The sequence below is a fragment of the Microbacterium sp. OVT16B genome, from assembly GCF_019969705.1.
GTDB lineage: Bacteria > Actinomycetota > Actinomycetes > Actinomycetales > Microbacteriaceae > Microbacterium > Microbacterium natoriense.
Window position 1 is genome coordinate 3,634,520 of sequence record NZ_JAHXZA010000001.1, and the last position, 57,495, is coordinate 3,692,014.

The window sequence follows — 57,495 nt, forward strand, 5'->3', positions numbered from 1 at the left end:
CGCACGACGACCGTGCTCGACGACATCCGCACCCTCTCCACGACGGACGAGACCAGGGAGTCCACCCTCGGCGAGTACGTCGCCTTCCTCGCCGAGCAGCTGCGGCCGTGGGCGGGGAGCCGCGTCGGCATGGAGCGGTGGAGCTGCATCCCGAGTCCTGCCGTCGCCGACGTGGTCGACGAGATGCTCGACGGTCTCGGATGCCGGGTCGTCGACGTGACCCTGCCGTTCCGGGGCGTCCGGCGCCTCAAGAGCCCCGCGGAGATCGGGAAGATCGAGGCGGCGCAGCGCGCGGCGGATGCCGGCATCCGCGCGATCCTCTCCGAGGCGACGCCCGAGACGACCGAGCTCGAAGCCTGGGGCCTCTACTCCCTCGGCATGGTGCGCGCTGGGGGCGAGCCCGCCGTGCTGCACGAGACCGTCGCCGCAGGGTCCTCCGTGTCGGCGCTGCACCGGCTGAGCGGGCACACGCGCCTCGGCTCCGGACCGGTCGTCCACCCCGACATGGCGTCGGCCGTCGACGGCTATCACGCCCGCGCGACCAGGCCCCTGATGTTCGGCGCGCCGTCGGCGGAGCACATGCGGGAGGTCGCCGTCGCCGCAGAGGCCTACGAGATCCTCGCCGAGCACGGCAGGGTCGGCGAGCCCTGGCGGGTGCTGCTCGACGCGCTCCGACGCCACTTCGCCGACAGCGGCGTCGACGGGTCGGGAGCCGGAGGATACGAGCTCGGCCTCTCCGTCGCTCCGACGGACTGGGTGGGCGAGTTCTGCTGGTCTCTCGGGGATGACAGGGACGACGTGATCGAGGCGGGGCTCGTGACGAACTTCGAATCGTGGAACTCCCTGATCCTCGTCGACACGGTCGTGTTCGAGCAGGACGGCCCCCGCTTCCTCTCCTCCCTCCCCCGCGAGATCCTGGAGTTCTCGTGATCGGGGCGCCGTGGATCCGCGAGTTCGAGATGCCCGTCGTGCACGGGAGTCTGCGCGTGCGCGAGTGGGGCGACCCGCACGGTCCGCTGGTGGTGTTCCACCACGGGACCCCGAGCAGCTCGATCGCCGTGCCCGGCGGATGGAGCGGACCGGCATCGGCGGGTGTGCGGCTGTGCTCCTATGACCGCCAGGGCTACGGCGGCTCGCCGACCCTCCCCGGTCGGACGGTCGCGGATGCCGCGGACTGGAGCGCCCGCATCGCCGACGCCTGCGGGGCCGACCGCTTCGCCGTCATGGGCACCTCCGGCGGAGGCCCGCACGCCGTCGCGGCAGCGGCCCTGCTCCCCGACCGGGTGACGGCGCTCTGCGTCGACGTCGGGATCGGCCCGTCCGGGTTCGGCTTCGATGCGTCGAAAGGCATGGTGCCGGAGACACTCGCGGAGATCGACGCGGCACGGCGGGGCGAGACGGCGCTGCGTGCGTACGTGGAGTCGCTCGGCGACGGCGCGGACGCCCTGAGCGACTGGGTCGAGCGCCTGCCCCCGAGCGACCGCGAGGTGCTCGGCCGCGCAGACGTGCAGCATGAGGAGTCCGTCGAGGCCGACGAATGGGCGGCGCAGGGCGTCGAGGGCTGGATCGAGGACGATCTCGCCCTGTTCGCGCGCGCGTGGTCCTTCGACGCCGCGGCGATCACGGCGCCGACGCTCCTGGTGTACGGCGGAGCGGACGTGCTCGTGCCGTCCGCGCACGGAGAGGCCTGGCTCGCGCTGATCCCCCACGCGGAGCTGCGGATCGTCGCGGGCGGCGGGCACTGGCTGCGCGATCACGAGGTCAGCGCCCTGCGCTGGTGCGCAGCGCAGGGCGCGGCGGCTCCCGTCGTCTGAGCTCAGTGCGCGGGAACGGGCATCACCGTGTTGCTCCGGCGCGCCTCCTCAGCGAGCCACACGATCCGGTGCGTGGCGAGGCTCTCGGCCGGTCCGGAGAGCAGCAGCGACCTGTCCCCCGTGCGCACGGCCGCGAGGAAGGCCTGGACCAGCGCGTCGTCGGCGCCGCCGTGGCCGTCGGCCGCGCTCGCCGCCCCGCGGGATTCGGGCACGACCTCGTACTTCTCGTCGCGCACGAAGTCGTGCACGAGCAGCGACCTGCCGTCGCCCTCGATGCTCCCCGACGTGCCGAAGAGGCGCGTCTTGCGGAAGTCCAGTTCGGTGAACGCGGTCACGGTGAAGGATGCCGTCACCCCGCCGCTGTACTCGATGTTCACGACCTGATGGTCGACGACGTCGTTCTGGCCGTCGAACACGCATCGTCCGTACGGGCCGCCGCGGAGCGCGCGCTCCACCCCCTCAGGGGTGACGTCGGTCGTCAGCACCGCGAGCGGCCAGCGCTCGAACGTCTCGTCACCGAGGAAGCCGCGGTAGATCGTCGTCGCGGAGTACGCGCAGGAGTTCTGCAGCGGGCAGTCGAGGCACCGCGCCGTGGCGTCGGCCGGCTTGTTCTCCGGCCGGAAGTGCAGGAGGCTCCCGAACGACGACACGCGCTCGGCCGGGAGACCGACGATGTACGAGAGCCAGTCGATGTCGTGGCTGCTCTTGGTGAGCAGCATCGGCCCCGACTCCTCCTCGCGGGCCCAGTTGCCCCGCACGTACGAGTGCGCGAAGTGCCACCAGCCGATCGGCTCGAGGTGCTCGACCGACACCAGCCGGCCGATCGCGCCGTCGTCGAGCAGCCGCTTGAGGGTGTGCGAGTAGTCCGAGTACCGCATGACGTGGCACACCGCGAGCATCACCCCTGCGGCATCCGCGGCGGCGACGATGCGGCTCGACTCCTCCTCCGTGGGGGCGATCGGCTTCTCCAGGAGGAGGTGGTACCCGGCTCCGGCGAGGCCGATCGCGGGCTCGGCGTGCAGGCGGTCCGGCGTGGAGACGACCACGGCATCCGCGATCCTCTCCTCCCGCGCGGCGAGGTCCTGCCAGGTGCCGAAGCACTCGATCGGCTGATCGGCGAACTCGGCGAGGAACACCCGCAGCCTCTCCGCATCCGGCTCCACCACGGCGGTGATCGTCGCCCCGTCCGCGACGGCTCGGCGCGCGTATCCGGTCCCGCGCGATCCGGCTCCGACGATCGCGAGACGGAGGGGGGCGTGGGCGGTCATTTGAGGGCTCCTTGCACGAGGCCGGCGACGAACTTTCGCTGGAAGATGAAGTAGAGGACGACGATCGGCGCGATCACGATGATCGTCCCGGCCGCGAGCAGCGGGATGTTCTCCCCGTACTGCTGCACGAACGTGCCCAGCCCGGACGGGGCCGTGCGGCGCGAGGGATCGCGGATGAGGATGAGCGCGAGGAGGAACTGGTTCCACGCCCACATGAACGTCAGCAGCGCGTACGTGATGATGGCGGGCTTGGCGCCGGGGATCAGGATCTGCACCAGGGTGCGGAACCGACCGGCGCCGTCCAGCTGGGCGGCCTCGATGATCTCGGCGGGCACGGATTCGAAGTGCGTCCGCATCCAGAAGATCCCGAACGGCATGAACGCTCCGACCAGGGGGAGGATGACCGCCCAGTACGTGTCGATCAGGCCGGTCGACCTCATCGAGAAGTACAGCGGCACGACGATCGCCTCGTACGGGAGCGTGAGCCCCGCGATGAAGAAGGCGAACAGCACGCCCTTCGCCGGCATCCTCATCGTGCCCATCGCGTAGCCGGCGAGCGTCGCGCACACCACCGAGATCGGGACGACCACGACCGCGATGATCGCGCTCGATGCGAGGAGGGATCCGAAGCCGGCCATGCTCCACGCCGTGGCGAAGTTGCCCCACTGCGGATCGCTGGGCCAGGTGAGTCGGGGGACGAGCGTGTCGGCCGGCTGGAGAGCCGCGGACACCAGCGCGAGGAACGGGATGACGACGCTGAGCACGGCGACGAGCAGGAACACCGCCGACAGCACGCGGGAGGCGGGAGATCTCATGCGCTGCGCCTTCCCACTCGGCCGATCACGGCGACGAAGACGAGGATGATCGCGCTCAGCACCGTCGCGAGGGCGCAGGCGAGCCCGACCTCGTTCGAGGTGAAGACGAGCTTGTAGATCAGCACGCCGGGGACGATCGTCTGATCGCCGGGGCCGCCGCCGGTGGTGACGTAGACGATGTCGAAGCTCGCGAGGGCGGAGATCAGCGTCACCGTGACGGCCACGACGATCTCTGCGCGCACCCCTGGCACCGTGACGTGCCAGAACTGGCGGATCGGTCCGCAGCGGTCGAGTCGCGCCGCCTCGTAGAGCGAGGGGTCGATCTTCTGGATGCCGGCGAGCAGGAGCATCATGCACAGTCCGGTCGTGACCCAGGTGCCGATGATGCCGACGGCGGGGTACGCCCAGGTGAAGTCGCCGAGCCACGCCCTCGCGACATCGCCGAGGCCGATGGCGGTCAGGAACTGGTTGATCGGCCCGTCTGCCGCGTAGAGATAGCGCCAGACGACGCCGACGGCCACCAGCGGGAGGATCTGCGGCAGGAAGAGCACGGTGCGGACGAACCCGGAGCCGCGCCTCGGACGAGCGGCGATGACCGCCGCGATGACGAGACCGAGCACGAGGGGGAACGCGGTGTAGAACACGATGAATCCGAGGCCGTTGCGCAGGGCGACGAGGAGCCTGTCGTCCGTGAACACGCGGAGGTAGTTCTCGATGCCGGCCCAGGTGGCGGCCCCGATCCCGTCCCAGTTCCAGAAGGAGAGCCAGATGCTCTGCACCCAGGGGGCGATCGTGAACGTGCCGTAGAAGACGAACGCCGGGAGCAGGTACAGGAGCGAGCTCCACCCTCGGCGGGGCCGACGGGAGGGGCCGGCCGCGAGACCGGACCCCTCCCGCCGGGGAGACAGCGACGTGGTCATGGATCAGCCGGCGTGGGCGGCGGCCCAGTCGTCCTGGACCGAGGTGAGGAAGTCGTCGACCGAGGTCTGTCCGGCGATGAGCTTCTGCGTGCCGGCCTTGAGCGTGTCGTTCATGGTCGCCGTCGCGTTGTTGTTGAACGCCACGAGCCCGTTCGCCTCCGCGACCCGCGCCCAGGCCGCGACGATGTCGCCCTGCAGGGTTCCCTCGTCCGCCACCGCGACCGTCGGGTCATCGGGCATGAAGCCCTGCGCGAACTGCTGGGCGCTCGCCTCGGGAGACCGCAGGAAGTCCAGGAACGCCGCCGCCTCGTTCGGGTGCGCGCTCTTCGTGGAGATCGCGTAGGCGACCGAGGTGCCGATCCCCGTCACGTTCTTGCCGGGGAACGGGAGGAAGCCGGCATCCGCTCCCAGCCCCTCGGCGATCTTGCCGGCGTCCCAGATCCCGTCGACGAGGAACAGGCCCTTGCCCGCGATGAAGTTGTCGACGGCGCCCTGGAGGTCGGTGCCGTTCACCGTCGTCGGATCGCCGAGGTAGCCGGCCTTCTGCCAGGAGACGAGGGTGTCGACCGCGGTGCGGTTGGCGTCGGTGTCGAACGTCTCGCCCTTGTGGCCGAAGGCCCAGGCGTTGGCGTCGTCGGCGCCGCCCTCGCCCTGGCCGAGCAGCTGCACCACGAATGCCGCGTGCCCCTCCGCGTTGCCGAGCTGGACGGGGAGGATGCCGGAGCCCTGGGCCGCGGCGAGCGCGCTCTCGAAGTCGCCCAGGGTGGTGGGTGCGGTGATCCCGAGCTGCGCGGCCAGGGCCTTGTTGTAGTACGTGCCGACGAGCGAGAAGCCGGCAGGGGCCGCGTAGAGGTCTCCGCCTTCGCCGAGGGTGGAGCCGTCGTCGGCGACGCGCCACTGGTTGAGCTGGTTGGTGGGGAAGAAGTCGTTCCACCCGTAGAGGTCGGCGTAGTCGTCGAGGGGCAGGACGAGCTTGTTCTTGACGGTGTTCGCGACCGCGTTCAGCAGGACGATGTCGGGGGACTTGTCGCCTGCCAGGTTGAGGTTCACGCTCTGGTTGTAGTCGTCGTAGTTGGTCTGGGAGTACTCGATCGTGATGTTCGGGTGCTCCTTCTCGAAGGCGGCGATCGTGGCCTCGGTGGCCGCGCCGGACTCCGGCGTCGACATGAGCGTGAGGGTGATGTCGTCGTCGGTGAGCGTGGTGCTGGCGTCGACGGCGGCGCCGCCGCCGTTCGTCGCCGGTCCTGGCGCGCAGGCGGTGAGGGTGAGGCCGAGGAGGGCGCCGGCGGCGAGAGGCGCGAGCACGAGTCGGGTGCGTCGTTGCATGTGAGTGTCGCTTTCTGGTGAAGAAGGGGGAAAGGGTATTTCGCAACTCTCTGTTGTAATTCACAAGATAGGTCAGCCCCCTCGCACTGTCAAGCCGGGGTTGCCGGAATGTGATAGTCAGGACAGGTGACCACCCAGGCGCTCGGCACCGACCTCGCAGCGATGCGTCGGCTCAACGACCACGCGGTGCTGACCACCCTGTGGGACGCGTCCTCCCCGATGACAGCCAGCCAGCTGGCGACCTCGACCGGCCTGTCGCGCACGACGGTCGAGACCGTGCTGTCCGGGCTCGTCGAATCCGGCCTGGCCGACTCCGAGCAGCTGCGCCCGACGCGCGCCGGCCGCCCGGCGCGCGGGTACCGGTTCGCCGCCGATCAGGGCGTCGCCGTGGGGATCGACGTCGGCCCGCACGGCATCTCCGGCGTGGCCGGCGACCTGCGCGGAACGGTCAGCGCGGCCCACCGCCGCCAGGAGCACGACCTGTCGAGCGGAGAGCACGCGGCGGCCGCGATCATCGCGCTCGTGACCGAGCTGCTCGACGAGTCGACGACGGCATCCCACGAACTCGTCGCGCTCACCGTCGGCATCCCCGGCATCGTGGATGCGGACGGTCGCCCGGTGAAGACCACGGTGGTGCCCGACTGGCTGACCAGCGACATCGGCGCGCAGCTGCGCGCCGCCTTCCCCGGCGCCAGGATCGCCTTCGACAACGACACCAAGCTCGCCGCACTCGCCGAGATCGAGCACGGATCGGTCGGGGCGGATGAGACCGCCGTGCTCCTGCGCATCGGGAACCGGATCTCCGCGGCATCCATCGTCGACGGCCGCGTCGCCCGAGGGGCGCACGGGGCGGCCGGCGAGATCGGAGCGCTCGGCAGGGTCGCGTGGCCGGAGGCGCAGCAGAGGCTCGCCGAGCGCGCCCCCGACGGCCTGGAGCAGCTGTTCACGGCCGCTGCGGCGCCCGGCACGGAGGGCGCGGATGCCGTCACCGGGTTCGCCGCCGACATCGCCGACGGCCTGGGCGCCCTGGTCCTCGCGATCGATCCGCACGTCGTCGTCGTCAGCAGCAGCATCCCCGGCGCCTCCGCGAGACTCGCGGCGGCACTGGGCTCCGAGCTCGCCGGACGATCGCTCTTCCTCCCCGACGTGCGCACCTCCGCCCTCGGCGCGATCGCGCCGTCGGTCGGAGCGCTGGCCGTCAGCGCGGCGAGCGTGAAGGAACAGCTCTTCGCCCGCGAGTATTGACAATTACGCAAGAGTTCGGGTTAATTACCTCGCAGGACGGTGCGCTCCGCACCGCGTCCACGCACTGATCACCGACGATCACCGAGGAGAACCCCATGTTCCATCGAAAGACATCCCGCGGCGCCGCCGCCGCAGCCGCGTTCGCCGTCGCGGTCACCGCCTTCACGCTCGCCTCCCCCGCCGCCTTCGCGGCCGACACCCCGCCGAATCCCGTCGACAAGCCGGGCTACACCCTCGACTTCAGCGAGGAGTTCACCGGTACGACGCTCGACACCTCGAAGTGGCTGCCGAACTACCTCCCGCACTGGGTGCCCGCCGCCGACATCGCCGACACGGCGGCGCGCTACACGATCTCGAACGGCACGATCAAGCTCCGCGTCGACCAGGACCAGCCGCCGTGGAACCCCGACCAGGACGGCACCGTCGTCTCGTCGGCGATCCAGACCTTCAATCAGAACAACTGGCACAAGTTCAACTCGTCGGCGGTGAACCGCAACAACCTGCCCACGTTCAACGGCTACTCCACGAAGTACGGCTACGTCGAGGTGCGCGCCAAGAACTCGAACGCCGGGGGCGGCGGGCACCAGGCCCTCTGGCTGGTCGGCACGAACACCACCGGCGGCCAGTCCGAGATCGACATGATCGAGACGTTCTTCAGCACCCCGAACAGCTGGCGCATCGCCGCCTACGGCTGGGGTGACCCGAACTTCCTCGGATCGTGGTCGCTCGACACCGTGCCCGTCTCGGGCTCTCCGACCACGGAGTTCCACATCTACGCCATGGACTGGACGCCGACCCAGCTGCGGTTCTACTACGACGGCCAGCTCGTGAAGACGCTCAACGACGCCCCGAACACCGCGATGGGCATCATCATGAACATCTACACCGGTGCGGGCTCCGGCCAGCCCAACAGCGTCTGGCCCAAGCAGTGGGAGGTCGACTACCTGCGCGTCTACAAGGACAACGCCGGATACTCGGAGGCCGTCTCCCCCACCTGGAAGCTCATCAACAACCGGCACAGGGCCGGCGCCGTCAACGTCGAGCCCAACGACGGCATCGTCCGCTTCGGCGAGGTCCCCAGCACCTACTGGAGCGCCCAGTGGGTGCCCGAGACCACGGCATCCGGCACCACCAAGTACCGCAACCGGTGGACCAACCAGTACCTCTACGTGAGCGGCTCGACCGTTCGCCACGGCACCGCGGCGACGGCGGGAACCGCCGCCGAATGGTCGACGCCGTCCGCCGGCAGCGGGTACACACGCATCCAGAACGCCTCCGGCGCCCTGCACGTCGAGAACGGCACGGGCAGCGTCGAGTTCGGGAACGTGCCGACCACGTGGTGGTCGTCGCACTGGCAGCTCAACGCCGCTCCCGCCAACTGACCGACCGAGAGACCCGGGGAGGGCCGCACAGCCCTCCCCGGGAGGAGGAACCCATGCAGAGAACCACCGCGAAGGCCCTCGCCGTCCTCGTCTCGCTCGTGATCGGATCGGTCGCGCTGTCCGGATGCACGGACAGCGGCCCATCGACGGCATCCGAGGGCTCGGCGGCCATACCGAGCGCGAGCCCCACACCGCACTTCGACCCCGACGACACCCTGTGGACGATCGCGTCGACAGGGGAGCACCTGACCCTCGACGACCCCGACGTCCAGGCGCTGCAGCAGGTCGTCGCGCTGCACTCCGGAGCATCCGACAACCGGACCCCGAGCACGGTCGCCGACTCCGTCGCGGCGGAGGAGCGGTTCTTCTCGCCGCTCTTCCTCGACAAGCTGGCGGGCGAGGACTACGCGGATGCCGTCACGGCCATGTACGTCGACAACGACCTGTCGATCGCGCAGACCGGAGTGGCCTGGACCGCCTCGACGATCGACGCCGACCGGCAGCACGCGACCGTCGGATTTGAATCCCTCTTCACGATCGTCAGCGCCTCCGACGGCTTCCTGCACGAGCTCGGCGCCGACGCCGGAGACGAGTTCGCCCAGCCCCGCGAGTACACCCTGACGAAGGTCGAAGGCGCCTGGTTCATCGACGACATCGCGAAGGGCCCGCTGCGCGCCGCCGCCACGACCCCCTGAACGCGCTCGACAGGACGGATGCCGTCACCCGAGTAGCGTTGTGCCATGCGCATCCCCGTCGCGATCAGGGCCGCCAGGCGCTCACCCCTGCTGCAGGTGGTGAAGTCCGCCGCGGCGACCATCGCCGCGTGGCTCATCGCGGGGGCGATCTTCCCGGAGCAGCTGCCCGTGTTCGCGGCGATCGCCGCGCTGCTGGTCGTGCAGCCCAGCGTCAACCAGTCGCTGTCGAAGGCGCTCGAGCGCAGCATCGGCGTGATCGCCGGCGTCGTGATCGCGCTCGCGCTGGGCTGGCTGCTGGGCTCGCCCGCGTGGATCGTGCTGCTCGCGATCGTCGTCGCCAAGCTCGTCGCCTGGGCCTTCCGCGCCTCCCCCGGCACCGGCAACCAGATCGCCATCTCGGCGATGCTCGTGCTGGCTCTCGGCTCGTCGACACCCGCCTACGCGCTGTCGCGCATCGTGGAGACGCTGATCGGCGTCGGCATCGGCATCGTCGTGAACGCCCTCATCGTGCCGCCCGTGCTCACCGGACCCGCACGGCGCGACCTCGGGCTCCTCGGCCGTGAGCTCGCCGCCTGCCTCGACCGTCTGGCCGCAGCCCTGCCCGCACCGCAGTCACCCGCCCGCCTGCAGGAGCTCATGCTCGAGGTGCGGCTGCTGCGGCCGATGAAGGATGCCGCCGAGGCCTCGATCGCCGCAGGAGAGGAGTCGCTCACCCTCAATCCGCGGCGCTCGGCCCATCGCGACGAGCTGCGGGAGATGCGCGCGCTGCTGGAGCGGCTGTCGCCGATCGTGACCCAGACCATCGGCATGACCCGCGCCTACTTCGACCACTACGACGACACGATCGGCGAGGAGCCCGCGGTGGCGGCGATCGCCGAGCAGCTGCGGCGCGCCGGCCACGACGTGCGCCTCGCCGTGCAGCTCGCGGAGGTCTCGCCGGAGCCGGAGGCGCTGACCTCGGCGATCCCTGCGCTCACCGCTCCGCTGGTGATCACACCGCCCTCCTCCGGTCACTGGATCCTCATCGGCTCGCTCATGGAGGATCTCCGCCGCATCCACGGCGAGCTCCTCGGCGAGGGCTGAGCGCGCCGTGTCGCGCCGACACGGGTGCGCCGACACGGTCGTGCGCCGACACGGTGATGCCGCGGCATCCTCCGGTCGCGGCATCCTCCGGCCGCGCATCCTCAAATGGCGGCATCCGTGCCGCGACATCCGGTCGCGGCATCCGAAATTCGGACGGATGCGCGGAATTCGGATGATCACGGCGCGTGCGTCCGAGAAAAGCGCCGTCATCCGAAATTCGGACGACCCCGGACGGACACGGACGACCCCGGACGGACACGGACCGCGCCACGACTCGAGATGGATGCGAGGGACGCCGCGGCCCCGAGCCCTACCCTGGAGACATGGAACTCGCTGATGCCCTCGCCGAGCTCGCGGCGCTGGAGGATCCGAAGGTGCGCGCGGCGAACGAGAAGCGCGGCGACGATCACGGCATGAACCTCAGCCGCCTGCGCGCGGTCGCGAAGAAGGCCAAGACCGATCAGCCGCTGGCGCGCGAGCTGTGGGAGACCGGAGAGACCCCGGCCCGGCTGCTCGCGCTGCTGGTCTGCGCCCCGCGGCAGTACTCCGCGGAAGACCTCGACGGGATGCTGCGCGAGCCGCAGCCACCCAAGGTCAACGACTGGTTCGTGAACTACGTGCTCAAGAAGACGCCGCTCTCCGACGACCTGCGAGAGGGGTGGCGGCACGACCCCGCCGACACCGTGTCGGCCGCGGGGTGGTCGCTGACGTCCGTGCGGGTCGTGACGCAGCCCGACGGCCTCGACCTCGGCGCCCTGCTCGACGAGATCGAGCGGGACATGAAGGATGCCGCACCCCGGACGCAGTGGGCGATGAACGAGACGCTGGCGCAGATCGGCATCCACCATCCGCACCTGCGCGAGCGCGCCCTCGCGATCGGGAACGATCTGCAGGTGCTCGCCGACTATCCGACTGCGCCGGGGTGCACGTCTCCGTTCGCCCCGATCTGGATCGCCGAGATGGTCCGCCGGCAGGGCTGACCCTAGGCGATCGCCGCCTGCGAGCTCAGCACACGTCCGCTCACGGCGTGGGCGCTGAGAAGAAGAACTCCCAGAGGACGAGGGCGATCCCGCAGCACAGCAGCCCCAAGGCGATCATCCCCCATCGCCGCAGCCGACGATGGGAGACCGCGGCACGACGCGCACTCTCGATCCGATCCGCATGAAGAGAATGAACGCCGAAGGTGCGGACGGCAGCGGGCGCCATCCAGGTGAGCATCATGAGCGCGTCGCCCGGACGCCTCAATTCGGTGAACGTCTCCGATATCCTCTCGGCCGCCTCGAGGGTCGCAGGGTGGTCCTGTCCGAACGTCGACTCGGCTGCTTCCACTGCGCGGGCGTACTCGCGAATGGCGGAGTCCCGCTCGCCGAGCGTGCGGAGCCGGTCACCGGCGACGATCTGCTGACGTATGAACTCGCTCTGTTCGCTCGCGTCCGGCACTCTCGACCGCCTCCCCCATCCGTGTCACCACCGTGTCCAGCATCTGCGAGAACCCGAGTCGCCCAGCCGCCCTGCTCACGAGAACAGCGCCGCGGTGGCCCACACCGCCCCGAGGCTCAGCAGGTTTCGCGACCACCGCTGACTCTAGGCGATCGCCGCCTGCTCCCGCGTGCTCTCCACCCGTCCGCGGATGAAGATCAGCAGCACCAGTCCGACGATGATCACGACGATGTTGCCGAGACCGGCGATGCCGGCGAGCGCACCCTCGGCGGGGTGGGCGGACTGCAGGAAGATGCTCGGATCGGTGGTGGCGTGCAACAGGATCGGCACGATGATCGTTCCGGTCACACGCATCGCGAGGTACATGCAGATCCCGAACGCGAAGGTGTAGCCGAGCTGGACCAGCGTCGGGAGAAGCGCCTGACCGGACAGCAGGTTGCCGGCGTGCAGTCCGGCGAAGACCGCGGCGGAGACGACGGCGACGACGATCTCCCGGTAGCCGGCCTTGCGGAGCAGATTCACGACGAGTCCACGGGTGAGCACCTCCTCGGCGAAACCGATCAGCAGCCCCGCCAGCAGCCAGGCCGGCACGACTCCCGCCTCGGTGTCGGCGTAGTCGATCGTGACGAAGCGCAGGATGTTGAACAGCAGCACGGCCGCGACGGCGATCCACATCCAGCCGCTGCCGCGGATCGGCTGCGATCCGAAGATCTCGCCGAACCAGCCGACCGACCAGATGAACGCGATCAGCAGCAGCGCACCGACCGTCACGGGCAGGACGTAGAAGACGACCACGGCCGCGGCGCTCTGCGGGTCGGTGATCCCCTCGGCCAGCGGTCCGAAGAGGAGCGACAGCCCCTCGTACAGCACGAAGTAGACGGCCGCGAGCACGAGCGCCCTCCACCAGCCGCCGCGCTCCCAGAATCCGCGCCACCCCGATGCCGCCGCGTGCTCCGCCATGTCGCCTCCCTCTCGCCGCGAGAATCGCGATCCCCTTCACGCTATAGGAACCGGAATATCAGTTCCAGGCACCCCGCGCGGCGACCCCTCACTACGCTGACCCCATGAGCACGCACATCGCCGCAGAGCCCGGCCAGATCGCCCCCATCTTCCTGTTCCCCGGAGATCCGCTGCGGGCGAAGTGGATCGCCGAGACCTTCCTCGACGACGCGCAGCTGTACTCCGAGACGCGCGGGATGCTGGGCTTCACCGGCACCTGGGAGGGGCATCGCGTCTCGGTGCAGGGGTCGGGCATGGGCCAGCCCTCGATGGCGATCTACGCGAACGAGCTGTTCGACTCCTACGGGGTGCAGACGGTCGTCAGGGTCGGGTCGTGCGGCGCGCTGACCGAGAAGCTGAAGGTGCGCGACATCATCATCGCGAACGGGGCGTGCACCGACTCCGGCATCAACCGGGTGCGCTTCCACGGACTCGACTACGCCCCCGTCGCCGACTTCTCTCTGCTGCGCGCCGCCGTCGAGGCGAGCGAGTCCGAGCCGCCGGAGTCGAACGTGCACGTCGGGCTGCTGCTCTCGAGCGACCAGTTCTACAGCACCCGCCCCGAGCTCACCGAGCCGTTCGTGCAGCACGGCGTGCTGGGCGTCGAGATGGAGACGAACGGTCTCTACACGCTCGCGGCGTACTACGGTCGGCGAGCGCTGAGCATCTGCACCGTCTCCGACCACATCGTCACGGGCGAGGAGACCACCGCCCTCGAGCGCGAGCAGACCTTCGGAGACATGATCCGCATCGCACTGCGGGCCGCGACCGCCTGAGGTCGCGGACCTCCTCTCGCGCGGGCTTCTCCCTCTCGCGGGCTTCTCCCTCACGTGCCTCCCCCGCGCGCGGACCTTCCCCTTCACGTGCCTCCTGCCCTCACGTTCGGGAGGAGAACTCACGCATCGGCTGAGGATCCGCCCGCATTCCTCAGCCCGAGGGTGCTTTCTCCTCCCGAACGCGCGAGCGACACACGCGACGACGTGACCCGAACGCGCGAGCGGCATACGCCCCGGGGGCCCCTGACGCGCGAGCAGCGCACGCGCCGACGAGACCCCGGACGCGAGGAAGGCCGCCGCGACGGATCGCGACGGCCCTCCTCAACTTCGGTCAGTCGATCTCGACGGCCTCAGCGGTCGCGCGGCGGCGACGCATCAGCACGAGCGCCGCACCAAGGAGGAGCAGCAGACCGGCTGCTCCGCCGAGCACCCACGGCACCGCACCACCCGTGACCGCGAGGCCAGGGGCCACGATCGGAGCAGGAGGCGCGAAGCCCGCGTCGAGCGTCGGCAGGTCGACCTCGCCCGGCAGCGCCGAGTTCGATCCCGTCGCCGGAGTGGTGAAGGTCACCCGACCGGTCTTGGGGTCGGCATCCGAGTCCTTGTCGTCACCGCCGGCGTTCGCCGAGGTGAGCGGGTAGGTCGTTCCGCCGATGACCACGGAGGTCGGGAACTCGATCGAGTACTGCGCCGACGGCTTCAGATCGGTGAACACATAGAACCCGGTCTCGTCGGTCGTGGTCGTCGCAACGAGGACGCCGTCCTTGTCGTAGAGCTTCACCTCGACGCCCGCGACGGGCTTCTCGGTCGGGTCCTGCACGCCGTCGCGGTCAGCGTCGATCCAGACGTAGTCGCCGACCGAGACCTTCACGGGCGCGTAGCCCGCATCGATCGTCGGGTCGTCGGCCTCGCCGGGCTCCGCCGAGTTCTGCCCGTCGGCCGGCGTGGTCACGGGTGCGCGACCCGTCGTCACGGCCGGGTTCGAGTCCGCTCCGTCGCTCTCGCCCGCACCGGGCGCGGTGAGGTGGTGCTCGACGCCGTCGACGGTGACCGAGAGCGGGAACTCCACGATGAAGTCCGTCGAGTTCGGCAGGTCGGTGAAGACGTAGTAGCCGTTCGCGTCGGTCGTGGTGGTCGCGATGACCGTCTCACCGTCGGGCGAGAGCAGCTTCACCTCCACACCGGCGACGGGGGACTCGCCCTCGTCCTGGATGCCGTCTCCGTCGGCGTCGAGCCACACGTAGTCGCCGATCGAGACCAGCACCGGCACGTAGCCCGCGTCGATCGTCGGGTCGTCGGCCTCGCCGGGCTCACCCGAGTTGCCGCCGCCGAGGGGCGTCGTCACCGGGGCGCGGCCCGTGTCGACGGCCGGGTTGGAGTCGGTCGCCGATCCGCCCTGCGCCGGCGCGGTGAGCACGTAGCGCACGCCGTCGACCGTCACGGTCGTCGGGAACTCCACGACGTAGTCGACGCCCGGCGCCAGGTCGGTGAAGGCGTAGTAGCCGTTCTCGTCGGTCGTCGTGGTCGCGATGACCGTGGCGCCGTCGGGCGACAGCAGCCGCACGGTCGCGCCGGGAACCGGCTTCTCTCCCTCGTCCTGCTGGCCGTCGCGGTCGGCGTCGAGCCACACGTAGTCGCCGATCGAGACCGGCGGGGCGATGAAGCCCGCATCGATCGTCGGGTCGTCGGCCTCGCCGGGCTCCGCCGAGTTCGCTCCGGACGCCGGCGTCGTGATCGAGACGCGGCCCGTCTCCGGGTCGGCATCCGAATCCGCGGCGTCGTCATCGCCCGCGTCGCGCTCGGTGAGCGGGTAGGTGATGCCGCCCACGGTCACCGTCGTCGGGAACTCGATGATGTAGTCGGTCGAACCCGGCAGGTCGGTGAAGACGTAGTAGCCGTTCGCGTCGGTCGTGGTGGTCGCGATGACCGTCTGGCCGTCGGCCGACAGCAGCTTCACCTCGACCCCTGCGACGGGCGTCTCACCGGCATCCTGCACACCGTCCTTGTCGGCGTCGATCCACACGTAGTCGCCCACCGAGACGATCGGCACGTAGCCCGCGTCGATCGTCGGGTCGTCGGCGTCACCAGGAGTGCCCAGGTTGTCGCCCGACGCGGGGGTGCGCACCGGCGCGGCGCCCGTGTCGACGGCCGGGTTCGAGTCGGATGCCGAGGCGCCCCTGCTCGGCGCCGTGAGACGGTACACGTCGCCGTCGACCGTGACCGTCGTCGGGAAGACGACCGTGTAGTCGCTCGATGCACGCAGATCCGTGAAGGAGTAGTAGCCGTCGGCATCCGTCGTCGTGGTCGCGATCACCGCTCCCGTCGAGTCCTTCAGCTGCACGGTGATGCCGGCCACCGGAGGCTCTCCTGCGTCCTGCTGCCCGTCGTTGTCTCGGTCGATCCAGACGTAGTCACCGATCGACACCGGCGTCGGGACGAAGCCGAAGTCGAAGGAGTGGTCGTTGCGTCCGGCCGCGGGCGAGGTGACGTTCGCGACGACGGTCGGAGCGCCGCCGACGTCGACGGTCACGCCGTTGCTGTCGATGCCGCGGTTCGACCCCGCGGCTGCGCCCGTCGGCGTGGTGCCGGCGAGCGGGCCGCCCGCGGCGAAGTCCGCCGGGCGGTCGAGACGGATCTGGTAGTTCGTCGCCGGCAGCAGACCGTCGTCGGTGTCGAACCAGTACTCGCCGTTCGCGTCGGTCACGGTGGTCGCGATCAGCGTGCCGGCCGTGTCGTAGAGCGACACCTGCACACCGGCGACCGGCGGCTCGTCGGCATCCTGGATGCCGTCCTCGTCGGTGTCCAGCCAGATGCGGTTGCCGATCTGCTGGGTCGCCGCGAGCACGAGCGCCTCCATGTCAGCGAGGCCCTGCGCCTTCTGGAAGTCGTCGGTGACGAGCACGTTCGCGGAGCCGGTGCTGCCTGCCGCCTGGTTGCCCGTGGCGGGGTTGAAGGCACGCAGGCCGTTCGAGAACAGCCCGGTGGCATCCATCTGGTTGATGACGAGTCGGTCGGTGCCCGGCACGTGGACCATGCCGCCGAACGCGGCCTCGTTGTGGAAACCGCCGAAGTCGTCGAAGTCGCCGCCCCGGGGCTGGCTGCCCCGGCAATCGAAGTCGAGCGTGGAACCGGAGGCGCACACCCCGACGATGTCGCCGGCGGTGACGTAGTTCGAGTAGGCGCCGAGACCGTTGGTGCGGGTGCCGTAGTAGAGCAGCGAGCTGTACTGGTCACCACCGCGGTCGCGGAAGGCGAGGATCATGTCACCGGCGGCGGTGAACTCGATGTCGGAGAGCATCGGCTGCGGCACCGAGAACTGCCCCGCGAGTCCGTTGGCCGCCGGGTTGATGGGCGTCGAGGCGGCGCCGGCATTGATGCACGCCTGCGCGACGCCGTCGCTCCACGGCAGCCAGTCCACGAAGCGGCACGAGGCGTCGACGGCGAGGTTGCCCGAGACGACGCCGCTGTGGCCGGGGGCCGTCGTCGGGTCGCCGGAGTAGACCACGCCGGTGGGGCTGAGGATGCCGGAGGCCGAGATGTCGTACTCGATCACGCTCGCCTGCATGGTCACGCCGCACACGGCGCCGACGTAGATCTTGCCGGCGTTCTCGCCGATCGCCATCGGCGCCCAGTCCTGATCCGCCGCACAGGCGACGGCCGGGATCGGGAGCGTCTGCACCGGAGCAGGGTTCGGAGCCGTCTGCACCGGGTACACGACGACCGAATCGGTGTGCATGTTCACCGCGAGGAGGTACTTGCTGTCCTCCGTGACCTCCACGTCGCCGAGGCTCTCACGGCCCACCGCGGTGCGGAAGTCGAAGTCCTGGGTCTGGTGACCAGCGCCGTTGACGCTGGTCATGTCGTGCGACGTGGTGCCGGCGTCTGCGACCGTGGCGTAGACCTCGGTGGCTCCCGACCACGGGTCCACCCGGTAGATCGCACCGGGGCCGCCCGCACCGTAGACCGAGCCGCGCTTGGCGTAGGCGCCGGCGTAGAGCTTCTGCGCCTTCTGGTCGAGGCCGATGCCGTACACCGACCCCGTCGTGACCCGCGAGGTGACGCCGGTCGGGGCGCTATTCAGGCGGTAGGGGACCTGGTAGATCTCGCGGCCCTCACCCGCGCCCGGCCAGATGCTGTCGGGCTGGATGGCGGAGAAGATCGTGGCGTTGGAGGGGCCCAGCGTGCTCACGTCGACGTAGCCGACGCTGAGCGCGGCATCCGCACCGCCCGACACGTCGACGAACGACGTCGCCGGGGCGAACTGCGGCTCGGCGTGCCCGTCGAGGATGCGCGCCTCGGTGTAGGTGCCGGTGTTCGGGTTGGTCACCTCGATGCGGTACTTGCCGCCCACGAGCGTGTTGCCCGCGTCCGCTCCGCCGAGCACGACCTGACCGGCCGCGTTCGTGGAGCGCGTGAACGTGTGGTTCTGCGGATCGGTGAACCGCACCGTCACCCCGTTGAGCGCGGCGTCGGCGGCGTCTCGCGTGCTGTTCGCGTTGACGTCGTTCACCACGGTGAGCGTGATCGTCCCGTCTCCGGCCGCGGCGACCGCCGGCGGCGCGACGACGATGGACAGTGCGGCCGCGGTCGTCAGCGCAGCCACTCCAGCGAGTGTCTTCTTCACGTGTTTCTCTCCCCCGCGCCCGATTCCCCAATCGGCCGCGACTCTCGTTTCGAGTTCCCCAGAAGACTTGTGCCCACCGACATACTGGCGAGCACATGGCCTGCTGTGCCAAGGTGAGGCTCCCCCTGACCCCCGTGAGGGGTCAGAGGGAGCCTCACGCCGTTCGACCCGCCCGATCAGGCGCGACGCCGGCGCGCACGCACCAGCATCGAGCCGCCGAGCAGGAGCACGGCCATCGCGCCGAGCGCGACGCCGGTCAGGTCTGCCCCACCGGTGTTCGCGAGCGATCCGCCGGTGCTGCCCTTGCCGCCCGCGCCACCCGTGCTGCCCCCACCGGTTCCCGGCGTGGTCGGGCAGGCTGCCGTCGTGAACGGGATCGTCGCGCTCTCGACCCCGTCGACCGTCTGGTCGACGAAGTACTGCGTGTTGCACGTCAGACCGGAAGTGAGCGACCAGGCGCCGTTCTCGCCGACCACCGCGGTGGCGACGACGTCGCCCTTCGTGTTGCGGACGGTGATCGTCGCGCCCGAGGTGCCGGTTCCGGTCGCGCCGGTCGGCGTCGTCCCGGTCACGGCCGGAGCGGCAGGGACGACCGCGGTGTCCTCGTCGATGCTCGAGTACTGCGAGGTGAACCCGTTCGCATCGACGGTCTGCACCCGCAGGAAGCCCGTCGTGTGCGTGGTGGGGATCGACACGGACGCGCCGGGAGCGACACCCGTGATCTCGCCCAGGTACTCCTCGGCGTTGTCCGCCGCCGTCCAGTAGACGTGGAGCGTCACGGGAGCTGCCGCGGTGTTGTTGCCGATGAGGTTCGCCGGCTGGACGGCCGTGAACGTGGCGGTGGCGCCGTCGTAGCGCACCGTCTCCGGACGGAACGTCTGCACCGTGTTGTTGCTCACCGAGTCGCCGACGTTCCAGAGGAACCAGAAGCCGCTCTCCTCGATCACCGGGTCGGTGCCGCCGCGGGTGTTCGCGCCGAAGGTGTTGCCGATCACCGGCAGCGTGCCGATCGCGTTGTGCACGATCGGAGCCTGGGAACGGTCACGACCGCCGAAGCCGTCGATCGCGTTGCCGATGATGCTCCAGCCCACCGGGGCGTCGGCGCTCGCAGCGTTCGCGGAGTTGTAGATCGCCCAGTGGTTGTCGACCGTGGCCGGGAGCGTCTCGTCGGTCAGATCCTGGATCAGGGTGTTGTCCTGCACGATGTTGCCGGTGCCGGGGGCGTCGATGCGGATCGCCGAGCGCGAGATGTCCGCGATCAGGTTCTCGATCGTGTTGTCCGCGATGACGACGTCGGTGGCGCCGGCGCCCTGCACGCGGATGGTGTCGACGGCCCAGATCACATCGAAGGTGTTCTCGGTCACGTCGACGTTCGTGGTCGTGTCCCCCAGCTGCAGCGCGGCGAACACGCCGTCGCTGATGTTCGTGAACGAGTTGTCGGCGAAGGTCGCGTCGGTGAGCGTTCCGCCGAAGACGACGGAGCCCGCGTAGGAGACGTCGTTGCCGGAGAAGACCAGTCCGTTCCAGTCGGCGGTGTTGTTGCCGATCGTGCGCGAGATGTTCTTGCCCTCGTTGCCGCCGAACGTCGTGCCCGTGATGCTCGTGTCGGTCAGCGTCTGACCGGCGCCGTCGAAGAACAGGCCGTTCTTCCCGGGCGACTGGATCGTCGAATCGGCGACAGTGAGGCCGGTGACCGTGGCGTTCTGGTCGAGCCACATGCCGTGCGTCGGCGATGTCTCCGCGGGGTTTCCGAGAACGCTGTTGCGCACCGTGAAGCCCGTGACGGTCGAGTCGTTGTCGATGAACACGTGAGCGTAGGTCTCGACGCCGCGGCTGGCGAGGCCGTCGATCACGGTGTTGGTCACGGTCGCGTCGTGCTCGACGATGATGCCGCCGAACAGAGGGCTCTGGATCACGAGATCGGTCAGCGTGGTGTCGGCCGCCCCGTCGAGCAGCAGCACACCCACCTCCTGCCAGTTCGTCTCGTTGTCCTTGAGCTCCACGTTCGTGACGGTCGTGCCGGTGCCGCTGATCACGATGCCGGACTCGGCCGCGCGCAGGTTGGCGAGGTTGCTCAGCGAGACGTCGTCGGATGCGACGTAGATGCCGGCGGCGAACGAGCCGTCGATGTCGGTGATGCCGTCGAGGTTGGTGAAGTCGATCGAGACGGGAACCTCGGAATCGATGAGGAAGCGCGCACCCAGGGTGTCCCACGAGGACCCAGGAGGAGTCATGTCGGTCGTGAGCATGCTGTTCGCCGAGCCGCCGGTGAGCGACAGCTCACCCGTGCCCGCGAGAGCCGCATCGAAGACGATGCGCACACCGTCGGGGTTCGTGGAGGCGTTCGCGGTCTCGAGCGCTCCGCGCAGCGTGCCGGGGCCGCTGAGCCCGAGGCTGGTGACCGTGATGACGTCCTCCGCCGCGCTCGCAGCGGTGGCGGGCAGCAGGACCCCGCCCAGAACCGTGACGGCTCCGACCGCCCATGTCATCGATCGGGTGAATCCCCGACCCCTCGTGCCACGGCTGCTCGCCGTCCGACGCGATACGTGCTCCATACCTTGCCCTCTCCCTCGGTGATGTGTCGCCCGTCTCCGATCGCGCAGCGAAACGAGTCCATGGGGGGACTCAGGAGCCTGCGGGGATGTCGAAGCGGACGCATGGCGCGCACTGGGGGGCGCGCTCGGTGGGGAGTCAAGCAGGATGCCGCATCGACGCGTCATATCGGACGTGCAGGTGACCCCTGCCGGGGGTCAATTCCACCGCGAGGCGTCACTTCCCCCGACCCCGGCGGCACACGACGGCGGTAGGCCGGCATCCGCCCGGTAGGGGATGATCGAAGGATGCTCCTCGATCACACCGCCGTACCCGACGGATCCGATGCGGATGCCGTGTACCTGGCGTTCGTCGAGTGGGCAGAGTCCACCGGCATCAGCCTGTACCCCGCGCAGGACGAGGCGGTCATCGAGATCGTCTCCGGGAACAACCTGATCCTCTCGACACCGACCGGCACGGGGAAGTCGCTCGTCGCGGTCGGGGCGCACTTCGCCGCCCTCGTGTCCGGTCGGAGGACGTACTACACCGCCCCGATCAAGGCTCTGGTGAGCGAGAAGTTCTTCGCGCTGGTCGACATCTTCGGCGCCGCGAACGTCGGGATGATCACGGGCGACTCCTCCGTGAACGCCGATGCCCCGATCATCTGCTGCACGGCCGAGATCCTCGCGAACCTGGCCCTGCGTCAGGGCACGGATGCCGAGGTGGGACAGGTCGTCATGGACGAGTTCCACTTCTACGCCGACCCCGACCGCGGCTGGGCCTGGCAGGTGCCGCTGCTGGAGCTGCCGCAGGCGCAGTTCATCCTGATGTCGGCGACGCTGGGCGACGTCACCGAGCTCGCCGCCGACCTCACCCGACGGACGGGTCGCGACACGGCATCCGTCACCGGCGTCGAGCGCCCGGTGCCCCTGCACTTCTTCTACGAGACGACGCCGATCCACGAGACGATCGACGACCTGCTGAGCACCGGCCAGGCGCCGATCTACATCGTGCACTTCTCGCAGGCCGCGGCCATGGAGCGCGCGCAGGCGCTGTCGAGCACGAAGGTCGCCACGCGCGAGCAGCGCGACGAGATCGCTGCTCTGATCGGGGAGTTCCGCTTCACGACCGCGTTCGGCAAGACGCTCTCCCGCTTCCTCCGTGCGGGCATCGGCGTGCACCACGCCGGCATGCTGCCGAAGTACCGCCGGCTCGTCGAGCAGCTCGCCCAGCGCGGGCTGCTGCGCGTGATCTGCGGCACCGACACCCTCGGCGTCGGCATCAACGTGCCGATCCGCACCGTGCTGCTCACGGCGCTCACGAAGTTCGACGGCACCCGGATGCGGCAGCTCAACGCGCGCGAGTTCCACCAGATCGCCGGTCGCGCCGGACGCGCGGGGTACGACACCGCGGGCACCGTGGTCTCGCAGGCGCCGGAGCACGAGAGCGAGAACGCCGCAGCCATCAAGAAGGCGGGCGACGACCCGAAGAAGAAGCGCAAGATCGTGCGCAAGAAGGCGCCGGACGGCTTCGTGTCGTGGGGCGAGCCGTCGTTCCGCAAGCTCATCGACGCCGTGCCCGAGACGCTCACCTCGCACATGCAGATCACGAGCGCGATGATGCTGAACGTGATCGCCCGCGGCGGAGACGTCTTCGGGAATATGCGCTCACTGGTATACGACAACCACGAGCCCCGGAGACGCCAGCGCGAGCTCGCGCTGCGGGCCCTCGGCATCTACCGGACCCTGCTCGAATCCGGCGTGGTCGAGCAGACGGATGCCGGTGAGATCCGTCTCACCGTCGACCTGCAGCCCAACTTCGCGCTCAACCAGCCGCTGTCGCCGTTCGCCCTCGCCGCCTTCGATCTGCTCGACCCCGACTCCGCCGGCTTCGCGCTCGACATGATCTCGATCGTGGAGTCCACGCTCGACGACCCCCGGGCCATCCTCGGGCAGCAGGAGTTCCTCGCCCGCGGCGAGGCGGTGGCCGAGATGAAGCGAGAGGGCATCGAGTACGACGAGCGCATGGAGCTGCTCGAGCAGATCACCTATCCGAAGCCGCTCGACGAGCTGCTGAGCGCGGCATTCGAGACGTTCAGCGCGGCGCAGCCGTGGATCCGCGACTTCGAGGTGCATCCGAAGTCCGTCGTGCGCGACATGTACGAGCGCGCCATGTCGTTCGGGGAATACGTCGCCTACTACAGGATCGCCCGCTCAGAGGGCGTGGTGCTCCGCTACCTCTCCGACGCGTTCCGCGCGGCGTCGCAGACGATCCCCGAGGAGCTGAAGAACGACGACCTGCGCGACCTCATCGAGTGGCTCGGCGAACTCGTGCGGCAGGTCGACTCGAGCCTCCTCGACGAGTGGGAGGAGCTGGTGCACGGGCACCCCGTCGACCACGAGGACGGTCCGGTGGTCCCCCCAGCGCCCAAGCGCCTCACGAGCAACGTCAGGGCCTTCCGCATCCTCGTGCGCAACGAGCTGTTCCGCCGCGTGCAGCTCGCCGCCAGGGAGGACGTCGAGTCCCTCGCCGAGCTCGACCCGCACTTCGGCGCCGACGCCTGGTCCGACGCCCTGGACGCCTACTTCGCCGACCACGACGACATCCTCACCGGCGCCGACGCCCGCAGCTCCTCGCTCATCCTCGTCACCGAGGGCGCGTCCGAGTGGACCGTGCGGCAGATCCTCGACGACCCCGCGGGCGACCACGACTGGGGCATCTCGGCGACCGTCGACCTCGCGGCATCCGACGAGGAGGGCGCCGCCGTGGTGACCGTGACCGGGGTCGACCGGCTCTAGCCGTCACCCCGACCGCTGAGGGGTCAGTGCTGCACCTCCCGAGATCCGGAGGGCAGCGCTCTCACCCGCTCCCGCGCTCGCGTCAGAGGGAGCAGCGGGTCGAAGAGGATGCCCAGGCCCAGACGCACCAGCAGCGCGTGCACGCCGAGGCAGATCGCGATGACGACCGCGGTGAGCACGAGCGGCTCGACGGCCTCGATCAGCGGGACGGTGCGGATGCCGGTCGACCGGAGCGCTCCGTCGAGCAGGGCGAGCGGGATCATGTGGATCACGTAGATCGGCAGGGTCCGCCGCCCGATCCAGCGCAGCGGTCGTGCGACAGCCTCCACCCGCCGGTCGAGGAGCACGCACGCCGCGACACCGAACGCGACGGCGAGCACCGACAGCAGGGGCCAGACGCCCGGCCACTGACGCATGCCGAGCACGCCGACAGCCGCGGCTGCCGCGATGTATGCCGTGGCGAGCATGAAGGCTCGGAGCAGGCCCGTCGTCGCCGCAAAGCGCTCGACGAGCTCGCGGAGACGCAGCCCCGCGAGGAAGAAGAACAGGTTCTGCAGGACCTGCCACAGGTTGCCGAGGTCGGGGAGCACTCCGGATGCCGCCACCGCCGACACCACGAAGGCCGCCGGCAGCAGCACCGCCGTCGGCACGTGCCGGGTGAACCGCGCCACGGCCAGATACACGGCGAACGCGAGCAGGTACCAGAGGTTGGTCGGGCTGAAGGTCAGCTGCGCGAGGAGCTCCCCGGCATCCTCCGCCCTGGCCGTGTCGAAGTCGGGCGTGAGCGCGAGCATCGCGGTCTGGATGAGGACCCACACGACGTAGACGAGGGCGAGGCGGCCCGCGCGCATGCGCCAGCTCCCGCCGCTCGGCGCGGTGACGGCGCGTCCGGCGAACATCCCCGAGAGGAGGAAGAACAGCGGCATCCGCAGCGGCAGCAGCTGGGCGTTCAGCGTGGCCCAGGCATCGGTGACCGGCCCGGCGCCCTGCACCTCGATCGCGTGCTTGGTGACCACGTGCCAGAGCACCACGAGGACGATGCACACGCCCTTCGCGACGTCGGGCCACCCCTCACGCTCTCGCATGGTCCCTCCGTGACGTCGCACTGCGCTCCCTCGACGCCCGACGGTCGGCCGCGGCCCGCACGAGCCTGTCCATGAGTTCGGGGTACGGCACCTCCGCCGCCGCGAACATGCGCGGCACCTGCGAGGCCGCGGTGAGCCCCGGCATCGTGTTGACCTCGTTGAGCACGGGCCCGTCCTCCGTGAGGAAGAAGTCCATGCGGGCCACCCCGGCGCAGCCGAGCGCGTCGAACATCGCCACGGCCGTGCGCGTCAGCGTTCCCGCCTCCGCCGGCGTCAGCGCGGCGGGGACGGTGAACCTCGCGGTGCCGTCGTACTTCATCGCCGTGTCGAAGAGCCCGGCGGCGTGGATCTCCAGCGGCGGGGCCGCCCAGCGCACTCCCCCGGCCTCGCGGATCACGGCCACGTCGATCTCACGACCGCGCATGACCTCCTCGATGAGGATCCGGCTGTCGAACCGCGCCGCCGTGCGCAGCGCATCGAGCAGGTCGCCGGGCTCGCGCACGAGCCCCACGCCGTAGCTGGATCCGGCGGAGACCGGCTTCACGACGACCGGTCCCTCGTACTCCACGTCGCCGAGGTCGGAGGCCGAGATCACGTACCCCGGCGCGGTCGCGATGCCCGCGGCCTCCGCCACGAGCTTGGTCGCCCACTTGTCCATGCCGATCGCCCCCGCGCGCAGGTCGGAGCCGACGACGGCGACTCCGGCGAGCGCGCACAGGGCCGCGAGCGCTCCGTCCTCGCCGAGCGCACCGTGCACGGCGGGGAACACGACATCGGCCCAGGAGAGCGCGGGCATGGCCGCGGCGAGCGACTCGGCGGGGGTGGCGACGGGCGCGGCATCCCACACCCCGTCGCGCGAGATCGTGACCGTGCGAACCTCGTGGCCGATCGACCGCAGCGCCGTGGCGACAGCGGCCGCCGAGGCGAGCGACACCTCGTGCTCGGAGTTCTGTCCTCCGCCGATGACCAGTACCCTCATGCCCTGCTCCTCTCCACTCGCGGGCCGATGCCCGTCACGATCGTGTGCGGGATGGTCCCCGCCCAGCGCGCCCACTCCTGCACGCTGGGCACGGCCCCGCCCTCCGGTCCGAACACGGTCGCCGTCTCCCCCCTGGGGAACTCCCGGCTCCCCGTGTCGACGACGATCTGGTCCATCGACACCCTCCCCACGATCGGATGCCGAGACCCCCCGATCTCGACACCCGCCCCCTCCGTCAGCTCGCGCGGGATCCCGTCGGCGTAGCCGACGCCGATCACGCTGAGGTGCGTCTCCGCCGGGGTGACGTACGTCCCTCCGTAGCCGATCGCCGTGCCGGCGCGCACGAGCGCCGAGTGCACGACGGATGCCGTCAGCTGCGACGCCCCGTGCAGCTCCACGGTGCCCGACGGGTCGATGCCGACGAGGCCGGCGCCCACCCGCACCAGGTCGAAGTGCGTGGCGGGGTCGGTGAGCGCGCCCGAGGTCGCGGCGAGGTGCGTGACCAGCGGCCCGAAGCCCGCACGCAGCACGGTGTCGCGTCCGTGCCGCATCCGCAGCACCGCGGCGGCGTTCGCCCGCGGATCCGCGTCGTCGGCCAGGGGCAGATGCCCCATCACCCCGACGATCTCGATGCGGCCGGCGGCGGCCCGCGCGACGCGCAGCAGCTCCGCCCAGTCCTCGACCGGGCACCCGCCTCGCGACATGCCGGTGTCGAGGTGGAGGTGCACGCGCACGGGCTCCTCGGCATCCCCGGCCAGCTGCCGCAGCTCCTCGACGGAGCCCACGGCGATGTCGACCCGATCGGCGGCGGCCTGCGCGGCATCGACGCCGGACGGGTTCAGCCACGCCAGGATCGGCACGTCGAGTCCCGCGTCGCGGAGCGCGGTCGCGTCGGCGGCATCCGTCACTCCCAGCCAGTCGGCGCCGGCGTCGACGGCCGCCCTGGCGACGGCGACCGCGCCGTGCCCGTAGCCGTCGGCCTTCACGACGGCCATGATCCTGGCGTCGGTCGCCGCGCGCACGCGGTCGACGTTGGCCGCGACCGCGGCGGGAAGGGTGGTGAGCGTCGGCGCGTGCAGACGCGACAGGGGGGTGGTGAGCGTCATGGTCATCGCTGGGTCCTCGGATCGGCGGTGGGGTCGTCGTACATGAGCGGGCAGCCGTTGGCCGGAGCCGACGGACGCAGCTCGAAGTGCCACGGCTCGTTGCCGTAGATCTGGCACAGGCCGAACTCCGCACCGTGGCGCGAGAGCCAGTCCTGACCGGCGACGGGGCCGAGGTCGATCGCCTTGCCGGAGACGTGCTCCGACCGCTCGGGCGTCGCCACCCAGCGCGCGGCCTCCTCCGCCGAGCCGTACTTCGCGACGGCGTCGGCGAGCAGCTCGTCCTGGTAGGCCGGGGATCGCCAGCCGCTGTTGACGTGCAGGCGGATGCCGTCCTCCTCGGCGGCGGTGGCGGCCGACCGCACGGCGGCGAGCAGGTCGGCGTCGAGGTTCGACACCGCGGGGGTGTCGGCGAACACCGAGATCCGGTCGGCCTCCTCGATCTTGCCGTCCTGTTCGTCGACGGTCCCGTCGGTGGCCGCCGCGCCTCCTGGCGCGTCGATGGTGGCGGATGCGGGGGCGGACGCCTGCTGGGCGATCACGGCGATGAGTCCGGCGACCAGGGCGGCGAGGAGCGCGAGGCCGAGCACTGTGGTGAGGCGTCGCTGTCTGAGGGAGCGGCTGTCGTTCATGATTCCAGTGAAGAAGGGAGCCTGTTGCCACGGCGTATGCGGTTTTCCATATGCTCCCGATATGCCCGGTTGCGTAAGCTCTCAGCCATGCGCGTGCTGATCGTCGAGGACGAGCCCTACCTCGCCGAGGCGGTTCGCGATGGACTGCGCCTGGAGGCCATCGCCTCCGACATCGCCGGAGACGGCGACACCGCGCTCGAGCTCCTCGCCGTCAACTCCTACGACCTCGCCGTGCTCGACCGCGACATCCCCGGCCCCTCCGGCGACGACGTCGCCCGCTGGATCGTGGCCTCGGGCAGCGGCATCCCGATCCTGATGCTGACCGCCGCCGACCGACTCGACGACAAGGCCTCCGGCTTCGAGATCGGCGCCGACGACTACCTCACCAAGCCGTTCGAGCTGCGGGAGCTCGTGCTGAGGCTGCGCGCCCTCGACCGGCGCCGCCAGCACAACCGCCCGCCCGTGCTCGAGGTCGCGGGGCTGCGGCTCGACCCGTTCCGCCGCGAGGTGTTCCGCGACGGACGCTATGTCGCCCTCACCCGCAAGCAGTTCGCCGTGCTGGAGGTGCTGGTCGGCGCGAACGGCGGTGTCGTCAGCGCCGAGGAGCTGCTGGAGCGGGCGTGGGACGAGAACGCCGATCCGTTCACGAACGCCGTGCGGATCACCGTCTCGTCGCTGCGCAAGCGCCTGGGCGAGCCCTGGCTGATCCTCACCGTGCCCGGGGTCGGGTACCGCATCGGGACGGATGCCGATGCCTAGGCGCCGCGGCATGACGGCCCGCATGAAGCTCACGCTGAGCTACGCGGGGATCGTCGTGGTGTCGGGACTCCTGCTGCTCGCCGCCGTGGGGCTGTTCCTGCTCCGCTACGTGCCCGACGTGCAGTTCGTCACCAACATCGCCGAGCACGTGCCCAACCGCTCCGACCTGATGCGGGCGTTCGTCCCGGTCGCGATCCTGGTCATGATCGTGCTGCTCGCCATCGGCTGGGCGGGCGGCTGGTGGCTGGCAGGGCGGATGCTGGCTCCGCTGAACCGCATCGGCTACGCGGCGCAGCTCGCCGCGCAGGGGTCCCTGTCGCACCGCGTGGCGCTGGAAGGACCGCGCGACGAGTTCCGCGACCTCGCCGACGTGTTCGACTCGATGCTCGACCGGCTCGAGCAGAACATGGCCGAGCAGCAGCGCTTCGCCGCGAACGCCTCGCACGAGCTGCGCACCCCCCTGGCGATCTCGCAGACCATGCTCGACGTGGCCCGCGCCGATCCCGACCGCGACGTGGACGAGCTGATCGACCGCCTGCAGGAGGTCAACGTCAGGGCCATCGAGGTCACCGAGGCTCTGCTGCTGCTCAGCCGCGCCGATCGTCGGGCGTTCACCCGCGAGATCGTCGACCTGTCGCTGCTCGCCGAGGAGGCCGCCGAGTCGCTGCTGCCGCTGGCCGAGAAGCGCGGGGTCGCCGTCGACGTCGCGGGCGATGCGGCGATCGTGCTCGGCAACCCCGCGCTGCTGCAGCAGCTGATCATGAACCTCGTGCACAACGCGATCGTGCACAACCTCCCCGCCGACGGCGCCGTCACGGTGCGCACGCACGCGCAGGAGCGGGCCCTGGCCCTGGTGGTGGAGAACACCGGCCCCCACCTGCCCCCGCACGTCGTCGCGGCTCTCGCCGAGCCGTTCCAGCGCGGAGCCGAGCGCGCCCGCGACGCCGACCACGTGGGCGTCGGCCTGGGGCTCGCGATCGTGCAGCGCATCGCGCAGGCCCACGACGGCTCCCTCGTGCTGACCGCACGCCCCGGCGGCGGCCTGAACGTGACGGTGTGGCTGCCGCATCCGCTCCCCTACCCGCTGCAGGGGCACCCGGTCGCGTAAGCCTGCGGCGCCCGATCGGGTACGCGCGGCCTCACCAGGGGCTGGGCTCGTAGTCCTTCAGGAACACGCCGTGCACGTCTTCGCCGGCCTCGCCGCGCACGATCGGGTCGTACACTCGGGCGGCGCCGTCGACGAGGTCGAGCGGGGCATGGAAGCCCTCCTCCGCCAGGCGCACCTTCGTGAAGTGCGGGCGCTCGTCGGTGATCCAGCCGGTGTCGACGGCGGTCATCAGGATGCCGTCGGTCTCCAGCATCTCTCCGGCGCTGGTGCGGGTGAGCATGTTCAGCGCGGCCTTCGCCATGTTCGTGTGCGGGTGACCGGGGCCCTTGTAGCGGCGGGAGAACTGCCCCTCCATCGCCGAGACGTTGACCACGTACTTCCGGTGCGCGCTCGACGCCGCCATCGACGGACGCAGGCGGCTGATCAGCAGGAACGGCGCCGTGGTGTTGCACAGCTGCACCTCGAGCATCTCCAGCGGGTCGACCTGGTCGACCGACTGCACCCAGCTGTTCACACGGTTGACGTCGGGCACGAGTCCGCCCGCGTCGATCGCGGTGCCGTCGGCGTGCTTCTCCAGCGACGAGGAGCCTGGAGCCATCGCGAGTCGGGCGAGGTCCTCGGCCGTGAGCGCCTGACCGCCCTGCGCGGCGACGGTGCCGCCGAGGGCCGCGACCGAGAGCAGCGGATGCGCGTCCACCGAGGCCTGCAGGGCCTGCGGGTGCTGGTCGTTCGTGTGACCGAACGTCTCCATCTCCGGCAGCGGTCCGTCGGGCAGCGGCTGCAGCTCGGCATCCGCGAGCAGCGAGTACGCGCCGGGCGAGCGCCGCACGGTCTGCGCGGCGTTGTTGATGAGGATGTCGAGGGGTCCCTGCGCCGCGACCGAGTCGGCGAGACCGATCACCTGCGCGGGGTCGCGCAGGTCGATGCCGACGACGCGCAGACGGTGCAGCCAGTCGGCCGAGTCCGGCAGGGCCGAGAATCGGCGGACGGCATCCCTCGGGAAGCGCGTCGTGATCGTCGTGTGCGCGCCGTCGCGGAGCAGCCGCAGCGCGATGTGCATGCCGATCTTCGCGCGGCCTCCGGTGAGCAGCGCGCGCTTGCCGGTGAGGTCGGTGCGGGCGTTGCGCTTGCCGTGGCTGAAGCGCGCGCAGTCGGGGCAGAGCTGGTGGTAGAACGCGTCGACGAGCGTGTAGGGCTGCTTGCAGATGTAGCAGTTGCGCGGCTTGATGAGCTCGCCGGCGATCGGGGCGTCGACCACGCTCGTCGCGAGGTCGTTGCCGCGGGTCTCGTCGTCGATGCGGTCGGGGGCGCCCGTCGCGGTGCGCGCGACGACGGCCTTGTCGGCCTCGGCGATCGCGTCGCGGATCTCCTTGCGACGTACGCGCTTGACGGCCTTGAACATCGCGGCGGTCGCGTGGCGCACGGCCACGAAGTCCGGATGCTCGTTGTCGATCTCGTGCAGCTCGGCCAGCACTCGCAGCGTGGTCGCGAGATCGTCGGGGTCGACGCCCGGTCCGAGGAGGTCAGCGGGGTCGGGGGCATCGGTCATTGTGCTGATTTTACGCGAGTGTCCTGGGGGCGGCATCCGCTCCCGTCGCGAATGATCCCGGTATCCGCTCCGAATACCGGGAGTTCTTGCGACGGGAGCGCCGCGACGCGTCAGGCGTGCTGGCGGCGGAGCGCGGTGAGCACGGTGCCGTTGGCGCCCGCCCATCCGCCGAGCGTCGCCGGGACGATGGGCGGAACACGATGGAACGTCGCTCGCTCCCGCACGTAGCGCTCGGCGAGCGTCACCAGATGATGCGGCGCCTGGGCGAGCCCGCCGCCGATCACGATGCCCCCGGGGTCCACGACGGCGCAGAGCGTGAGGATGGCTTCGGCCAGAGCCGACGAGGCACGGCGCACGATCGCGGTCGCCGCGCCGTCGCCCGCCGCGAACGCGTCGAGCAGCGCCTCCGGTCCACCGCGGCCACCGGCATCCGCCCACGCCGCATCGAGCGCGGGGGCTCCGATGATGGTCTCCAGGCACCCGCGGCGACCGCACGAGCACTCGCCGCCCATCGGGTCGATCGTGACGTGTCCGAGCTCCCCCGCCGACCCGTGGGCACCCGTGACGACCCGCCCGTCGACCACGTGCGCGCCGGCGATCCCGGTGCCGAGGGCCAGCACGAAGATGTCATCGATGCCGGCGCCCGCGCCCCACGAGGCCTCGGCGACCGCCGCCGCGTGCCCGTCGTTGATCACGTCGACCGGCACGCCGAGCGCGGACTCGAGCTGGCGTCCGAGGGGGGCCCCGTCGAGCGCGGGGATGTTGGTCGACCGGATGACGACGCCGTTCTCCTCGTCCACGATGCCGGGGATCGAGAGCACGAGGCGGGCCAGGGAGTGCTCGCCCGTCACCGTCTCCGCGATGGCCGCCAGCGCCTCGGCCGGCGAGGCGGTGGGCGTCGCGTTCCTGCCGCGCGCGAGCGGCGTCGGCGGCTGCGACATCGACGCGTCGGCGCTGGCGAGGAGGTGCTTGACGCTGGACCCGCCGACGTCGAGCCCCAGCACGACCGCGGCGCCGCGGTCGCCCGTCCTGCCCCTGCTCCTGTGCGCGTCGGAGGCGAGCGCCGTCACGGGGCGGTCACCCGGGCGGCCGCTCGGGCCTCCCGTCGCAGCGCCTGCTTGTCCGGATCGGGCACGGGGACCGAGGCCAGGAGGCGACGGCTGTAGGGATGCTGTGGAGCCAGGAGCACGTCGTCGGCCGAACCGGTCTCGACGATCTCGCCCTTCAGCATCACGGCCACCCGGTCGGAGATCTCGTGCACGACCGCGAGGTCGTGGCTGATGAAGAGGCAGGCGAAGTGCATCTTCTCCTGCAGGTCGCGCAGCACCTCGAGCACCGCGGCCTGCACCGAGACGTCGAGGGCCGAGGTCGGCTCGTCGGCGATGATGAGCTCCGGCTCCAGGGCGATGGCGCGGGCGAGGCCGATGCGCTGACGCTGTCCGCCCGAGAGCTCGTGCGGGTACCTGGTCGCGTAGTTCGCGGGGAGTTCGACGGCGTCGAGCAGCTCGGCCACGCGGGTGCGGCGCTGCGCGGCGGTCGTCGGCATCTTCCGCCGCTGCACGAGCATCGGCTCGGAGATCGCCTCTCCCACCGTCATGCGCGGGTCGAGGCTCGACCCCGGGTCCTGGAAGATCGCTCCGACCCTGCCGCGCAGCTCGCGCTCACGCCGCCCGGAGACGCCGCCGCGGCCGACCTTCTCGCCGAACAGCGTCATCCCACCGCTCGACAGCGGCAGCAGCCCGAGGGCAGCGCGGCCGAGCGTCGACTTGCCCGAGCCGGACTCGCCGACGAGACCGACGATCTCACCGGGGGCGATGCTCAGGCTCACGCCGTCGAGCGCGAGGAACGGCCGTCCGCCGCGACGGTAGGTCACGCTGGCGGCATCCAGTTCGAGCACGGCGTCGGCGAGCTCGCGCTCGGGCTCCCGCTCCACGACGCTCGCGGCGTCGGGCAGCGAGGGCACGGCGCTGAGGAGCTTCTTCGTGTAGTCCTCTCGAGGCGCGGTGAGCACGGTGCGGGTGTCGCCGACCTCGACCATCGTGCCGCGGAACATCACGGCGACCCGGTCGGCGATGTCCGCCACGACGCCCATGTTGTGCGTGACGAGGAGGAACGCGGTACCCGATTCGGCTGCGAGGCCGCGGATGAGGTCGAGGATCTCCGCCTGCACCGTCACGTCGAGCGCGGTCGTCGGCTCGTCGGCGATGATCAGCTGCGGCTCGCACGAGAGGGCGATGGCGATGACGACGCGCTGACGCTGACCGCCGGACAGCTCGTGCGGATAGCTCTTCGCCCGCCGAGACGGATCGGGGATGCCGACGCGTCCGAGCATCTCGACCGCGCGCTCCCACGCGTCGGCCTTCGACACGCCGCCGTGGTTGAGGATCGCCTCGGTGATCTGATCGCCGATGCGCATGCTCGGGTTGAGCGCGGTCATCGGCTCCTGGAACACCATCGAGATCTCGGCGCCGCGGATGCCGTTCATCTCGGCTTCCCTGAGCGGAAGGAGCTCTCGTCCGGCGAGCCGGATCGAGCCGGTGACGGCGGCCGTGCGCGGCAGCAGCTTGAGGATGGCCATCGCCGTGACGGACTTGCCCGAGCCGGACTCGCCGACCAGCGCGAGCACCTCACCGGGGCGGACCTCGAGGTCGATGCCCTTGACGGCATCCACGGCGCCGTCCTCGGTGCGGAACGTGACCTTCAGATCGGAGATCTCCAGCAGTGCGTCGCTCATGCGGCACGCCCCTTCACGTCGAAGAAGTCACGGAGCCCGTCGCCGATGCTGTTGAACGCGCAGACCGTGAGCACGATGCAGAAGCCTGCGGGGAAGATCAGCCACCAGGCGCCCGCGTACGTGTACGTGATGCCGCTCGTGAGCATGGCGCCCCAGTCGGTGGCCGGCTTCTGCAGCCCCATGCCGAGGAACGAGATGTAGGCGACGAGCAGGATGGCGTCGGCGACCTGGAACGTCGCGTTCACGACGATCGTGCCGACCGTGTTGGGCACGATGTGCTTGAGCACCGCGCGGGAGTGGGTGCCGCCCATGGCCCGCAGCGCCAGCACGTACTCTCGCGACTTCAGCGAGATCGATTCGGCGCGCACCAGACGCGCGGGGACGAGCCAGGACACCAGCCCGATGACGCAGATCATCAGCGGGACGCTCGGACGCAGGATCGCGGAGAGGATCAGCAGCAGGAAGGTCGCGGGGATCGCGATGCCCGCGTCGACGACGCGCATCATCACGGTGTCCACCGCGCCGCCCACGTACCCGGCGATCGCTCCCCAGAGGGTGCCGATCACGGTCGCGAGAACCCCGGCCGCGAGCCCGATGAGGATCGAGATCTGCCCGCCGACCATGAGGCGACCGAGCACGTCGTAGCCGACGTCGTCCGTGCCGAGGGGGTGCCCGGCCGAGCCGGGAGGCAGCATCGTGCTGCGCAGATCGGTGTGGATCTGATCGGTCGGATGGATCAGCGGCCCCACGAAGCAGAAGAGCAGGAACAGGGCGATGGTCACGATCCCGAAGACCGCGAGCTTGTTCTGCAGGAAGCGGCGCATGCCGCGCTGGCGCGGGGTCAGCGTGCGCATCACGATGGTCGTCGTGCTCACGAGAGCTCCTCTCGGGTGCGCGGATCGAGCAGCGCCTGGATGATGTCGGCGAGCAGCGATCCGATGACCGTCGCGAGCGCGATCACCAGGATGCAGCCGATCAGCACGGGGTAGTCGGAGGTCTGCGCCGAGGTCCAGAACAGCAGGCCCATGCCGGGGTAGTTGAAGAGCGATTCGACGACGATCATGCCGCCGAACATGACCGGCAGGTAGTAGCCGAGCATGGCGATCACGGGGGTCAGGGAGTTGCGCACCACGTGACGGGTGATCACCACGGGGATCGGCGTGCCCTTCGCCCTGGCGGTGCGGACGTAGTCCTCGGAGAGGTTGTCGATGGTCGCGGAGCGCATGTAGCGGGAGAACGTCGCGATGATGCCGAGCGCCGCGGTCAGCACCGGCAGCACGAGACCCGCCGGATTCGCCAGCACCTCGCCGACGGTCTCGCCCTGCGGCGCCTGTGCCGGCACGAGCCGCAGCCACTGGGCGAACACGATCACCAGGATGAGCCCGAGGAAGAACGACGGGGTCGAGTAGATGATGAAGTTCCAGGTGGTCAGCGCGTAGTCGGCCGCCTTGCCGCGGCGCACGGCCTGGAAGATGCCCATCGGGATCGCGATGATCAGAGCGAAGATCATCGAGATCAGCGCGAGGATCAGCGTCTTCGGCAGGCGCTGGCCGATGGCGTCGGCCACGGGGCGGTTCAGCTTGAACGAGTCGCCGAGGTCGCCCTGGACCAGCTGCCCGAGGAAGTTGAGGTACTGCTGCCACAGGGGCAGATCGAAGCCGTTCTCCTTGTTGAAGGCATCGATCTGCTCCTGCGAAGCCTGCATGCCGAGGATGCCGGCTGCCGGCCCCTGCGGCATGGCGAGGTGGAGCAGCGCGAACACGATCAGCGTCACGATGAGGATGACGATCACGCCCTGGCCGACCCGTCGCAACAGGTACCACCAGAACCGCGGGCCGCCGGCCCTCTCCTTCTTCTGCTGCGCGTTCTGCGCCGCTTCCACCACGCTCATGTCACCTACTCGTTACTTGGCCCAGGACCAGCGCTGCGGCAGGAACGACGCGCCCGGGTCCTGGTGGGCGATGTCGAGTCCGTCGCGGACGACGGAGACCTGGTAGACCGGGTTCGGCATCCACATGACCGGGAGGTCGGTGGCGAGGAACGCGGAGTACTTCTTCGCGATCTCGGGGTCGGTCGAGAAGGCCATCGCCTGCACGAGCTCCTCCGCCTCGGGGTTGTCGTACTGGCCCGCGTTCCACTTGGTGTCCTTCGCGAAGACGCGCTCACCGGTGGCGTAGGGCGGGAAGTACCAGCTGCCGGCCGTGCCGAAGAAGACGAGCTCCCACGTGCACGCGCTGCCGGTCTTGCACTCCTGCGCCTGGGTGAGGACGGTGTCCAGCGGCTTGGAGTCGATCGTCATCTTGACGCCGATCTTGCCGAGCGAGGACTGGATCTCCGCCATCATGTTGTCGGTCTCCTGCGAGCCGTTCTGCGTGGTGACGACGATCTCCGCCTTCGCACCGGCGGCGATACCCTCACCGCACTGGTCCTCGCCCGCGCCCGCCTCGGCGCACTCGAGGGTGCCGTCGGCCCCCTTGACCCAGCCGTGGTCGGTGAACAGCTTCTCGGCCTTCTTCAGGTCGAACGGGTACGGGTTGTCCTTCTGCACGTCGGAGAGTCCGTTGGAGTCCGCCGTCTGCGGGATGGGACCGTAGTCGGGCGTCGCGGCGCCGTGCCAGACGACGTCGGAGATGCTCTCCTGGTCGACGGCGTGCTGCAGCGCCTGGCGCACGTAGAGCTGCTTGTAGAAGGAGCCCTTCTCGGGGTTGGCGAAGTTGTAGGGCATGTACGTGATCGACCAGCCGGCCCACGGCTCGATGCTGTAGCCGAGGTCGGTGAACTGCTTCTCGTTGGTGAGCTGCGAGCTGGTCACGTAGCCGTAGTCGACGTCACCGGAGCGCACGACGTTCATCTCGGCGTCCGCCGAGGTGAACGGCAGGAACTTGACGTTGTCGATGCTCGGCTTGTCCTCGCCGGTGTACTTCTTGTTGGCGGTGAGCTCCACGAGGCCCGAGTCCGACCAGCTCTTCACCGTGTAGGGACCGGCGACGGTCTTCCACAGGTCGTTCGAGGCGTAGGTCTTCATGTCCTCCGCCTCGGAGAAGAGGTAGTCCAGCACGTCGGCCGCGCCCGCGGCGTCGCGGTCGTGATCGCCGATCTCGCCGTCCGCACTCGTCTTGTCCCACACGTGCTGGGGCATCGGGTACATGAGGCTGAGCTGGTTGCCGAGGAGGAACTCCTCGTTGTACACCTTGTCCATCGTCAGCGAGAACGTCTTGTCGTCGACGGTCGTGAACTCGACGATGTTGTCGGGCATCAGGCCGGCCGAGTAGCCGCCGGTCTTCTCGCCGTTGAAGCGCACGAGGTTGTACCAGAACTCGACGTCGCGCGAGGTGACGGGCGTGCCGTCCGACCAGTCGAGGTCGTTCAGCGTGATGGTGATGGTCTTACGGTCCTCCGAAAACTCGTAGGACTTCGCTGCGGACGCCTTCTTGTCCCAGCCCATCTCACCGTCGACGCCGTTGTACTCGAACAGACGCGGCCACATCGTCGCCTTGATGGCGCTGTTGTGCGTGGCCATCTTGTCGGGAGACGAGATCGGCAGGATCCAGTTGGGACCCGTTCCCACCTGGAGCGCGAAGCTGACCGTGTCCTTCTCGCTCGCCGTGCCGTCGCTCGTGGCTCCGGCCTGGCAGGCGGTCAGGGCGAGCGTCGCGACGGCGAGCGCACCCAGGGGGGCGAGCAGCCTGCGACGCAGCGACTGAGATCGCATGTAAACCTCCTCGTTCACCGCCTCGTCACCGAAGCGTTCGTCCAATTTAAGACGCACTTTGAATCATGCACGAACTAAGTTAGTCACAAAAGTCGATCTTGTTACGTTTGAGTAACTAACTTGCTTCGCTGTCGAAACAAAGAGGAACGGCCCTCGTCATCCCACCATCTCGGCGGTCAGGTCGGGCGCGGCGTCGAACGCGTCGAACGGATGCATCGGCCGCTGGATGCGGTGGTGCCCGAGGCGCTCGAGGTCCTGGTCGACGCCGCCGGGGGTGAGCGCCAGCGTCCATCCGCGCATGATGGCGTAGAGCTCAGGCTCCAGGTAGCCGATCTTCGTGACGACGATCTGCGCCGCGACCGGGTCGAGTCCGATCGAGGTGAAGTCGGAGACGTCGTGGTACGCCTTGCGGTACTCGGTGACGATCACGTGGAGCCCGCCGACCCGGATCACGGCGATGCCGCCCGCATCCTCATCGCCCTCGTGCAGGCTGTGCAGCACGCCGTCGACCAGGACCGGCCCGTGCGGACCGCTGTCGACGCACGCGCCCACCTCGACAGACACCCGCTCACCCACCGTGCAGCCGCGAAGGATGTCCAGCGCGCCCTTGTCGAACACCGACGCGCACAGCGTCACCGGCGCATCGTCCGCGGTGAGCTCGGGCTTCTGGAGCAGCTGGGCGAGCGTCCAGGTCACGTCGCCCGTGCCGCCCGCGCCGGGATTGTCACCCGAATCGCTGATGAAGTACGGGGTGTTGGTCGCGGCCAGCCCGGCAGCGACCCCCTCGTCGAGCGTGCCGGGAGGGCCCACGAACTCGAAGTCGTCGCGCACGTCCCAGAACGCGCGACCGAGCTCCGACGCGGCGGCGGACGTCGCCTCGTCATCGGTGCCGGTCACGACGACCGTGGCGTGGCAGCGGGGCTCGTCGGCCCAGGCGTAGCCGATCCAGATCGCCGCGTCGGTGACGCCGGGGCGCGACTCGATCTCGGGGATGCGGGCATAGAGTCTCCTGGCGGGCTCCACCCGGGTGCTGGTCTTCTCCCCGGGCAGCAGGATGGGCACGCGCACCCAGGCGCGACGCGGGGTGACGCCGCTCTCGAGCGCCTCGACCAGGTTGCGGATGGCGCGGTCGCGGGTCTCCCACGTGTCCTCGTGCGGGGCCAGTCGGTAGCACGTGATGATGTCGACGTTCTCGATCAGGGCACGCGACACGTTGCCGTGCAGATCCATCGATGCCGAGACGACGACGTCCGCGCCGATCACTTCACGGATCGCGGTGATCAGGTCGCCCTCGGCATCGTCCATGCCCACCACGCTCATCGCCCCGTGGATGTCGAAGAAGAGACCGTCGAGCCGCCCGCCGTCGGCCACGAGTTCGCGCAGCCCGTCGCAGATGCGCGCCTTGATGGCGTCGTACACCTCGCGCAGCACCGCGCCGCCGGGGATCGACCGGGCGTAGTACACCGGCAGCCACTCGGCCCTGTCCGTGAGCTCTCCGTCGCGCAGCGCGTCGTAGCGCATGACGAGGTCGTCGCCCTCGATGCGGAGGAAGTCCCGCTCGCCTGCTCGGTGCGGCGAGAAGGTGCTGGACTCGATGGCCATGCCGGCGATGGCGATACGCGGGAGCGGTGAGGTCTCGGTCATACTCCGAGTCTAGAGTCGCTCTCGAATCAAGATGAGCCACTTGCTGCTACCGGCATCCGACTTACGCCGATGATCGAACTACTGGGCGACGAGACGCAGCTCCTCGTCGATTCCGGCGGGGTCGAGCAGCCGCTCCAGCAGCTCCCAGGCGACGCCGCGGGCACCCGCCAACGCGCCGGCGCGGCTCACTCCGATCTCCAGAGCGTCCGTCGACATCGGGAGGCAGAGGGTGAACAGCGCCTGTCGCACCCCCGCCACGAAGGCATCGGCCGTGGCGAGACGCCCGCCCAGAGCGAGAGCCTGGGGGTTGAAGAAGTTGATGATCGTCGCGAGCACCTCGCCCGTGCGGGCACCCGCCTCCCGCAGAGCGGAGGTCGCCTTCGGGTGCGCGTCCTGCGCCAGCGCCAGCACGTCGTCGAGCGTCTCCACCGCCGCACCCGCTTCTCGCAGCGCATCGACGATCGCCGCCCCGCTCGCGACCACGTCGAGGCAGCCGACCCGACCGCACGAGCAGATGATGGGCGGCGCGTTGTGCAGGGCGACGTGGCTGATGTCGCCCGCCACCCCGCGGAAGCCGCGGTAGACCGCACCGTCGAGGATGATCCCGCAGCCGATGCCGCTGCCCGCCTTCACGAACACCAGCTGCTCCTGCTCGCCGCCGCGCTCGATGAACTCGCCGACGGCCATCGCGTTCGCGTCGTTGTCGATGAGGAAGGGGAGCCCCGTGGTCTTTCCGAGGACCTCGCCGACGTCGACGCCGTTCCAGCCCGGCATCCGCATCGGCGCGAGCAGGCGCGAGGTGCGCGAATCCACGGGACCGGGGAGGCTCATCGCGATGCCCTCGATCGTGAGGCCGCCGTGGTCCTCCGCCAGTCCGCGAGCGTGCTCCCACACCTGGTTCACGACGCTTTCGACACCGTCGAGGAGCGACACCCGGGCGACGGTCGAGGCGACGACCTCCGCCCGACGATCGAAGAGCGCGACGGTCGCGTGCTGCTCGCCGAGATCGACGCCGACGACGACGCTGCCCCCGGCCTTCACCGTGAGCACGCGGGGCCTCCGACCGCCGCGCGACACGCCCTCGCCGTTCTCCTCGATGTAGTCGTGGGCGATCAGCGCCTCGATCCGGAGCGCGACGGTCGACGGGGAGAGCCCGGTCAGCCGGGCGAGGTCGGCGCGCGACTGCGCCGCTCCCGTGCGCACGAGCCGGAAGATCTCACCCTCGGAGAATGCGGTCTGGGTCGCCGGCGCCACGGTGTCCTCGAATCATCTTGTTTCGGTGGTCAAACAAAGATACTCCCAGGACCGCACAGTGTCACCCCGTACGACACGGGGTGACACACGTGTTCAGGCGATGCCGCCGCCGTCGACCACCAGGGCCGAACCCGTGACGTAGGAGGAGTCGTCGCTCGCGAGCCAGACGACGGCCTGGGCGACCTCGCTCGGCTGCCCCATGCGGCGCAGCGGGCGATCGGCGGCCTCCGCGAGGAACGACGCCGGGTCCTGCCCGAGCTGACGGGCCTCGTCGCTCAGCATCCCGGTGTTCACATCGCCGGGGTTGACCGAGTTGACCCGGATGCCGGCGGGGCCGTGGTCGATCGCGAGCGCGCGGGTCATGTTCACGACCGCACCCTTCGAGGCGCAGTAGGAGATCGCCTGGCCACCGCCCTTGAGCCCCCAGCCGGAGCCCGTGTTGATGATCGAGCCGCCGCCAGCGGCCTCCATGATCGGCACGACGTGCTTGCACATGAGGAAGATCGAGCGCACGTTCACGCCGAACACGCGATCCCACTCCTCGACGGTCGTCTCCACGGCGGTCGTGCGGCGGATGATGCCGGCGTTGTTGAAGACGACGTTCACGCCCCCGAGCTCTGCGACGGTCGTGGCGATGACGCGCTCGATGTCGGCCTCGCTGGCGACGTCGGCGGCGATCGCGACCGCGGCTCCTCCGGCCGCGCGGATCTCGGCGGCGACGGCCTCCGCGGCCTCGGCGTTCAGATCGACGACGGCGACCGCCGCCCCCTCCGCGGCGAGCGCGAGCGACGTGGCGCGGCCGATGCCGCCCGCGCCGCCGGTGACGATGGCCTTCTTGTTCTCGAGACGCATGATGTTCCTTTCAGAGGGTGTGGGAAGAGGCGACGGCGTACAGGCTGCTGGTGCCGACGCCGGTGGTGATGCGCACGTGGCCGGAGAGGCGCGCGTCGAGCGCGGCGTCTCCGGTGTCGACCAGCAGCGGACGTCCGCGCAGGTCGATGATCTTCTGCTCGGGGGCCACGACCATCAGAGGCTCGTCGCCGAGGGAGCGGATGACGGATGCCGAGAGCTGCTGATTGCCCCGGCCGAGCAGGAACCCCTGGCCGCCGATCACGGTGACGACGGCCTGGGCGGGCCCCGCGGCGGTCTCGGCGAGAAGCTGCTGCTCGCTCGCGCCCGCCACCGTGACGGCGCCGTCGAGCACGACGTCGACGCCGAGCGGGGTGACGACGACCCCGAGCTGACGGGCGACCTCGGCCGTGGTGCCGCCGGGGCCGAGCAGGTAGCGGACACCTGGCCGCATGCGCGCGACGGCGCCTCTCGCCGCGGCCTCGACGGCGGCGGCCTCGCTCGCCGGGGTCGGCGCCTTGCGGGCCTGGGTGCGGCCGCGGCGCACCGGAACCCGCAGGAATCCGTGCAGCACCGGGTCGACGCGTGCGCGCCGCAGCGCGGCCTCGTCGATGTCGAGCACCTCGCGCTCCTCGGTCGGCAGCACGCCCTGCGCCACCCAGTCGGCGGCGATCGCCCCCGCGGCGGCCGGGCTCACGGCGAACACCGGCGAGTACATCTTCACTCCGGCCGGGATGCCGAGCACCGCCGGCATCCGTCGCGCGTCCGAGACACCGAGCCCCGCGACGGCGTCCCGCAGCGTCCCGTCTCCGCCCACGACGAGGATCAGTTCCGCGCCCGCCCTCGCCACCGCCTCCACGGCACGCGCCGTGTCCGCGGCATCCGTGTCCTCGGTGTCGCCGTCGAGCGAGTACACGACACGCGGCACCAGGGCGGCGGCGCGCACGGCGTCGGCGCCCATCGGGCCGGCGGCGGTCAGCACCTCGAGGGACGGATGCCGGGCGGCCAGCACCGCGAGAGCGGCGGCCGTGCGCTCCTGCACGCGCGAACGGGCGCCGCGCGCGAGGGCGAGGCGCTGCACGTCCGCGCCGTCGGAGCCGGCGAGGCCCGCGGGCCCGCCGACTCCGGCGACGGGGTTGACGACCAGTCCGATCACGTCGCGTCAGGCCTGCGCGGCCAGCTCCGCCGCATACTTGCGCTGGTACGCCCGCCAGGTGATGGCCCAGCGCTCGGGGTCGTCGAGGTCGTCGTGATGCGTGTGGTGCACGGTCTGGTTGTGCGGGGCCGTGCGCACGACCTCCGGGGTCTCCCTGGCCTCGCGCGCCACCTCGGCGAGCGTGGCCGCGTACTCCTCCAGCTCCGCCTTCGAGTACGACTCCGTGGGTTCGAGCGTGAACGGCTGCGGCACCACGTAGGGGTGGTGGCTCGTCCAGTAGTGCATCCCGAAGTCGGTCATGCGGACGCCGATCTCCTCCGACGAGACGCCGGTCTCCTCGAACAGCTCTTCCCACGAGTAGCGCACCTGCTCGATGCGGCGGCGGCCGGTGGCATAGGGGGCGGAGGCCCCGGGGATCGCCAGCACGAGCGACATCAGGTAGTTGTTGTTCAGCACCGCGGTCTCGGCGGCGGCGAGCAGACCGGGGGCGCCGAGCGCCATGATCCACGAGTACGCCTTCACGAGCGCGGGGATGACGCCGTAGAACGGGGCCACCGCGCCGATGGACTGCTCGCCCGCCTCGGCGACGGCGAACGTCCCGTCGTCCTCCCGCACCACACGAGGTCCGGGGAGGAAGGGCGCGAGCGCCGCCGAGACCGCGTTGGCGCCGGAGCCAGGTCCGCCGCAGCCGTGCGGCGTGCCGAAGGTCTTGTGCAGGTTGAAGTGGCACACGTCGAAGCCGGCGTCACGGGCGCGGGTGATCCCGAGGATGCCGTTGGCGTTGGCCTGGTCGTAGGAGGCGAGGGCGCCCACGGCGTGCGCGGCATCCACCCACTCGCGGATGGCCGGGTTGTAGATGCCGGTGTCCTCAGGGTTGGTGACCATGATCGCCGCCGTGCGGGGGGACAGCGCGGCCTTCAGCGCGTCGAGCGAGGGGTAGCCGTCGGCATCCGGGTAGACCGTGATGACCTCGTAGCCCGCGGCCTTCGCGGCCGCCGCGTTCGACGGGTGGCTGAAGATCGTGGTGATGACCTCGCGGCGCTGCTCGCCCTCGCCGTTGGCCTCGTGGAATCTGCGGATCATGGCGATGTTCGACCAGATCGCGGCGGATCCGCCCTGGGTGTGCAGGGAGACCTCGTCCATGCCGGAGATCTCGGCGAGCATCCGCTCCAGCTGCCAGAGGATCTCCAGCACGCCCTGGGCGTCGGCCGGGTCCTGATGCGGGTGCATCGCGGTGATCTGCGGGGCGCCGGCGAGCTGGTCGTTGATCTTGGGCGCGTACTTCATGGTGCACGTGCCCTGGCCGATGTCGACGTTGAAGTCGGCGCCGAGGTTCTCCTGCGACAGCCGCAGGTAGTGCTTGAGCACGCGCATCTGGCCCATCTCGGGGAGCTTCGCGGCCGACGGGCGACGCAGGGATACCGGGAGCTCCGCGACCACGTCTCCGACGGCCTCGCGGATGCCGGGCTCGACCTGCGAGACGAGCACTCCGCGCTCGCCCGGGGTGGACAGCTCGAAGATGATCGGCTCGTCCCAGCGGGCCTGCTGGAAGCGCCGCAGCGCGGGCTTCGGGGCGACGGGAAGGGTCACTTCGACTCCTCGATGACGGTGGCGGATGCGGTGACGGATGCGGTGACCTCGGCGAGCGCCGCGGCCAGGGTGTCGATGTCGGCCTGGGTGGTGAGCTCGGTGACGCACACCAGCAGCCGGCGCTCGCCCACGACGACGCCGGGCTCGATGCCCTTCGCCCGCAGCGCGGAGACGACATCGGATGCCGGGATCGGCAGGGTCACGGTGAACTCGCGCAGGTGCACGGCGTCGTCGTCGAGCGCGACGCCGGGGATCGCGGCGAGCGTCTGCTGCGCGTAGCGGGTGCGGGCGAGGAGGGTCTCGCCGAGCTCGGCCATGCCGGCGGGGCCCATGAGGGCGAGGTAGACGCCGGCGGCGATGCCCCAGAGGGCGGCGGCCGTGCCGACCCACTCCTTGCCGTCTTCGCGGTGGGCGAAGGAGGTGCGGTCGTAGGCGACGTCGCCGAATCCGTACTCGCCGGGGACGTCGGTGGACTCCAGCCCGAAGAGCCGCGAGGGCATCTCCATCACGAACGTCGGGTCGTCGTGCACGGCGATGAATCCGCCGTGGGCGCCGCCGAACCACTGGTGCAGGCCGAGCGACTGGATGTCACCGGTGACGATGTCGGCGCCGTGCAGTGACGGCGGGGTGAGGATGCCGTAGCCGATCGGGTCGGTGCCGACGACGACCACGGCGCCGGCGGCGTGCGCGGCATCCGCGATCTCCTGCAGCGAGGCCTCGACGGCGCCCGTGACACTGGGCGTCTCGACCCAGACAGCCGCGACGTCGTCGCCGAGCGCGGCGCGGAGCGCGGCGACGTCGGCCGTGCCGTTCACCGTGGGCACGTGCTCGAGGGCGAGGTGCGCGCGGACGTAGTCGTGCACCTTCGACAGCTTCGCCGGCAGCACGTCGCTGACGACGAGCACACGGGGCCGCCCGGTGATGCGGCCCGACATGGTGAGGCCGGTCGCGGTGGCCTGGTAGCCGTCGTAGGTGGGGACGTTCACGACGTCCATCTCCAGCAGCTCGGCCATCAGCGACTGGTACTGGAACAGCGCCTGGAAGCGGCCGTGGTCCTCGTAGGGCTCACCGGCGTAGGCGGTGAGGAACTCGCTGCGGCCGATGACCTCGTCGACGACGGCCGGCACGTAGTGGTTGTAGACGCCGGCGCCGAGGAAGCTCAGGCGCTCCTGCGTGGAGCGGTTCCTGGCGAGCAGCCCGCGCACGTGACGCGCGAGATCCTGCTCCGCCACGAGCGGCGCCGGCAGGTCGAGCGGGCGGCCGAGGCGCAGGGACTCCGGCACGTCGGCGTAGAACTCGGAGACGTCGGCGGCGCCGACGGCGGCGAGCATCGCGGCCCGCGACTCCGGCGCCGTGTTGGGGATGTACGGATGCACGAACGGCTCGGTCATGCGTCCTCCTTCGCGGTCGGGATGAGGGTGGAGAAGGGGATGGTCTCTGCGCGGGGCGCCGCGAGCACGGCGACGCCGTAGCGGCCGAGGTCGAGGCGGCCGGAGTGGCGGATGCCGGTGAGCAGGTCGGTCGCGTCTCCGGGGAGCGCAAACGCCACCGGACTCTGCCCGTGGTTCAGGTAGAACGTGTAGTCGGTGGTCTCGTCGGCGCGGGTGACGACCTCGACGTCCACATCGGTGTCGTCGCGGGCGGGGAGGCCGGCGCCGATCAGCACGTCGCGGAACACCGGCAGCATGCTGTCGTGCTCGAGCATGGCGCTGAGGTACCAGGCCGCGCCGGCTCCGACCGGGCGCCGGGTCACGGCGGGGAGCCCGGCGAGCTCGCCGGAGGAGTACGCACCGCGCACCTCGACGTCGGCATCCGCCTCGATCCATTCGCTCCAGCTGGGCGCCGTGAGCGTCTCGCCGGCGTAGTCGACCGTCTCGGTCAGTCCGTCGGCGATCGGCCACTGCTCGTCGACCTCGACGCCGAGGAGGTCGCGCAGCAGGCCTGGCGCGCCGCCGTCGTGCACCTTCTCCGTCGCGTCGACGACACCCGAGAAGGGGCCGACCACGAGGTGCCCTCCGCGCTCGACGAAGGCGCGGAGCGCATCGGCCTGCGGCTGCTCGATGATGTAGAGGTTCGGCACCACGACCACGTCGTAGTCGTCGAACGGTCCCGTGGCGCGAACGGCATCCGTCGGCTGGCCGAGCGTGTGGAGCGCGCGGTGCCAGGCCCGGGCCTGCTGCGCCCACTGCAGGCGCTGTGAGGGGAGGGATTCGAGGGCGCTGGAGCCCCACCAGGAATCCCAGTCGACGACGAGCGCGACCCGGGAGCGCACGCGGGTGCCGCGCACGGGCTCCAGCTTCTTCAGCTCGAGTCCGAGCGCCCTGGTCTCCTGGAAGCTGCGTGACTTCTCGCCGCGGTGGCCGAGCATCGACGAGTGGAACTTCTCCTGGCCGTACTTGGCCTGGCGCCACTGGAAGAACATCACCGCATCCGACCCGTGCGCAACGGCCTGCAGGCTCTCGACGCGGATCTTGCCTGGCGCCTTGGGCACGTTGACGTCACGCCAGCTGGTGGCGGATGCCGACGACTCCAGCAGCAGCCACGGCTGTCCGCCCTTGAGCGAGCGCATGAGCCCGTAGTTCAGGGCGGCGCCGACGTGCGAGGTCGGGTCGGCGGGTTCGGGGTAGGCGTCGTCGGTCACGACGTCCTCCGCCGCGGCGAAGTCCCAGTAGTCGAGGTCGCGGAACATGCTCATGAAGTTCGTCGTCACGGCGATGTCGGGGGTGACCTCGCGCAGCACGTCGATCTCGATCTGGAACAGCTCCAGGAGGGCGTCGGAGGAGAACCGCTCGAAGTCGAGGAGCTTGGTGGGGTTGATCGGCCCCGGCGCCTTCTTCGGGGTCTCGATGTGGTCCCAGGAGGTGTAGCGCTGACCCCACACGTTCACGCCCCACGCCTCGTTGAGTCCGTCGAGGTCGCCGTAGCGGTCCTCCAGCCAGCGGCGGAAGTGAGCGGCCGATTCGGGGCACCAGCAGCGCGAGGTGTGGTCGCCGTACTCGTTCGAGATGTGCCACAGGGCGAGCCCGGGGTGCTCGCCGTAGCGCTCGGCCATGGCGCGCGTCATCCGTGCGACGTTCTCGCGCCAGACGGGAGACGAGGGGCAGTACGTCTGGCGGGAGCCGAACTCCAGCCGGTGCCCGTCGGCATCCCAGGGCGCCATCTCGGGGTGGGCGCGCAGCAGCCAGGAGGGCGGCGTCGCTGTGGCGGTGGCCAGGTCGATGCGGATGCCGGCCTCGTGGAGCAGGTCGATGATGCGGTCGAGCCATCCCCAGTCGTAGACGCCGGGCTCCGGCTCCAGCTGCGGCCAGCTGAAGATCGGCAGGCTGACCATGTTCACGCCGGCCTCGCGCATCAGGCGGATGTCCTCATGCCACGTCTCCTCCGACCACTGGTCGGGGTTGTAGTCGCCGCCGTAGGCGAGCGCGTCGATGCGGACGCGTCGGATCGGCTGGTCGGATGCGGGCACGAGGGCTCCTCTCTGAGTCATCTGCGGCGGACTCTGGTGCAATTCCCCTGTCCGCTGTATTCTGTATACACCACAGTAGATCGTCGTACCGGAGCCGTCAACCCATAGGCTGACGGGCAGGGCGACGCAGAAGGGGGATGCCATCCATGGCCATCGAACGCAAGAATCTGCGCTCCCAGGTCCGCGAGGAACTCCTCGCACGGATGCGGGCCGGGCTCGTGCAGCCCGGCGAGGGCATCAACGAGGTGCAGCTCGCCGGTGAACTCGGAGTCAGCCGCACGCCCCTTCGCGAAGCACTGATCGCCCTGGAGTCCGAGGGGCAGATCGAGAGCGAGAACGGCAAGGGCTTCCGGTTCGTGCCGCTCAGCGCCTCGGAGTTCCGCGACCTCGCCCCCGTCATGGCGGCTCTCGAGAGCCTGGCCCTCGAGCTCAGTCCGCTCGACGAGCTGCAGGCCATCGGCGCGCGGCTCAAGGAGATGGCCGACGCGTTCGCCGACGAGCTCGTCGAGCACCAGCTCGTCATCACCAAGGACGACGAGTGGCACAGTCTCATGCTGTCGGCGTGCCCGAACCAGCGGCTCCTCGACGTGATCGAGAGCGTGCGCAGCTCCTTCCACCGGTACGAGTCGCTGCTGGTCCCCGAAGACGTCAAGGTCGAGCGCGTCGCCGCGGAGCACGCCGAGATCGCGAGGCAGCTCGCCGCCGGTGACGTCCCCGCCGCCGTCAGCGCCCTCAAGCTGAACTGGATGCACGGCATGCAGCGCATCCTCGACAACGCGTCGAGCTCGTACTTCACGGCGTAGCCCGGCATCCGCGCTCCCGTCGCGAAAGATCCCGGAATGGCGACGTCATGGCGGGATCTTCTGCGACGGGAGCGCTGAGTCTAGCCCGACAGGCGGACGGCGAGGTCGATGAACAGCGCAGCCGACCAGCCGAACGCCGTGGTCGCGCGCTCAGCCTTGAGCCCTGTGTGCGGGTTGAAGTACTCGTGCGGGCCGCCGCCGTGGATCACGAGGGCGACGGTCTGCTCGCGCAGCTCCCGCGCGCGCTCCGGGTACCCGGATGCCTCGAGCCCCTCGGCCACGAGCACGCTCGTGTTGACCCAGATCGGTCCCCGCCACATCCGCTCCGGCGAGAAGTCGGGGTCGGATGCCGCCACGGTGGGCAGGCCCCACTCCAGGGCGAACCGGGACGGATCGTCGACGGCCGCGCGCAGCGCCTCGGAGACGGGGGCCGGGAGCGTGCCGGTGAGCAGCGGAAGGAGTCCGACGACCGTGTCGCTGTGCAGCACCTCGCCGCCAGGGGCGCCGAGCGCTCCGGGGATCGCCCCACCGCCGTACGCGAGGAACCGGCTCTCCTCCGACGACCACATCGTCAGCAGGAGCTCCTGCGTGCGGGCCGCGCGCTCGCGGAAGCGCGTGACATCGACGCCGGGCTCGTACCGCTCCAGGAGCGCCGCGATCTCGAGGTCCTGCCGCACGAGATAGGCGCCGAGGTCGGGAGCCGCCGTCGGCAGCGGTCCGTCGAAGATGGGGCTGTCGTCGAGGCCGGAGGAGTAGGGATGCCCGTACTCCGGCATCCCGTCGTGATCGAGGTCGCTGCCCGCGAACCACCAGTCCTGCGAGCGGATGACACGGGCGAGCTGGGTGCGCGCGTAGTCGGGGTCGTCCTGCACCGCGAGCACCGTGCGCAGCGCCCAGGCCGCGAGCGGAGGCTTGGTCAGCGGCACCGGCGCGCTCGGGTCGGCGATCTGCGACCCTGCCCTGCGCAGGTTCGCGCGATCGCTCTCGGGCAGGTCGTCGCTCGTCGCGAGCACCCCGAGCTCGTGCACGACGTCGGGCAGCTGACCGTCGGGCTGCGGGAACCGGAACGCGAGGTCGAGCTGCTCGCGCGCCAGCTCCGGGTCGCCGTGACGCAGGCCGACCGCGATGAAGTAGGCGTCCCACTGCCACAGCCCCACGTAGCCGATCTTCGACGGGACGATCGCGCGGGCATCGCCCAGCGACGGCAGCTCGACGATGTTCGCTCCGAGCACCCACCAGCAGAACGCGGTCATCTCCTGCAGGTCGTCGCGCACGATCGGGCACGTCGCGAACCACTCGTCCCAGACGGATGCCGTGGCCGTGAGCGCGCCCGCGTGGCCCCCGCTCTCCACGGAGACGGTGCGGTCGGCCGCGATGCGCAGCCGGATGCCGTCGCCCAGCGGATGCTCCTCGACGGAGCCGTCCGGCCGCGCCAGGCGCACGCGCACGCCCGGCGCTCCGCCGAGGCTCAACGCCGATGGGCCGTCGAAGGTGAGCGTGGCGTCACCCTCGAACCGCACGCGCCCAGGCAGCACGTCGGCCACCGGAAGCACCGCGCCCTCGGCATCCGTCACGACGATCGCATCCAGCACCCGGCACTCCGACAGCCGCTTCTCGTACTCCGAGGTGTGCACGCGCACGCCGTCTCCGTGCTCCGCGCGGAACACGAGCACGCGCGAACGCGGCAGGGTGAAGGGCGCGGAGACGAGGTCGAGATGGCGGCCGGCGAGGGCGGCCAGGTCGGCGGCATCCGTCATGTCATCGTCCTCCGAGGCCCGAGGCGGCCATGCTGTTCAGGATCTTGCGCTGACCGATCACGAACACGATCAGCATCGGCACGGTGGCGATCGCGGACGCCGCCATCACGAGCCCGTAGTTGACCGAGCCCTGCTGGCTCTGGAACGCCTGCAGCAGCAGCGGCACGGTGAAGAGATCGGGCGTGTTCAGCAGCACCAGCGGGAACAGGAACGAGTTCCACACGTCGAGGGCGACGATGATGCTGAGCGCGGCGAGGCCCGGCTTGAGGTTGGGCAGCACGACGCTCCAGAAGGTGCGCCAGCGTCCGGCGCCGTCGACGAGGGCCGCCTCCTCGAGCTCCCGCGGGAGCGCGAGGACGAACTGCCTCATGAGGAACACCGCGAAGGGGTTCGCCATCATGCCGGGGACGATCAGTGCGAGGTGCGAGTCGACCCAGCCGAGCTGCGACATCAGCAGGTAGAACGGGATGAGCGTCACCTGCTTGGGGATCATCTGCGTCGCGAGGAACACGACGAAGAGGATCCTGCTGCCGCGGAACCGGATGCGGGCGAACGCGTACCCCGCCATCGCGGAGGTCAGCAGCGTGCCGACGACCACGAGGACGGCGATGTACGCGCTGTTGAGGTAAGCCTGCCCGAACGGCACCGCGTTCCACGCCGTCGTGTAGTTGTCGAACGTCCACGGGTCGGGGAGGAACTGCAGCGGGTTCTTCAGGAGCTGCGACAGCGACTTGAACGACGTCAGCAGCATCCAGATGAACGGGAAGACCATCGCGATGCCCGCGACGGCGAGCACCACGTGCAGCAGGGTCGCGCCGATCCGACGGCGGGCGCGGTCGGCGCCGGGTCCGCCGCGTCCGCGCGAGCGGTAGCCCGGAGCGGTGAGCGCGACCGTCGACCCCGTCGGAGGGGCCTGCCGGGTGAGGGAGGGGGTCTGGGAAGTCATGCCGGGTCATCCTCGTAGTGGACGAACTTCTTCTGCGCGGCGAACTGGATGCCCGTGATCACGAGGGTGATGAGCAGCAGGATCACACTGGCCGCGCTCGACAGGCCGAACTCGAACTTCGTGAAGCCGAGATCGAAGATGTGGAACACGATCGTGCGGGTCGCGTTGTCGGGTCCCGCGTTCTGCACGAGCACGTAGACGGTGTCGAAGGTCTGCAGCGACGAGATGAAGGCGACGATCGACGAGAAGAACACGATGGGCGAGAGCAGCGGGAGGCGGATGCTGGTGAACAGCCGCCACGGGCCCGCCCCGTCGATGCGGGCGGCCTCGATGACAGAGGGTGAGATGTTCTGCAGACCGGCGAGGAAGATCACCACGTTGAGGCCCATCGACGACCAGATGGTGACGATGCAGACGGCGAGGAGGGCGAGCTTCGGATCCTGCAGCCAGTCGGGGGGTGCGATGCCGAAGATCTTCGAGATCGCGGTGGAGAGCACGCCGTCTGCGCGGAACATCTGCTGCCAGATCATCGCGACCGCGACGGTCGACGTGACCACCGGCGCGAAGAACAGCACGAGGTACAGCGTGCGGGTCTTGAGCTTCTCCAGAGCGATCGCGACGATCACCGCGAGCGCGAGCCCGATGGGCACCGTGATGATCGCGATGAGGAGGGTGTTGAGGATGGCGCGTCCGAGCAGCGGGTCGGACAGCTGGTCGGCGAAGTTGGCGAAGCCCACCCATTCGAGGTCGCTCAGCCCGTCCCACGAGGCGAAGGCGAGCACCATGCTCCCCAGGAACGGCAGCACGACGAACAGCCCCATGCCGATCAGCTGAGGGCCGACGAAGACGTAGCCCCAGCGGCGGTCGCGCCGGCGCCAGGCCGCCTCCTTGCGCAGGGGCAGGGCGGATGCCGCAGGGGTGGCCTGCGGCATCCGTCCGTTGTCGGTGAGCGTGGACACTCCTACTTCTCCGACCGATCCTTGACGAGGCTCGCGACGTTGTCGAGCGCGGCCTTCGCGTCTTCCTTGCCCTCGTAGAGCTTGAGGAGCTCGTCGGCGATGTCGACCGGCAGGCCGGGGACGGCCGCCTCGGCGGGGTAGTCCTCGAAGCCGATGTCGCGCATGTCGAGGAAGGTCTGCGCGTGCGCCGGGTACCCGTCTTCGAGCACGACGTCGTCGGCGCCCTTGATCGACGGGACCGCGTTGCCGCCGCCCTGCAGGCGGAAGGTCTGCCCCTCGGCCGAGAGGAACTCGGTCCAGAACGTGAACGCCGCGTCCTTCACCTTGGTCTTGCCGTTGATCGCGAGGAACGACGTGGCGACGCCGGTCGGGGCGGCTTTTCCGTCGGGGGTCGGCCACGGCGCGATGTCGTAGCTGGCCTCCTCTCCGGTCGCCTTCACGGTGCCGATCGTGTACCGGCCCTGCACGAAGAAGCCGGCCTTGTGGGTCACGAACACGCTGTCCGCTCCGGCGCCGTCCGGCAGGCTGTCGGCGACCACGAAGGTGCCGTCCTGGAACAGGTCGCCGAACTGCTGCATCGCGTCGACCGCGGCGGAGTCCTTGTTCGCCGTGAACTCCCCGGAGTCGCTGTACGGCGCGTCGACGCCCTGCGAGGAGAGCCAGCTCCAGTGGGTCGCCCAGTAGTTCCAGTACATCGTGCCGGTGAGGCCGGCGTCGTGGAGCTTGGCGTTCATCTCGAGGAACTTGTCGGTCGTCCACTCCCCGTTCTCGGCGAGCGTCGCGGGGTCCTCGGTGATGCCGGCGGTGGCGAGGGCCTGCTTGTCGTACCAGAACACGTCGGGGTTGGAGTCGTTCGGGGCGGCGTAGGTCTCACCGTCCTTCTCGGCGGCGCCGAAGAGGCCGGGGAAGAAGTCGTCCTTCTTGGTCTTGCTGTCCTTCGAGTCCATGAGGTCGTTCAGCGGCATCAGGCGCTTCGAGTCGACGAACTGGCCGATCTTGTCGTCGCCGACGTAGAAGACGTCGGGGGCGGTGTTGCTGGTGAGCTGCGCGAGCAGCTTGGAGTGGTAGTCGCCGTAGCTGGCGACCGGCTGCAGCTTGACCTTGATGTCGGGATGCCGCTTCATGAAGTCCTTGTTGAACTCCTCGTAGCGGGTGAGTTCGTCGGCCGTGCCCCACGTGGACCACACGACGGTCGCGGTGCCGTCTGCCGAGACGCCCCCGCCCCCGCCCCCGCCGCTGCACGCGGCGAGCCCCAGGACCAGGGCTCCGGCGGCCCCCACTGCCAGATACCGCGTCACCTTCGCTCGTGCCATCTCGCTACCTCTTTCGTCATCGGAAGATCGTGTCGGGAACCCCTCAGGGCATACTCGTATTCTGTATACAGAACGCAGATGTGTCAAGAGACACCCCTCTTCCCCGGGGCATCGAGATCATCTCGTGACGTCGCGCGGAGTGGGCTTCAATGGGTGCATGAGCGCACCCGATCCGCACCTCCTCGGCCCCGGACTCCTGCCGACCCCGTTCACCGCCGCCCAGATCCGCGACGCCACGGGACCCGGCAAGACCATCCGCATCCGCATCGACCTGCCCGACGGCACGACGGCCACGAGGGTCAACCGGTTCAGCGAGACGGATGCCGACGGCGCCACCCTCGAGCGCTGGTCGCTCGCCGACCGCTCCGACCTGTCTGCGGACCGCGTGACGTGGCTCGACCTGCAGCGGCACGCCGCCTTCGACGCCGCGACGACGACCGTCTCGTCAGAATCGCTGACGACCCCGCTCGGCGAGGTCGAGTGCCTGCGGTACGACACCGAGGACGGCACGTTCTGGTTCTCCCTCGCCCACCCGGGGATGCCGGTGCAGTACGAGTCCGACGGCGTGCGCACGACCGTGGTCGACATCGAACGCAACCCCCGGGCGAACGTCGCACCTCCGGCGTAGGGTCGGGGCATGAGCAGCCGCACCGCATCCCCCGGAGTCGTTCCCTCCTACCTGCTCGCGCGCCTGGCCGAGTCGGGGCGGTTCCCGCACGCAGCGGCCGCCGCGCGACAGACGCTGACCGCGGGGCGCCCGCCGTTCCGCGCGCGCATCGACCTGTCGATCGACGAGAACGGCGACCTCGTGGCGCAGCTGTCCGATGCGCCGAACCGCACCATCAGCGACGCCGGCAACACGCAGAAGCTCCCCGGCATCCTGGTGCGCAGCGAAGACGATCCCCCGGTCGATGACGCCGCCGTGAACCAGGCGTTCGACGGGCTCGGCGCCACCTTCGAGCTGCTGCTCGCCGCATTCTCGCGCAACTCCCTCGACGACGCCGGGGCGCCGCTCGACGCGAGCGTGCACTACGGCGTCGACTACGACAACGCCTTCTGGGACGGCGAGCGCATGGTCTTCGGCGACGGCGACGGAGAGGTCTTCACGGGTTTCACGGCGTCGACCACCGTGATCGGGCACGAGCTCGCGCACGGCGTCGTGCAGCACACCGCGAACCTCGAGTACCAGGGCCAGCCCGGCGCGCTGAACGAGTCGATCGCCGACGTCTTCGGCGCGCTCACCGAGCAGTACCTGCTCGGGCAGACGGCGGCCCAGGCCACGTGGCTGATCGGCGCGGAGATCTTCACGGATGCGGTCGAGGGCGAGGCTCTGCGCTCCATGCTGCACCCCGGCACGGCCTACGACGACGACGAGCTCGGCAAGGATCCGCAGCCCGACCACATGAGCGGATTCGTGCGCACGACGGAAGACAACGGCGGCGTGCACATCAACTCCGGCATCCCGAACCGCGCCTTCGCGCTGTTCGCCCGCGATCTCGGGGGCAACGCCTGGGAGGGCGCGGGCCTGACCTGGTACCGCGCACTGACCGGAGGACTGTCGAGCACCGCCACGTTCGCGCAGTTCGCGGAGGCGACGATCACCGCGGCATCCGCGATCGACGACGCGACGGCGGCAGCCGCTCGACGCGCCTGGACGACCGTGGGAGTCTTGGAGGATGAGCGAGACCCCTCCTCCGACCGAGGAGCGCACGCAGACCGATGACGACGTCGTCGTCATCGCGGTCGTGCGCACCGGCGGCATCGCCGGCATCCGTCGCCGCTGGCGGGTCGCCGCCACCCCTGAGGACGCAGGGGACTGGATCGCGCTCATCGACCGCTGCCCCTGGGACGCACCGCCCTCCGACACGGAGGGCGCCGACCGCTTCGTGTGGAGCATCCGCGCCCGCACCCCCTCCGAGCGGCGGGAGCAGGAGCTGCCCGACGCGGCGCTCGACGGTCCGTGGCGCGCGCTGGTCGACGCCGTGCGAGCAGCGTCGGCGGAGTGACTACGCTGAACCCACGTCGACCCAGGGGGAACCATGCTCACACCGGATGAAGCCACGCGGCTGCTGTCACTCGCCCAGGATGCGCAGACCAGGGGCGACGTGCTCCTGCATCTGCACGTGGAGATCGGGCGTCTGACCGGGCAGACGTCGTCATGGGGTTCGGCAGACAACGGCCTGGCCGTGAACGAGAGCATCGGGTACTTCCTCGGGCAGGTCGAGCGGATCGGGTGGAGGCTCGAGCACACGGGGTACACCTTCATCGAGTCCGGGGCGACGACCTCGAACCGCGTCCTGAGCACGGGAACCGGCGTGGTCAACCACGGCGCCGTGTCGGGGTACTTCACGTTCCGGCGCGCCGCCCCCACGGCATCCTGAGCGGCGCACAATAGGGACATGGGACTTTTCCAGCACCGTCCAGAGGAAGAGGAGAACCAGTGGGTCCTCCCCTCCGAACCGCTCGATCGCGATGCGGCCGATGTGCTCGACGCCGTGCCCTCGGCCGACCCGCTGTCGCTGGGGTTCGAAGGGCAGGTGACCTCGATCGTCTTCCCCGTCGCGCCGGTGCTGCCGGAGGCCGGGGCCGACGAGACGGGCGAACCGAAGGACTGACGGGGTTCTGACACCGCCCGCCGCCGGGCGGTGTCGCCGACCGCGGCTACGGTGGAGGGATGACGATCACCGCCGCCGCAGACGGCTCCGCCCTGGGCAACCCCGGCCCGAACGGCTGGGCCTGGTACATCGACGACGCGAACTGGGCCGCCGGCGGCTCACCGCACGGCACGAACAACCAGGGAGAGCTGCAGGCCGTGCTCGAGCTGCTGCGCGCCACGGCCGGCACCTCCGAGAAGCTGGTGATCGAGTGCGACAGCAAGTACGTGATCGACTCGATCACCAAGTGGATGCCGGGCTGGAAGCGCAAGGGATGGCGCAAGTCCGACGGCGGACCCGTGCTGAACCGCGACCTGATGGAGGCGCTCGACGAGGCCATGCGAGGCCGCGACGTGACGTTCGAGTGGGTCAAGGGCCACGCGGGGCACCCCCTGAACGAAGCGGCGGACGAGCGTGCGAACGGCGCCGCCAAGGCGTACCAGGCGAAGCAGGAGCCGAACCGCGGGCCCGGTTTCACGCGGGGCGCGGCGGATGTCGAGGCGCCCATGGCGACACAGCCCGACCGGGACTGGCTCGCTCCGGCCGACGACGCGCGGGCGGATTCCCCCTCACCCGCTGCTGCATCCGTCGTCCCCGTCGCGTCTCCCGCCGAGCTCCCCGCCGAGCCGCTGTGGGCCGAGGCATCCGACCTCTTCGACGGCCTCGACGACGCTCCCGCAGACGACCCGATCGAGCTGCGCCTCACGCTCAGCGGCGATGAGCACGCGCGTCTCGCCGACCTCGCCGACGCGCAGGGCGTCACCCTCGAAGAGGCGCTGCGCCGCCTGATCTGAGCCGTGCGTCGACACGGCGTTCACCACTCCTCACGAATCAGCGCCGGCGGCGCAGAGAAGGCCGGATCCCGCGGGATCCGGCCTTTTCTTGAGGAGTTGTGAACGCTCAGACGGCGAGCAGCTCCCGCTCCAGGCGGGCGTACGAGGCTTCCATGCCGTCGGTCATGCCGGTGGCGAGGATCATGTCGCGCGTCTCCTTGTCGGGGTACTCGATGAGGAGGGTGATGAGCGTCGCGCCGTCCTCTTCGTAGAGGTTGAGGTCGTTGAGCGTCTCCGTCGGCATCCCGGTCATGCTTTCCGTGGTGACCGCGCGGCGAGGGGCGTCGACGAGCAGCGCCTCCCCCTCGAATCCGAAGGGCTGGCCCTCGGTGTCACCCACCGGCGCCCACGAGGTGCGGTACGTGTCCCCGGGCGCGGTCGCGACCACGCACTCGGTCATCTCCCACCCGTCGGGTCCGAGCAGCCACTGCTTCATGAGCTCGGCCTCGTGGTGTGCGCGCCAGACCAACTCGCGCGGACCCTCGACGAGCCGGGTGATGCGCACGTGGGTGTCGTCGAGCAGCTCGACGCGGGTGCCCTTGCCCTGCGCGTACTCGCGGAGGTCCTGCAGCACGGTGTCGAGCTGACCCATCGCCATGCGGATTCCCTCGCTCTGCCCCATCTCGACGACCTGCTCGAGCGCCTCGACCGAGTCGAAGTGGCTCGTGGTCACCATGCGAGTGCCTTCAGCGGTCGACTCGAACGCAAAGGACATGCGCTGCGCGGGGAAGCCCTCGATCGGCTGGCCGTCAGCGTCGGCGAAGGAGTCCAGCACCGTGAACGCGGTCGGCTCCTCGATCGAGAGGAACTCCCACGAGCCGGAGGAGGCCTCGCCGCGCGGACCGTTCATCGTGTAGTTCGCGCGTCCGCCGACGCTGTGGTCCCAGGCGGTG

The 57,495-nt window shown here is 70.2% G+C and carries 48 protein-coding genes (2 of these 48 only partly in view); 18 read left to right on the plus strand and 30 right to left on the minus strand.

Annotation, left to right across the window (positions count from 1 at the left end):
* A protein-coding gene (locus LC438_RS17065) for a Xaa-Pro peptidase family protein (RefSeq protein WP_105673159.1) crosses the window boundary here: on the plus strand, nucleotides 1-930 show its 3' portion. Its footprint begins 261 nt before the window's first position; 930 of the gene's 1,191 nt are visible here — the last part of the coding sequence; the start codon falls outside the window, past its left edge; the stop codon is at nucleotides 928-930.
* Entirely contained in the window at nucleotides 927-1,814 is an 888-nt protein-coding gene (locus LC438_RS17070) for an alpha/beta fold hydrolase (RefSeq protein ID WP_105673158.1), read from the plus strand. The genes LC438_RS17065 and LC438_RS17070 overlap by 4 nt, the downstream gene beginning before the upstream one ends.
* A gap of 2 nt (nucleotides 1,815-1,816) precedes the next feature.
* Here the strand turns inward: LC438_RS17070 and LC438_RS17075 are convergent, their stop codons facing one another.
* From LC438_RS17075 to LC438_RS17090, 4 genes are read right to left on the minus strand one after another with little or no spacing between them, the layout of a single operon-like run.
* Nucleotides 1,817-3,082, minus strand: coding sequence for a Gfo/Idh/MocA family protein (locus LC438_RS17075; RefSeq protein WP_105673157.1), 1,266 nt, complete (start codon nucleotides 3,080-3,082; stop codon nucleotides 1,817-1,819).
* The gene (locus tag LC438_RS17080; protein ID WP_105673156.1) at nucleotides 3,079-3,897 is read right to left on the minus strand and encodes a carbohydrate ABC transporter permease; all 819 of its coding nucleotides are present in this window, start codon (nucleotides 3,895-3,897) and stop codon (nucleotides 3,079-3,081) included. The genes LC438_RS17075 and LC438_RS17080 overlap by 4 nt, the downstream gene beginning before the upstream one ends.
* Nucleotides 3,894-4,817: a carbohydrate ABC transporter permease gene (locus LC438_RS17085; RefSeq protein WP_223587282.1), complete on the minus strand. Its 924-nt coding sequence runs from the start codon at nucleotides 4,815-4,817 to the stop codon at nucleotides 3,894-3,896. Before LC438_RS17085 ends, LC438_RS17080 begins: the two co-directional genes overlap by 4 nt.
* Nucleotides 4,818-4,820: 3 nt before the next feature.
* Nucleotides 4,821-6,143 (minus strand): ABC transporter substrate-binding protein, encoded by a 1,323-nt coding sequence (locus LC438_RS17090; RefSeq protein WP_223587283.1) that lies wholly within the window; start codon nucleotides 6,141-6,143, stop codon nucleotides 4,821-4,823.
* 126 nt (nucleotides 6,144-6,269) lie between these two features.
* Here LC438_RS17090 and LC438_RS17095 point away from each other — a divergent pair, with 126 nt between their 5' ends.
* The 5 genes from LC438_RS17095 to LC438_RS17115 all read left to right on the plus strand — a co-directional run bounded on the left by LC438_RS17095 (nucleotide 6,270) and on the right by LC438_RS17115 (nucleotide 11,528).
* On the plus strand, nucleotides 6,270-7,388 hold the full coding sequence (locus LC438_RS17095) for an ROK family transcriptional regulator (protein WP_223587284.1): 1,119 nt from the start codon (nucleotides 6,270-6,272) through the stop codon (nucleotides 7,386-7,388).
* Nucleotides 7,389-7,483: 95 nt separating this feature from the next.
* A complete protein-coding gene (locus LC438_RS17100; RefSeq protein ID WP_105673152.1) occupies nucleotides 7,484-8,770 on the plus strand; it encodes a glycoside hydrolase family 16 protein in 1,287 nt (428 codons plus the stop codon).
* A 53-nt stretch (nucleotides 8,771-8,823) separates the two neighbouring features.
* Nucleotides 8,824-9,465, plus strand: coding sequence for a hypothetical protein (locus tag LC438_RS17105; RefSeq protein ID WP_223587285.1), 642 nt, complete (start codon nucleotides 8,824-8,826; stop codon nucleotides 9,463-9,465).
* A gap of 45 nt (nucleotides 9,466-9,510) precedes the next feature.
* Complete coding sequence (locus tag LC438_RS17110; protein WP_223587286.1) at nucleotides 9,511-10,548, plus strand: aromatic acid exporter family protein; 1,038 nt, start codon at nucleotides 9,511-9,513, stop codon at nucleotides 10,546-10,548.
* 323 nt (nucleotides 10,549-10,871) lie between these two features.
* Nucleotides 10,872-11,528: a DNA alkylation repair protein gene (locus tag LC438_RS17115; protein ID WP_223587287.1), complete on the plus strand. Its 657-nt coding sequence runs from the start codon at nucleotides 10,872-10,874 to the stop codon at nucleotides 11,526-11,528.
* 40 nt (nucleotides 11,529-11,568) lie between these two features.
* On the opposite strand, the gene LC438_RS17120 is transcribed toward LC438_RS17115, so the two are convergent.
* Together LC438_RS17120 and LC438_RS17125 are read right to left on the minus strand one after the other, a co-directional pair.
* Complete coding sequence (locus tag LC438_RS17120) at nucleotides 11,569-11,988, minus strand: tetratricopeptide repeat protein (protein WP_223587288.1); 420 nt, start codon at nucleotides 11,986-11,988, stop codon at nucleotides 11,569-11,571.
* A 144-nt stretch (nucleotides 11,989-12,132) separates the two neighbouring features.
* Nucleotides 12,133-12,948 carry a type II CAAX prenyl endopeptidase Rce1 family protein gene (locus LC438_RS17125; RefSeq protein WP_223587289.1) on the minus strand — a complete coding sequence of 272 codons (816 nt, stop codon included), beginning with the start codon at nucleotides 12,946-12,948 and terminating at the stop codon, nucleotides 12,133-12,135.
* 104 nt (nucleotides 12,949-13,052) lie between these two features.
* Here LC438_RS17125 and deoD point away from each other — a divergent pair, with 104 nt between their 5' ends.
* Complete coding sequence (gene deoD, locus LC438_RS17130) at nucleotides 13,053-13,763, plus strand: purine-nucleoside phosphorylase (RefSeq protein WP_223587290.1); 711 nt, start codon at nucleotides 13,053-13,055, stop codon at nucleotides 13,761-13,763.
* A gap of 331 nt (nucleotides 13,764-14,094) precedes the next feature.
* Here deoD and LC438_RS18820 read toward each other — a convergent pair whose 3' ends face one another.
* Both LC438_RS18820 and LC438_RS17140 read right to left on the minus strand, forming a co-directional pair.
* Complete coding sequence (locus LC438_RS18820) at nucleotides 14,095-18,387, minus strand: SdrD B-like domain-containing protein (protein ID WP_223587291.1); 4,293 nt, start codon at nucleotides 18,385-18,387, stop codon at nucleotides 14,095-14,097.
* Between the two features lie 176 nt (nucleotides 18,388-18,563).
* The gene (locus LC438_RS17140; RefSeq protein WP_223587292.1) at nucleotides 18,564-20,876 is read right to left on the minus strand and encodes a hypothetical protein; all 2,313 of its coding nucleotides are present in this window, start codon (nucleotides 20,874-20,876) and stop codon (nucleotides 18,564-18,566) included.
* Nucleotides 20,877-21,227: 351 nt separating this feature from the next.
* Here LC438_RS17140 and LC438_RS17145 point away from each other — a divergent pair, with 351 nt between their 5' ends.
* Nucleotides 21,228-23,717, plus strand: a complete 2,490-nt coding sequence (locus LC438_RS17145) for an RNA helicase (protein ID WP_223587293.1) — start codon at nucleotides 21,228-21,230, stop codon at nucleotides 23,715-23,717.
* Nucleotides 23,718-23,740: 23 nt separating this feature from the next.
* Here the strand turns inward: LC438_RS17145 and LC438_RS17150 are convergent, their stop codons facing one another.
* The 4 genes from LC438_RS17150 to LC438_RS17165 are packed head-to-tail and all read right to left on the minus strand — an operon-like array spanning nucleotide 23,741 to nucleotide 27,516.
* The gene (locus tag LC438_RS17150) at nucleotides 23,741-24,802 is read right to left on the minus strand and encodes an acyltransferase family protein (protein WP_223587294.1); all 1,062 of its coding nucleotides are present in this window, start codon (nucleotides 24,800-24,802) and stop codon (nucleotides 23,741-23,743) included.
* Complete coding sequence (locus tag LC438_RS17155) at nucleotides 24,789-25,781, minus strand: D-alanine--D-alanine ligase (protein ID WP_223587295.1); 993 nt, start codon at nucleotides 25,779-25,781, stop codon at nucleotides 24,789-24,791. The genes LC438_RS17150 and LC438_RS17155 overlap by 14 nt, the downstream gene beginning before the upstream one ends.
* Nucleotides 25,778-26,893: an alanine racemase gene (alr, locus tag LC438_RS17160; RefSeq protein WP_223587296.1), complete on the minus strand. Its 1,116-nt coding sequence runs from the start codon at nucleotides 26,891-26,893 to the stop codon at nucleotides 25,778-25,780. Before alr ends, LC438_RS17155 begins: the two co-directional genes overlap by 4 nt.
* The gene (locus LC438_RS17165; RefSeq protein ID WP_223587297.1) at nucleotides 26,890-27,516 is read right to left on the minus strand and encodes a M15 family metallopeptidase; all 627 of its coding nucleotides are present in this window, start codon (nucleotides 27,514-27,516) and stop codon (nucleotides 26,890-26,892) included. Before LC438_RS17165 ends, alr begins: the two co-directional genes overlap by 4 nt.
* A gap of 87 nt (nucleotides 27,517-27,603) precedes the next feature.
* Between LC438_RS17165 and LC438_RS17170 the strand changes: the two genes are divergently transcribed.
* Both LC438_RS17170 and LC438_RS17175 read left to right on the plus strand, forming a co-directional pair.
* Entirely contained in the window at nucleotides 27,604-28,275 is a 672-nt protein-coding gene (locus tag LC438_RS17170) for a response regulator transcription factor (RefSeq protein WP_105673140.1), read from the plus strand.
* Between the two features lie 10 nt (nucleotides 28,276-28,285).
* The gene (locus LC438_RS17175; RefSeq protein WP_308116187.1) at nucleotides 28,286-29,383 is read left to right on the plus strand and encodes a HAMP domain-containing sensor histidine kinase; all 1,098 of its coding nucleotides are present in this window, start codon (nucleotides 28,286-28,288) and stop codon (nucleotides 29,381-29,383) included.
* Between the two features lie 31 nt (nucleotides 29,384-29,414).
* Here LC438_RS17175 and LC438_RS17180 read toward each other — a convergent pair whose 3' ends face one another.
* From LC438_RS17180 to LC438_RS17240, 13 genes are all read right to left on the minus strand, one after another.
* Nucleotides 29,415-30,932: an SDR family NAD(P)-dependent oxidoreductase gene (locus tag LC438_RS17180; protein ID WP_105673138.1), complete on the minus strand. Its 1,518-nt coding sequence runs from the start codon at nucleotides 30,930-30,932 to the stop codon at nucleotides 29,415-29,417.
* A 110-nt stretch (nucleotides 30,933-31,042) separates the two neighbouring features.
* On the minus strand, nucleotides 31,043-32,002 hold the full coding sequence (locus LC438_RS17185) for an ROK family protein (protein WP_105673137.1): 960 nt from the start codon (nucleotides 32,000-32,002) through the stop codon (nucleotides 31,043-31,045).
* Nucleotides 31,999-33,666 carry an ABC transporter ATP-binding protein gene (locus tag LC438_RS17190; protein ID WP_223587299.1) on the minus strand — a complete coding sequence of 556 codons (1,668 nt, stop codon included), beginning with the start codon at nucleotides 33,664-33,666 and terminating at the stop codon, nucleotides 31,999-32,001. Before LC438_RS17190 ends, LC438_RS17185 begins: the two co-directional genes overlap by 4 nt.
* A complete protein-coding gene (locus LC438_RS17195) occupies nucleotides 33,663-34,541 on the minus strand; it encodes an ABC transporter permease (protein ID WP_223587300.1) in 879 nt (292 codons plus the stop codon). The genes LC438_RS17190 and LC438_RS17195 overlap by 4 nt, the downstream gene beginning before the upstream one ends.
* A complete protein-coding gene (locus tag LC438_RS17200; RefSeq protein ID WP_223587301.1) occupies nucleotides 34,538-35,557 on the minus strand; it encodes an ABC transporter permease in 1,020 nt (339 codons plus the stop codon). Before LC438_RS17200 ends, LC438_RS17195 begins: the two co-directional genes overlap by 4 nt.
* 12 nt (nucleotides 35,558-35,569) lie before the next feature.
* Nucleotides 35,570-37,378 carry a peptide ABC transporter substrate-binding protein gene (locus LC438_RS17205; protein WP_105673236.1) on the minus strand — a complete coding sequence of 603 codons (1,809 nt, stop codon included), beginning with the start codon at nucleotides 37,376-37,378 and terminating at the stop codon, nucleotides 35,570-35,572.
* 156 nt (nucleotides 37,379-37,534) lie between these two features.
* Nucleotides 37,535-39,022 carry a M81 family metallopeptidase gene (locus tag LC438_RS17210; RefSeq protein ID WP_223587302.1) on the minus strand — a complete coding sequence of 496 codons (1,488 nt, stop codon included), beginning with the start codon at nucleotides 39,020-39,022 and terminating at the stop codon, nucleotides 37,535-37,537.
* Between the two features lie 78 nt (nucleotides 39,023-39,100).
* Nucleotides 39,101-40,276 (minus strand): ROK family transcriptional regulator, encoded by a 1,176-nt coding sequence (locus tag LC438_RS17215; RefSeq protein ID WP_105673133.1) that lies wholly within the window; start codon nucleotides 40,274-40,276, stop codon nucleotides 39,101-39,103.
* A gap of 93 nt (nucleotides 40,277-40,369) precedes the next feature.
* Nucleotides 40,370-41,128, minus strand: a complete 759-nt coding sequence (locus tag LC438_RS17220) for an SDR family NAD(P)-dependent oxidoreductase (protein ID WP_105673132.1) — start codon at nucleotides 41,126-41,128, stop codon at nucleotides 40,370-40,372.
* 10 nt (nucleotides 41,129-41,138) lie between these two features.
* Complete coding sequence (locus tag LC438_RS17225) at nucleotides 41,139-42,281, minus strand: ATP-NAD kinase family protein (protein WP_223587303.1); 1,143 nt, start codon at nucleotides 42,279-42,281, stop codon at nucleotides 41,139-41,141.
* A 6-nt stretch (nucleotides 42,282-42,287) separates the two neighbouring features.
* Nucleotides 42,288-43,871: an aminomethyl-transferring glycine dehydrogenase subunit GcvPB gene (gcvPB, locus tag LC438_RS17230; RefSeq protein WP_223587304.1), complete on the minus strand. Its 1,584-nt coding sequence runs from the start codon at nucleotides 43,869-43,871 to the stop codon at nucleotides 42,288-42,290.
* Nucleotides 43,868-45,262 carry an aminomethyl-transferring glycine dehydrogenase subunit GcvPA gene (gene gcvPA, locus LC438_RS17235; RefSeq protein WP_223587305.1) on the minus strand — a complete coding sequence of 465 codons (1,395 nt, stop codon included), beginning with the start codon at nucleotides 45,260-45,262 and terminating at the stop codon, nucleotides 43,868-43,870. Before gcvPA ends, gcvPB begins: the two co-directional genes overlap by 4 nt.
* On the minus strand, nucleotides 45,259-47,337 hold the full coding sequence (locus LC438_RS17240) for a beta-galactosidase (protein WP_223587306.1): 2,079 nt from the start codon (nucleotides 47,335-47,337) through the stop codon (nucleotides 45,259-45,261). Before LC438_RS17240 ends, gcvPA begins: the two co-directional genes overlap by 4 nt.
* A 146-nt stretch (nucleotides 47,338-47,483) precedes the next feature.
* Between LC438_RS17240 and LC438_RS17245 the strand changes: the two genes are divergently transcribed.
* The gene (locus LC438_RS17245) at nucleotides 47,484-48,140 is read left to right on the plus strand and encodes a GntR family transcriptional regulator (RefSeq protein WP_223587307.1); all 657 of its coding nucleotides are present in this window, start codon (nucleotides 47,484-47,486) and stop codon (nucleotides 48,138-48,140) included.
* 80 nt (nucleotides 48,141-48,220) lie between these two features.
* On the opposite strand, the gene LC438_RS17250 is transcribed toward LC438_RS17245, so the two are convergent.
* Genes LC438_RS17250 through LC438_RS17265 form a run of 4 tightly spaced genes read right to left on the minus strand, consistent with a single transcriptional unit; the run spans nucleotide 48,221 to nucleotide 53,115 of the window.
* The gene (locus LC438_RS17250) at nucleotides 48,221-49,897 is read right to left on the minus strand and encodes an amylo-alpha-1,6-glucosidase (RefSeq protein WP_223587308.1); all 1,677 of its coding nucleotides are present in this window, start codon (nucleotides 49,895-49,897) and stop codon (nucleotides 48,221-48,223) included.
* A gap of 1 nt (nucleotide 49,898) precedes the next feature.
* A complete protein-coding gene (locus tag LC438_RS17255; RefSeq protein WP_105673125.1) occupies nucleotides 49,899-50,843 on the minus strand; it encodes a carbohydrate ABC transporter permease in 945 nt (314 codons plus the stop codon).
* On the minus strand, nucleotides 50,840-51,802 hold the full coding sequence (locus LC438_RS17260) for a carbohydrate ABC transporter permease (protein ID WP_105673124.1): 963 nt from the start codon (nucleotides 51,800-51,802) through the stop codon (nucleotides 50,840-50,842). Before LC438_RS17260 ends, LC438_RS17255 begins: the two co-directional genes overlap by 4 nt.
* Before the next feature lie 2 nt (nucleotides 51,803-51,804).
* A complete protein-coding gene (locus LC438_RS17265) occupies nucleotides 51,805-53,115 on the minus strand; it encodes an ABC transporter substrate-binding protein (protein WP_223587309.1) in 1,311 nt (436 codons plus the stop codon).
* A 157-nt stretch (nucleotides 53,116-53,272) separates the two neighbouring features.
* Between LC438_RS17265 and LC438_RS17270 the strand changes: the two genes are divergently transcribed.
* Genes LC438_RS17270 through LC438_RS17295 form a run of 6 tightly spaced genes read left to right on the plus strand, consistent with a single transcriptional unit; the run spans nucleotide 53,273 to nucleotide 56,563 of the window.
* Nucleotides 53,273-53,743 carry a hypothetical protein gene (locus LC438_RS17270; protein WP_223587310.1) on the plus strand — a complete coding sequence of 157 codons (471 nt, stop codon included), beginning with the start codon at nucleotides 53,273-53,275 and terminating at the stop codon, nucleotides 53,741-53,743.
* A gap of 9 nt (nucleotides 53,744-53,752) precedes the next feature.
* Entirely contained in the window at nucleotides 53,753-54,838 is a 1,086-nt protein-coding gene (locus tag LC438_RS17275) for a M4 family metallopeptidase (protein ID WP_223587311.1), read from the plus strand.
* The gene (locus tag LC438_RS17280) at nucleotides 54,792-55,121 is read left to right on the plus strand and encodes a protealysin inhibitor emfourin (RefSeq protein WP_223587312.1); all 330 of its coding nucleotides are present in this window, start codon (nucleotides 54,792-54,794) and stop codon (nucleotides 55,119-55,121) included. Before LC438_RS17275 ends, LC438_RS17280 begins: the two co-directional genes overlap by 47 nt.
* A gap of 33 nt (nucleotides 55,122-55,154) precedes the next feature.
* Nucleotides 55,155-55,496, plus strand: a complete 342-nt coding sequence (locus tag LC438_RS17285) for a hypothetical protein (RefSeq protein ID WP_105673120.1) — start codon at nucleotides 55,155-55,157, stop codon at nucleotides 55,494-55,496.
* 18 nt (nucleotides 55,497-55,514) lie between these two features.
* On the plus strand, nucleotides 55,515-55,730 hold the full coding sequence (locus LC438_RS17290) for a hypothetical protein (RefSeq protein WP_105673119.1): 216 nt from the start codon (nucleotides 55,515-55,517) through the stop codon (nucleotides 55,728-55,730).
* Nucleotides 55,731-55,789: 59 nt separating this feature from the next.
* Nucleotides 55,790-56,563 (plus strand): ribonuclease H, encoded by a 774-nt coding sequence (locus LC438_RS17295; protein ID WP_223587313.1) that lies wholly within the window; start codon nucleotides 55,790-55,792, stop codon nucleotides 56,561-56,563.
* A gap of 106 nt (nucleotides 56,564-56,669) precedes the next feature.
* Here LC438_RS17295 and LC438_RS17300 read toward each other — a convergent pair whose 3' ends face one another.
* On the minus strand, nucleotides 56,670-57,495 hold the 3' portion of the coding sequence (locus LC438_RS17300) for an SRPBCC family protein (protein ID WP_223587314.1). The gene runs 152 nt beyond the window's last position; only the last 826 of its 978 coding nucleotides appear in the window; the start codon falls outside the window, past its right edge; the stop codon is at nucleotides 56,670-56,672.

Bases quoted from the DNA above. Each gene is read 5' to 3' on its own strand.
- LC438_RS17140 (WP_223587292.1), bottom strand. From the start codon at position 20,876: ATGACATGGGCGGTCGGAGCCGTCACGGTTCTGGGCGGGGTCCTGCTG.
- LC438_RS17265 (WP_223587309.1), bottom strand. From the start codon at position 53,115: ATGGCACGAGCGAAGGTGACGCGGTATCTGGCAGTGGGGGCCGCCGGA.
- LC438_RS17080 (WP_105673156.1), bottom strand. From the start codon at position 3,897: ATGAGATCTCCCGCCTCCCGCGTGCTGTCGGCGGTGTTCCTGCTCGTC.
- LC438_RS17125 (WP_223587289.1), bottom strand. From the start codon at position 12,948: ATGGCGGAGCACGCGGCGGCATCGGGGTGGCGCGGATTCTGGGAGCGC.
- LC438_RS17245 (WP_223587307.1), top strand. From the start codon at position 47,484: ATGGCCATCGAACGCAAGAATCTGCGCTCCCAGGTCCGCGAGGAACTC.
- LC438_RS17155 (WP_223587295.1), bottom strand. From the start codon at position 25,781: ATGAGGGTACTGGTCATCGGCGGAGGACAGAACTCCGAGCACGAGGTG.
- LC438_RS17205 (WP_105673236.1), bottom strand. From the start codon at position 37,378: ATGCGATCTCAGTCGCTGCGTCGCAGGCTGCTCGCCCCCCTGGGTGCG.
- deoD (WP_223587290.1), top strand. From the start codon at position 13,053: ATGAGCACGCACATCGCCGCAGAGCCCGGCCAGATCGCCCCCATCTTC.
- LC438_RS17110 (WP_223587286.1), top strand. From the start codon at position 9,511: ATGCGCATCCCCGTCGCGATCAGGGCCGCCAGGCGCTCACCCCTGCTG.
- LC438_RS17115 (WP_223587287.1), top strand. From the start codon at position 10,872: ATGGAACTCGCTGATGCCCTCGCCGAGCTCGCGGCGCTGGAGGATCCG.
- alr (WP_223587296.1), bottom strand. From the start codon at position 26,893: ATGACCATGACGCTCACCACCCCCCTGTCGCGTCTGCACGCGCCGACG.
- LC438_RS17270 (WP_223587310.1), top strand. From the start codon at position 53,273: ATGAGCGCACCCGATCCGCACCTCCTCGGCCCCGGACTCCTGCCGACC.
- LC438_RS17290 (WP_105673119.1), top strand. From the start codon at position 55,515: ATGGGACTTTTCCAGCACCGTCCAGAGGAAGAGGAGAACCAGTGGGTC.
- LC438_RS17190 (WP_223587299.1), bottom strand. From the start codon at position 33,666: ATGAGCGACGCACTGCTGGAGATCTCCGATCTGAAGGTCACGTTCCGC.
- LC438_RS17090 (WP_223587283.1), bottom strand. From the start codon at position 6,143: ATGCAACGACGCACCCGACTCGTGCTCGCGCCTCTCGCCGCCGGCGCC.
- LC438_RS17250 (WP_223587308.1), bottom strand. From the start codon at position 49,897: ATGACGGATGCCGCCGACCTGGCCGCCCTCGCCGGCCGCCATCTCGAC.
- LC438_RS17210 (WP_223587302.1), bottom strand. From the start codon at position 39,022: ATGACCGAGACCTCACCGCTCCCGCGTATCGCCATCGCCGGCATGGCC.
- LC438_RS17295 (WP_223587313.1), top strand. From the start codon at position 55,790: ATGACGATCACCGCCGCCGCAGACGGCTCCGCCCTGGGCAACCCCGGC.
- LC438_RS17285 (WP_105673120.1), top strand. From the start codon at position 55,155: ATGCTCACACCGGATGAAGCCACGCGGCTGCTGTCACTCGCCCAGGAT.
- LC438_RS17180 (WP_105673138.1), bottom strand. From the start codon at position 30,932: ATGACCGATGCCCCCGACCCCGCTGACCTCCTCGGACCGGGCGTCGAC.
- LC438_RS17085 (WP_223587282.1), bottom strand. From the start codon at position 4,817: ATGACCACGTCGCTGTCTCCCCGGCGGGAGGGGTCCGGTCTCGCGGCC.
- LC438_RS17255 (WP_105673125.1), bottom strand. From the start codon at position 50,843: ATGACTTCCCAGACCCCCTCCCTCACCCGGCAGGCCCCTCCGACGGGG.
- LC438_RS17170 (WP_105673140.1), top strand. From the start codon at position 27,604: ATGCGCGTGCTGATCGTCGAGGACGAGCCCTACCTCGCCGAGGCGGTT.
- LC438_RS17200 (WP_223587301.1), bottom strand. From the start codon at position 35,557: ATGAGCGTGGTGGAAGCGGCGCAGAACGCGCAGCAGAAGAAGGAGAGG.
- LC438_RS17105 (WP_223587285.1), top strand. From the start codon at position 8,824: ATGCAGAGAACCACCGCGAAGGCCCTCGCCGTCCTCGTCTCGCTCGTG.
- LC438_RS17100 (WP_105673152.1), top strand. From the start codon at position 7,484: ATGTTCCATCGAAAGACATCCCGCGGCGCCGCCGCCGCAGCCGCGTTC.
- gcvPA (WP_223587305.1), bottom strand. From the start codon at position 45,262: ATGACCGAGCCGTTCGTGCATCCGTACATCCCCAACACGGCGCCGGAG.
- LC438_RS17220 (WP_105673132.1), bottom strand. From the start codon at position 41,128: ATGCGTCTCGAGAACAAGAAGGCCATCGTCACCGGCGGCGCGGGCGGC.
- LC438_RS17145 (WP_223587293.1), top strand. From the start codon at position 21,228: ATGCTCCTCGATCACACCGCCGTACCCGACGGATCCGATGCGGATGCC.
- LC438_RS17175 (WP_308116187.1), top strand. From the start codon at position 28,286: ATGACGGCCCGCATGAAGCTCACGCTGAGCTACGCGGGGATCGTCGTG.
- LC438_RS17165 (WP_223587297.1), bottom strand. From the start codon at position 27,516: ATGAACGACAGCCGCTCCCTCAGACAGCGACGCCTCACCACAGTGCTC.
- LC438_RS17275 (WP_223587311.1), top strand. From the start codon at position 53,753: ATGAGCAGCCGCACCGCATCCCCCGGAGTCGTTCCCTCCTACCTGCTC.
- LC438_RS17150 (WP_223587294.1), bottom strand. From the start codon at position 24,802: ATGCGAGAGCGTGAGGGGTGGCCCGACGTCGCGAAGGGCGTGTGCATC.
- LC438_RS17075 (WP_105673157.1), bottom strand. From the start codon at position 3,082: ATGACCGCCCACGCCCCCCTCCGTCTCGCGATCGTCGGAGCCGGATCG.
- LC438_RS17280 (WP_223587312.1), top strand. From the start codon at position 54,792: ATGAGCGAGACCCCTCCTCCGACCGAGGAGCGCACGCAGACCGATGAC.